The sequence below is a fragment of the Vibrio sp. S/42/10 genome (genome assembly GCF_029890535.1).
Taxonomy (GTDB): domain Bacteria; phylum Pseudomonadota; class Gammaproteobacteria; order Enterobacterales; family Vibrionaceae; genus Vibrio; species Vibrio cyclitrophicus.
Window position 1 is genome coordinate 461372 of sequence record NZ_JAKMZC010000001.1, and the last position, 57671, is coordinate 519042.

53 protein-coding genes (2 of these 53 running past the window's edge) are annotated in these 57671 nt (G+C 44.7%); 8 read left to right on the forward strand and 45 right to left on the reverse strand.

Annotated features, from left to right (window positions below):
- Together L8S15_RS02050 and pfaD are read left to right on the forward strand one after the other, a co-directional pair.
- Positions 1-653 carry the end of a beta-ketoacyl synthase N-terminal-like domain-containing protein gene (locus L8S15_RS02050; RefSeq protein WP_280571939.1) on the forward strand. Its footprint begins 5296 nt before the window's first position, so 653 of the gene's 5949 nt are visible here — the last part of the coding sequence; its start codon lies beyond the left edge, outside the window; its stop codon occupies positions 651-653.
- 30 nt (positions 654-683) lie between these two features.
- Positions 684-2321: an eicosapentaenoate synthase subunit PfaD gene (pfaD, locus tag L8S15_RS02055; RefSeq protein ID WP_010439468.1), complete on the forward strand. Its 1638-nt coding sequence runs from the start codon at positions 684-686 to the stop codon at positions 2319-2321.
- Between the two features lie 97 nt (positions 2322-2418).
- On the opposite strand, the gene hflX is transcribed toward pfaD, so the two are convergent.
- From hflX to prmB, 10 genes are all read right to left on the reverse strand, one after another.
- Entirely contained in the window at positions 2419-3786 is a 1368-nt protein-coding gene (gene hflX, locus L8S15_RS02060) for a GTPase HflX (protein WP_010439465.1), read from the reverse strand.
- Between the two features lie 272 nt (positions 3787-4058).
- On the reverse strand, positions 4059-5171 hold the full coding sequence (ugpC, locus tag L8S15_RS02065) for a sn-glycerol-3-phosphate ABC transporter ATP-binding protein UgpC (protein WP_010439463.1): 1113 nt from the start codon (positions 5169-5171) through the stop codon (positions 4059-4061).
- A gap of 6 nt (positions 5172-5177) precedes the next feature.
- Positions 5178-6035 carry a carbohydrate ABC transporter permease gene (locus L8S15_RS02070; RefSeq protein WP_016768912.1) on the reverse strand — a complete coding sequence of 286 codons (858 nt, stop codon included), beginning with the start codon at positions 6033-6035 and terminating at the stop codon, positions 5178-5180.
- Positions 6032-6970, reverse strand: a complete 939-nt coding sequence (locus L8S15_RS02075; RefSeq protein WP_010439457.1) for a sugar ABC transporter permease — start codon at positions 6968-6970, stop codon at positions 6032-6034. Before L8S15_RS02075 ends, L8S15_RS02070 begins: the two co-directional genes overlap by 4 nt.
- A gap of 181 nt (positions 6971-7151) precedes the next feature.
- Positions 7152-8399, reverse strand: a complete 1248-nt coding sequence (locus tag L8S15_RS02080; protein ID WP_004736057.1) for an ABC transporter substrate-binding protein — start codon at positions 8397-8399, stop codon at positions 7152-7154.
- A gap of 110 nt (positions 8400-8509) precedes the next feature.
- Positions 8510-9955, reverse strand: a complete 1446-nt coding sequence (locus tag L8S15_RS02085) for an ATP-binding protein (RefSeq protein ID WP_010439452.1) — start codon at positions 9953-9955, stop codon at positions 8510-8512.
- Between the two features lie 73 nt (positions 9956-10028).
- The gene (locus L8S15_RS02090) at positions 10029-10757 is read right to left on the reverse strand and encodes a response regulator transcription factor (protein WP_010439451.1); all 729 of its coding nucleotides are present in this window, start codon (positions 10755-10757) and stop codon (positions 10029-10031) included.
- Positions 10758-10916: 159 nt separating this feature from the next.
- On the reverse strand, positions 10917-12374 hold the full coding sequence (locus L8S15_RS02095; RefSeq protein ID WP_010439449.1) for a protein adenylyltransferase SelO: 1458 nt from the start codon (positions 12372-12374) through the stop codon (positions 10917-10919).
- 479 nt (positions 12375-12853) lie between these two features.
- Positions 12854-13495 carry a LysE family translocator gene (locus L8S15_RS02100; protein WP_010439447.1) on the reverse strand — a complete coding sequence of 214 codons (642 nt, stop codon included), beginning with the start codon at positions 13493-13495 and terminating at the stop codon, positions 12854-12856.
- Between the two features lie 223 nt (positions 13496-13718).
- Positions 13719-14651 carry a 50S ribosomal protein L3 N(5)-glutamine methyltransferase gene (gene prmB, locus L8S15_RS02105; protein ID WP_010439444.1) on the reverse strand — a complete coding sequence of 311 codons (933 nt, stop codon included), beginning with the start codon at positions 14649-14651 and terminating at the stop codon, positions 13719-13721.
- A gap of 62 nt (positions 14652-14713) precedes the next feature.
- Between prmB and smrB the strand changes: the two genes are divergently transcribed.
- Positions 14714-15244, forward strand: a complete 531-nt coding sequence (smrB, locus tag L8S15_RS02110) for an endonuclease SmrB (RefSeq protein WP_010439442.1) — start codon at positions 14714-14716, stop codon at positions 15242-15244.
- A gap of 148 nt (positions 15245-15392) precedes the next feature.
- Here smrB and sixA read toward each other — a convergent pair whose 3' ends face one another.
- On the reverse strand, positions 15393-15857 hold the full coding sequence (gene sixA, locus L8S15_RS02115; protein WP_010439440.1) for a phosphohistidine phosphatase SixA: 465 nt from the start codon (positions 15855-15857) through the stop codon (positions 15393-15395).
- A gap of 304 nt (positions 15858-16161) precedes the next feature.
- Between sixA and L8S15_RS02120 the strand changes: the two genes are divergently transcribed.
- Positions 16162-18939 carry an insulinase family protein gene (locus tag L8S15_RS02120; protein WP_010439436.1) on the forward strand — a complete coding sequence of 926 codons (2778 nt, stop codon included), beginning with the start codon at positions 16162-16164 and terminating at the stop codon, positions 18937-18939.
- A 295-nt stretch (positions 18940-19234) separates the two neighbouring features.
- On the opposite strand, the gene fadJ is transcribed toward L8S15_RS02120, so the two are convergent.
- Positions 19235-21463, reverse strand: a complete 2229-nt coding sequence (gene fadJ, locus L8S15_RS02125) for a fatty acid oxidation complex subunit alpha FadJ (RefSeq protein ID WP_280571940.1) — start codon at positions 21461-21463, stop codon at positions 19235-19237.
- Entirely contained in the window at positions 21463-22770 is a 1308-nt protein-coding gene (gene fadI / locus L8S15_RS02130) for an acetyl-CoA C-acyltransferase FadI (RefSeq protein ID WP_010439432.1), read from the reverse strand. Before fadI ends, fadJ begins: the two co-directional genes overlap by 1 nt.
- A 565-nt stretch (positions 22771-23335) precedes the next feature.
- Here fadI and L8S15_RS02135 point away from each other — a divergent pair.
- From L8S15_RS02135 to L8S15_RS02150, 4 genes are all read left to right on the forward strand, one after another.
- Entirely contained in the window at positions 23336-23884 is a 549-nt protein-coding gene (locus L8S15_RS02135) for a sigma-70 family RNA polymerase sigma factor (RefSeq protein ID WP_010439430.1), read from the forward strand.
- Positions 23877-24605 carry a DUF3379 domain-containing protein gene (locus L8S15_RS02140; RefSeq protein WP_016792934.1) on the forward strand — a complete coding sequence of 243 codons (729 nt, stop codon included), beginning with the start codon at positions 23877-23879 and terminating at the stop codon, positions 24603-24605. The genes L8S15_RS02135 and L8S15_RS02140 overlap by 8 nt, the downstream gene beginning before the upstream one ends.
- A 298-nt stretch (positions 24606-24903) precedes the next feature.
- Positions 24904-26199 (forward strand): outer membrane protein transport protein, encoded by a 1296-nt coding sequence (locus tag L8S15_RS02145; protein ID WP_010439426.1) that lies wholly within the window; start codon positions 24904-24906, stop codon positions 26197-26199.
- Between the two features lie 295 nt (positions 26200-26494).
- The gene (locus tag L8S15_RS02150) at positions 26495-27817 is read left to right on the forward strand and encodes an outer membrane protein transport protein (protein ID WP_010439423.1); all 1323 of its coding nucleotides are present in this window, start codon (positions 26495-26497) and stop codon (positions 27815-27817) included.
- A gap of 94 nt (positions 27818-27911) precedes the next feature.
- Here L8S15_RS02150 and L8S15_RS02155 read toward each other — a convergent pair whose 3' ends face one another.
- The 32 genes from L8S15_RS02155 to fliJ form a co-directional block, all read right to left on the reverse strand.
- Entirely contained in the window at positions 27912-28697 is a 786-nt protein-coding gene (locus L8S15_RS02155; protein WP_016798127.1) for an MlaA family lipoprotein, read from the reverse strand.
- Between the two features lie 118 nt (positions 28698-28815).
- Positions 28816-30036, reverse strand: coding sequence for a c-type cytochrome biogenesis protein CcmI (ccmI, locus tag L8S15_RS02160; protein WP_010439419.1), 1221 nt, complete (start codon positions 30034-30036; stop codon positions 28816-28818).
- Positions 30036-30524 (reverse strand): cytochrome c-type biogenesis protein, encoded by a 489-nt coding sequence (locus L8S15_RS02165; protein WP_010439418.1) that lies wholly within the window; start codon positions 30522-30524, stop codon positions 30036-30038. The genes ccmI and L8S15_RS02165 overlap by 1 nt, the downstream gene beginning before the upstream one ends.
- Positions 30521-31072 carry a DsbE family thiol:disulfide interchange protein gene (locus L8S15_RS02170; protein WP_010439416.1) on the reverse strand — a complete coding sequence of 184 codons (552 nt, stop codon included), beginning with the start codon at positions 31070-31072 and terminating at the stop codon, positions 30521-30523. The genes L8S15_RS02165 and L8S15_RS02170 overlap by 4 nt, the downstream gene beginning before the upstream one ends.
- Before the next feature lie 5 nt (positions 31073-31077).
- Complete coding sequence (locus L8S15_RS02175) at positions 31078-33048, reverse strand: heme lyase CcmF/NrfE family subunit (protein ID WP_010439414.1); 1971 nt, start codon at positions 33046-33048, stop codon at positions 31078-31080.
- Positions 33045-33527, reverse strand: a complete 483-nt coding sequence (gene ccmE, locus L8S15_RS02180; protein ID WP_009848524.1) for a cytochrome c maturation protein CcmE — start codon at positions 33525-33527, stop codon at positions 33045-33047. Before ccmE ends, L8S15_RS02175 begins: the two co-directional genes overlap by 4 nt.
- On the reverse strand, positions 33524-33730 hold the full coding sequence (ccmD, locus tag L8S15_RS02185) for a heme exporter protein CcmD (protein ID WP_010439411.1): 207 nt from the start codon (positions 33728-33730) through the stop codon (positions 33524-33526). Before ccmD ends, ccmE begins: the two co-directional genes overlap by 4 nt.
- Positions 33731-33744: 14 nt before the next feature.
- Positions 33745-34485 (reverse strand): heme ABC transporter permease, encoded by a 741-nt coding sequence (locus L8S15_RS02190; RefSeq protein ID WP_010439410.1) that lies wholly within the window; start codon positions 34483-34485, stop codon positions 33745-33747.
- 146 nt (positions 34486-34631) lie between these two features.
- Positions 34632-35300 carry a heme exporter protein CcmB gene (gene ccmB / locus L8S15_RS02195; protein WP_280571943.1) on the reverse strand — a complete coding sequence of 223 codons (669 nt, stop codon included), beginning with the start codon at positions 35298-35300 and terminating at the stop codon, positions 34632-34634.
- 1 nt (position 35301) lies between these two features.
- Positions 35302-35919 (reverse strand): cytochrome c biogenesis heme-transporting ATPase CcmA, encoded by a 618-nt coding sequence (ccmA, locus tag L8S15_RS02200; RefSeq protein WP_010439401.1) that lies wholly within the window; start codon positions 35917-35919, stop codon positions 35302-35304.
- Between the two features lie 278 nt (positions 35920-36197).
- Complete coding sequence (locus L8S15_RS02205; RefSeq protein WP_010439397.1) at positions 36198-36710, reverse strand: DUF2802 domain-containing protein; 513 nt, start codon at positions 36708-36710, stop codon at positions 36198-36200.
- Positions 36710-37204: a chemotaxis protein CheW gene (locus L8S15_RS02210; RefSeq protein WP_009848530.1), complete on the reverse strand. Its 495-nt coding sequence runs from the start codon at positions 37202-37204 to the stop codon at positions 36710-36712. Before L8S15_RS02210 ends, L8S15_RS02205 begins: the two co-directional genes overlap by 1 nt.
- Before the next feature lie 54 nt (positions 37205-37258).
- Positions 37259-38371 (reverse strand): chemotaxis protein CheW, encoded by a 1113-nt coding sequence (locus L8S15_RS02215; RefSeq protein ID WP_016790910.1) that lies wholly within the window; start codon positions 38369-38371, stop codon positions 37259-37261.
- Positions 38358-39140, reverse strand: a complete 783-nt coding sequence (locus L8S15_RS02220) for a ParA family protein (RefSeq protein WP_010439391.1) — start codon at positions 39138-39140, stop codon at positions 38358-38360. The genes L8S15_RS02215 and L8S15_RS02220 overlap by 14 nt, the downstream gene beginning before the upstream one ends.
- A gap of 10 nt (positions 39141-39150) precedes the next feature.
- On the reverse strand, positions 39151-40272 hold the full coding sequence (locus L8S15_RS02225; RefSeq protein ID WP_065100452.1) for a chemotaxis response regulator protein-glutamate methylesterase: 1122 nt from the start codon (positions 40270-40272) through the stop codon (positions 39151-39153).
- Between the two features lie 13 nt (positions 40273-40285).
- Positions 40286-42463: a chemotaxis protein CheA gene (locus L8S15_RS02230; protein WP_016784725.1), complete on the reverse strand. Its 2178-nt coding sequence runs from the start codon at positions 42461-42463 to the stop codon at positions 40286-40288.
- Between the two features lie 9 nt (positions 42464-42472).
- Positions 42473-43204, reverse strand: a complete 732-nt coding sequence (locus L8S15_RS02235; protein ID WP_010439383.1) for a protein phosphatase CheZ — start codon at positions 43202-43204, stop codon at positions 42473-42475.
- A gap of 106 nt (positions 43205-43310) precedes the next feature.
- A complete protein-coding gene (gene cheY / locus L8S15_RS02240; protein ID WP_016767062.1) occupies positions 43311-43679 on the reverse strand; it encodes a chemotaxis response regulator CheY in 369 nt (122 codons plus the stop codon).
- Positions 43680-43721: 42 nt separating this feature from the next.
- Complete coding sequence (locus L8S15_RS02245) at positions 43722-44456, reverse strand: RNA polymerase sigma factor FliA (protein WP_010439379.1); 735 nt, start codon at positions 44454-44456, stop codon at positions 43722-43724.
- The gene (locus tag L8S15_RS02250; protein ID WP_280571945.1) at positions 44449-45336 is read right to left on the reverse strand and encodes a MinD/ParA family protein; all 888 of its coding nucleotides are present in this window, start codon (positions 45334-45336) and stop codon (positions 44449-44451) included. The genes L8S15_RS02245 and L8S15_RS02250 overlap by 8 nt, the downstream gene beginning before the upstream one ends.
- 13 nt (positions 45337-45349) lie before the next feature.
- On the reverse strand, positions 45350-46870 hold the full coding sequence (gene flhF / locus L8S15_RS02255) for a flagellar biosynthesis protein FlhF (RefSeq protein ID WP_010439374.1): 1521 nt from the start codon (positions 46868-46870) through the stop codon (positions 45350-45352).
- A gap of 27 nt (positions 46871-46897) precedes the next feature.
- The gene (gene flhA / locus L8S15_RS02260; protein ID WP_016767060.1) at positions 46898-48997 is read right to left on the reverse strand and encodes a flagellar biosynthesis protein FlhA; all 2100 of its coding nucleotides are present in this window, start codon (positions 48995-48997) and stop codon (positions 46898-46900) included.
- Positions 48998-49238: 241 nt separating this feature from the next.
- Positions 49239-50369, reverse strand: a complete 1131-nt coding sequence (gene flhB / locus L8S15_RS02265; RefSeq protein WP_010439371.1) for a flagellar biosynthesis protein FlhB — start codon at positions 50367-50369, stop codon at positions 49239-49241.
- Between the two features lie 9 nt (positions 50370-50378).
- The gene (gene fliR, locus L8S15_RS02270; RefSeq protein ID WP_010439369.1) at positions 50379-51161 is read right to left on the reverse strand and encodes a flagellar biosynthetic protein FliR; all 783 of its coding nucleotides are present in this window, start codon (positions 51159-51161) and stop codon (positions 50379-50381) included.
- Positions 51162-51167: 6 nt separating this feature from the next.
- On the reverse strand, positions 51168-51437 hold the full coding sequence (gene fliQ / locus L8S15_RS02275; protein WP_004736211.1) for a flagellar biosynthesis protein FliQ: 270 nt from the start codon (positions 51435-51437) through the stop codon (positions 51168-51170).
- Positions 51438-51448: 11 nt separating this feature from the next.
- The gene (fliP, locus tag L8S15_RS02280) at positions 51449-52378 is read right to left on the reverse strand and encodes a flagellar type III secretion system pore protein FliP (protein WP_010439367.1); all 930 of its coding nucleotides are present in this window, start codon (positions 52376-52378) and stop codon (positions 51449-51451) included.
- Positions 52365-52823, reverse strand: coding sequence for a flagellar biosynthetic protein FliO (gene fliO, locus L8S15_RS02285; protein ID WP_016767058.1), 459 nt, complete (start codon positions 52821-52823; stop codon positions 52365-52367). The genes fliP and fliO overlap by 14 nt, the downstream gene beginning before the upstream one ends.
- Positions 52823-53233: a flagellar motor switch protein FliN gene (fliN, locus tag L8S15_RS02290; protein WP_004739851.1), complete on the reverse strand. Its 411-nt coding sequence runs from the start codon at positions 53231-53233 to the stop codon at positions 52823-52825. The genes fliO and fliN overlap by 1 nt, the downstream gene beginning before the upstream one ends.
- Positions 53234-53262: 29 nt before the next feature.
- On the reverse strand, positions 53263-54306 hold the full coding sequence (fliM, locus tag L8S15_RS02295) for a flagellar motor switch protein FliM (protein ID WP_010439360.1): 1044 nt from the start codon (positions 54304-54306) through the stop codon (positions 53263-53265).
- A gap of 7 nt (positions 54307-54313) precedes the next feature.
- Positions 54314-54802 (reverse strand): flagellar basal body-associated protein FliL, encoded by a 489-nt coding sequence (fliL, locus tag L8S15_RS02300; RefSeq protein WP_010439358.1) that lies wholly within the window; start codon positions 54800-54802, stop codon positions 54314-54316.
- A gap of 70 nt (positions 54803-54872) precedes the next feature.
- The gene (locus L8S15_RS02305; RefSeq protein WP_280571946.1) at positions 54873-57077 is read right to left on the reverse strand and encodes a flagellar hook-length control protein FliK; all 2205 of its coding nucleotides are present in this window, start codon (positions 57075-57077) and stop codon (positions 54873-54875) included.
- A gap of 182 nt (positions 57078-57259) precedes the next feature.
- A protein-coding gene (gene fliJ / locus L8S15_RS02310) for a flagellar export protein FliJ (protein ID WP_010439339.1) crosses the window boundary here: on the reverse strand, positions 57260-57671 show its 3' portion. Its footprint extends 26 nt past the window's final position; only the last 412 of its 438 coding nucleotides appear in the window; the start codon falls outside the window, past its right edge; its stop codon occupies positions 57260-57262.

The window sequence follows — 57671 nt, forward strand, 5'->3', positions numbered from 1 at the left end:
GCGTGCCGTTCTACCAAGGTACAGCGGTATTTGGTTACTTCAAAGGTGCAGCACTGAAAGACCAACTTGGTTTGGACAACGGTAAGGTGACCCACCCTTGGCACGTTGATAACAACCGTACACCGGATGTAAACATCAATCTGTTAGACAAAACGACGCGTTACTTCAATGCACCCGTTTCGGCTACTGGCCAAGTGCAAGAGCACTACAAATTGGCTGGCGGTCGCTTGAACTTTATCGATACGGTGCAGATCACCAGCGATGGTGGTAAAGACGGTCTGGGTTACCTATACGCTGAGCGTACGATTGACCCAAGCGATTGGTTCTTCCAGTTCCACTTCCATCAAGATCCGGTAATGCCAGGTTCTCTAGGTGTCGAAGCGATCATCGAACTGATGCAAACCTACGCTCTAAATAAAGATCTTGGTGCTGGCTTCCGCAATCCTAAGTTTGGTCAAATCCAATCTGAAGTGAAGTGGAAATACCGTGGTCAGATTAACCCTCTGAACAAACAGATGTCACTGGATGTACACATCACTGCAATCAAAGACGAAGACGGCAAACGCATCATCGTTGGCGACGCAAACCTGAGCAAAGATGGTCTGCGTATTTACGAAGTGAAAGACATCGCGATTTGTATCGAAGAAGCATAAGCCTGACAGAGAACTAGGAAAGAATTTAGTATGACAACTCAAACTACAATCAATAACGAAAAGCTATCTCCGTGGCCTTGGCAGATCGAAGAGAGCACAACTCGCTTTGATAACGCAGCAATGTCGACAATATTGAAAGACTTAAGCCTTGCTTGTTACGTCGTGAACCACCCAGAAAAAGGTTTAGGCGTAAGCCAAAAATCTGAGATTGCATCGGGCGATTCAGCAAGCTCAGCGAACAGCCAACCTGTTAGCGCCTTTGCTCCTGCTCTTGGTACACAAAGCCTAGGCGACGAAGATTTTCGCCGTTGTCATGGCGTGAAATACGCTTACTATGCAGGTGCAATGGCAAACGGTATTTCATCTGAAGAGTTGGTGATTGCGCTTGGTCAAGCTGGCATTCTTTGTTCATTTGGCGCCGCGGGCTTAATCCCGTCTCGCGTTGAGCAAGCGATCAACCGTATCCAAGCAGCACTGCCAAACGGCCCTTATGCGTTTAACCTGATTCATAGCCCAAGCGAACCCGCACTAGAGCGCGGCAGTGTAGAGCTGTTTTTGAAGCACAAAGTGAAAACGGTTGAGGCTTCTGCCTTCTTAGGTCTAACACCGCAAATCGTTCACTACCGTGCAGCTGGCCTTAGCCGTGATGCACAAGGTGAGATTCAGATTGGAAACAAGGTTATTGCTAAGGTAAGCCGTACTGAAGTCGCGAGTAAGTTCATGCAACCAGCTCCAGCTAAAATGCTGCAAGCTCTAGTTGATGAAGGTCGAATCACAGCAGAACAGATGGAACTGGCGCAGCTGGTTCCTATGGCTGATGACATTACCGCAGAAGCAGATTCTGGTGGTCACACCGATAACCGTCCACTGGTTACTCTACTGCCAACGATTCTTGCACTGAAAGAGCAAATCCAAGCACAGTACCAATTCAAAACTCCGCTACGTGTCGGTTGTGGTGGTGGCGTAGGTACGCCTGACGCTGCTCTAGCGACGTTTAACATGGGTGCTGCTTACATTGTTACCGGTTCAATCAACCAAGCGTGTGTTGAGGCTGGCGCGAGCGAACACACACGTAAGCTGCTTTCGACAACCGAAATGGCTGACGTGACTATGGCTCCGGCAGCAGACATGTTCGAAATGGGCGTGAAACTGCAAGTGGTTAAGCGTGGTACCTTGTTCCCAATGCGTGCAAACAAACTGTACGAACTTTACACTCGCTACGATTCAATTGAAGCGATTCCAGTAGAAGAGCGCCTGAAACTTGAGAAGCAAGTATTCCGTTCAACACTAGATGATATTTGGGCGGGGACTGTGGCGCACTTTAACGAGCGCGATCCTAAACAGATAGAACGCGCTGAAGGCAACCCAAAGCGTAAAATGGCGTTGATCTTCCGTTGGTACTTGGGTCTTTCTAGCCGTTGGTCAAACACCGGCGAACAAGGTCGTGAGATGGATTACCAAGTATGGGCTGGCCCTGCACTTGGCGCATTCAACGCATGGGCGAAAGACAGCTACCTAGATGATTACCAGCAGCGTAATGCAGTCGACCTAGCAAAACACCTAATGCACGGCGCAGCCTACTTGGCTCGTGTTAACCTGCTGACTTCGCAAGGTATCAAGCTTGATCCGGAACTAGCACGCTGGAAGCCGACGCAAAGAATGGCCTAGGCATTTCAATACAGCGTTAATTAAGCTCAACGAATAAAAAAAGCGACCTTAACGGGTCGCTTTTCTTTTGGTTATTCTTCTTAAACTAGCTAAGAGATTAAGATTTCTGCATACGCTTTTTCAGTCGAGCTAAGTCAATTTCACTAGAGCGAACAGTCAACTTAATACACTCGTAATCGTACTCTTCTTTAACCACACTCATGTTTGAGCGAATCTCACCGATGATGCCTTGGCCAGAATAAGGAATCGTGATCTCTTCTTCGATCATGCCCTCTTCTGCAACACCAACGATGTACTTGTGCAGTTTAGTGATATCTAGCGGATCACGAGTCGACGTTAGCATCGCATCTGGGAATTCTTCGATCAGCTCTAATTGCTGCTCTTCAGTCAATCTATCGCACTTATTCAGCACTAATAGTTTTTCGCTGCCTTCTACACCCACTTGAGCTAATACGTCGTGTACCACATCAAGCTGAGCTCGGAATGAAACGTCAGAAGCATCAACCACATAAAGCAGCAATGAAGCATCATGCGCTTCTGCTAGCGTTGAGTGGAATGAAGCAACCAGATCGTGTGGCAATTTCTTGATGAAACCAACGGTGTCTGAAACCAAGATACGCGGTTGAGTAATTGGTTGAAGTGCACGAACCGTAGTATCTAGTGTTGCGAACAGTTTATCTTCACCCACCACTTCGGTTGCGGTCATTGCACGCATCATCGAAGATTTACCGGCATTGGTGTAGCCAACTAAAGCAACAGTGAAAAGCTCCGCACGCCTTGTGCGTCGGGTCTTCATTTCATCTTGTACGCTTACTAGCTCACGCTTAAGCGCAGCAATTTGGTCACGTACGTTACGACGGTCTAGCTCAAGTGAAGTTTCACCGGCGCCCTGACCCATTTGACGCTCTTTATCACCCTCAGCCGTTTCACGCAGTCGCGGCACTAAGTAGTTTAGACGAGCGATATCGACTTGCAGACGAGCAGTACGAGTACGAGCGTGACGGCTGAAAATTTCGATGATGATACCAGTACGGTCAAATACTTCCACACCCAAACTCGCCTCAACAGTACGCATTTGAGATGGACTTAAATCACAGTCGAATACCACAACATCAGCGGCACCGTATTGGAAGTTGCCCGTTGGAAGATCATCAAAATCTAACTCATCGATTTCAGAATCAAACAAACCCGACTCATCAAGAAAGTCTTCATCTTCAGCTTCTTCAATAGAGCCTTGGTAACCAGTTAGATGTGCAATTTCGGCAAGCTTACCTGCACCCAACACATTCTGTCTTTGAGATGAACTGTGGTGTTGCGATTGTGTACCGACGACTTTAAACCCTAGGGTTGTCACTAAGCGAGCAAGTTCGGCAAGAGACTCTTTTGCTTCGTCACCTTTAAAATCCGGTGTCGTAATAGAAATAAGTAAAGCGTTATTCGCCGCTGGTTTTGCTGTTAGTTTCATGTATTCTTCTGTTTATGCACCAAGGTGCAACCTAGTTTTTGGTCTAAAGTAGTGTGATCCTACGCGTTTCTACGTCAGCTTTATAGAGCTAAGGGATACTAAATCAAGATATTATTGCAGTAGAAGCATATATATCGTTTATCCCTCTGTTTTTATAAGGGATAAAAAGCAAGTATAGACAACGAAAAAGGCAGCATCACATTACTTATTAGTAGTTGGTGATACTGCCTTTGATTTAGACATGAACTTTGATTGTTAAACTAACTCAGCAACTAGAAGTCGATTCTCGCTTCGGTTTGAGCATCGAAGAATACCGCCTTTGATAAATCAAAATGCAGCGGTGCCATTTGACCAACCGATACTTCAAACTCTGGCGACAAACGACACGCGACTTCTTGATCGTTCACTTTAACCATTGCGATGGTATCTGGCCCTGTCGGTTCCAGCACCTCCAGTTGTAAGTCTAGCTTTGTGGAGGCAGAAACATCATCACTTTCTTGCTCGGTAATGTGCTCAGGACGTAGCCCTATCACCAATTCCTTGCCATCTTGGTCGCGCATACTCTGTGGCAATCGAATGTGGTGTTCTTGTTCGGCAGTGCCCACAACCTTAATAATTGGATTCTGTTCCTCATCCAAATCCACCATGGTCTTAATGAAGTTCATTGATGGTGACCCCATAAAGCCCGCTACGAACATGTTGTTTGGCTTGGTGTAGATCTCTTGTGGAGTACCGAGTTGCTGCAGTTCACCGTCTTTCATTACTGCGATGCGATCTGCAAGAGTCATAGCTTCGATCTGATCATGGGTTACATAAACAATCGTGGTATTCAGCTTCTGGTGCAAACGTTTGATCTGGTGGCGCATTTCAACACGCAGCTTGGCATCCAAGTTAGAAAGCGGCTCATCAAACAGATACAGCTTAGGACGACGAGCCAAGGCACGCCCCATCGCGACACGTTGACGCTGACCACCAGAAAGTTGCGACGGTTTACGATCCAGCAACTGTTCGATTTGCAGCATTTCAGCCACTCGGTTTACTTCTGCATCGATCTCGTCCTGTGGCATCTTACGGATCTTCAAACCGAAAGCGATATTGCCGCGTACCGTCATGTTTGGATACAAGGCGTACGACTGGAATACCATCGCAATATCGCGATCTTTAGGTTCTACCTGCGCCACGTCTACACCATCAATTACAATCTCACCCGAGCTAATATTCTCGAGCCCAGCGATGGTGTTCATTAGGGTGGATTTCCCACACCCCGAAGGGCCGACAAGTATCAAAAATTCCCCCGAATCGATACTGATGTCGATGCCCTTTAACGTTTCGTTGTCCGCGTTGCGATAGGTTTTACGGATCTGTTTTAAATCTAATGTTGCCATGGGTAATTATCCTTTTACTGATCCTGCCGTTAGGCCACGAACAAAATATTTTCCTGCGAAGACGTACACCAACAGCGTTGGCAGTGCGGCGATGATCGCGGCAGCCATGTCGACGTTATATTCTTTAACGCCTGTGCTGGTGTTGACTAGGTTGTTTAATGCCACGGTGATCGGCTGAGTTTCTGAGCCCGAATACACCACCCCGAACAAGAAATCATTCCAGATTGCGGTGAACTGCCAGATCACCGTCACCATGATGATTGGCGTTGAGATCGGTAATAAGATCTTGAAGAAAATGGTAAAGAAGCCTGCACCATCCAGTTTTGCCGCTTTGATCAATTCATCAGGAATCGAGATATAGAAGTTACGGAAAAACAGGGTCGTAAACGCCATGCCGTAGATAACGTGCACGCTCACCAGACCAATGGTCGTGTTAGCCAAGCCCATCTTGCCAAGCATGGTTGCCATCGGCAGTAGCACCACTTGGAACGGAATGAAGCAACCAAACAACAGCAAGCTGAAGAACAGGTTCGAGCCTCGGAATTGCCATTTCGTCACTACATAACCATTGAATGCACCCAACAATGTTGAAATCGCAACCGCAGGAATCACCATTTGGAACGAGTTCCAGAAATAGCCTTTGATACCTTCACATTTCACTCCCGTACAGGCGGTATCCCACGCTTTATACCAAGCATCGAAAACCCACTCTTTCGGCAAGCTCATTAAGTTACCCGCCTTGATGTCAGGCAGAGTTTTGAATGACGTCAGCGCCATTACAAACAGTGGCATTAAATACACCAAGCAGAAGAAAAGCAGTGCTGAATAGATAAAGATTCGAGCAAAATTGATGTTATTCATCATGACTTTTTCTCCCTAAGTTCAGAGTAAAGATAAGGCACGAGAATCGCTAAGATACCAGCAAGCATCATCATGGCACTGGCAGCACCAAGGCCAATTTGTCCGCGAGTAAAGGAGTGGGCGTACATAAATAGCGCTGGAAGATCCGATGAATAACCCGGGCCACCCGCCGTCATTGCCGTCACAAGGTCAAAGCTCTTAATTGCAATGTGTGAGGTGATGATCACCGCACTGAAAACCACAGGTCGCAAGCAAGGTAAAATGATTTTGAGATAGATAGTGGGTAAGCTTGCCCCATCGATTTGAGCCGCTTTGATGATTGAAGAATCGATGCCACGCAGACCTGCTAAGAACATCGCCATCACGAATCCAGAAGACTGCCAAAGTGCTGCGATAACCAAGGTGTAAACGGACATTTCAGAATTGACGAGCCAATCGAATTTGAAGTCAGTAAAGCCCCAGTCTTGCATCAGCTTTTCAATGCCAAGACCCGGGTTAAGAATCCATTTCCACGCCGTACCCGTCACAATGAATGACAACGCCATTGGGTAGAGATAGATAGTACGAATCGCGCCTTCTTGGCGGATATTTTGGTCAAGCAACACAGCCAAACCAACACCTAACAAGATAGCAATCGCCATGAATAGAAAACCAAACACACCGAGGTTGGTGATTGAGGTGATCCAGCGATCGTTATCCATCAGCTTTTCATATTGGGTTAAACCAACGAAGTTAAAGCTCGGCAGAAATCGAGAGTTGGTGAACGACAAAGCTGCCGTCCAAAATATATAACCGTAGATACACACCACGGTCACTAACGCAGTTGGCGCCAGCACAATTTTAGGTAACCAATGTTGCAACCTGTCAGCAAAACTCGGTTTCGGTGCCGGCTGGCTCCTTGTGGGTTTTGGAGTCGACTCAGTCAAAACATGCTCCATAACTTATCCTTGTTGCACAATTGAGCCAATGGCTTACCTTTCGGCACCACATCAGCATCACGCATATTAGAATTGGGAGTGAAGAGCAGATAGGCTCCCTACGAGCCTACCCACCCTGGGGGTTCGATAAAGCAACACAACCCGACACTCACGTGCGTTGTGTGTCACTTATCAAGTTTGATTAGATAGCCGCTTTCACTGCTTTTGCTAACTTAGCTGCCGCTTGTTTCGGATCGGCATCTTTCTCATTGAAGAAGTTGGTCACTACGTCATAGATAGCGCCTTGAGCGTAGCTTGTTGTCGCTAGGCCGTGAGCCATACTCGGAACAAGATCGCCCGATTCAGCACTTGCTTTGAAGGTTGCCATTGAGTCCAACGCACATTGGTCAAACTTAGACATATCCATATCTAGACGTACAGGGATAGAACCTTTGTTAAGGTTAAAGACTTCTTGGAAATCTTTGGTAAGAATAGTTTTTGCCAGGTCTTGCTGCGCTTTTTGGTTCTCTTTGTCACTTAACTCAAAGAACGCAAAGCTATCGATATTGAAGGTAAATTGACCGTCAGTACCTGGAGCTGGTGCACAGATGTAATCTTTACCCGGCACTTTACCTGCCGCAGTAAATTCACCTTTCGCCCAATCACCCATGATTTGCATCGCGGCTTCGCCATTGATAACCATTGACGTTGCTACGTTCCAATCACGACCGGGAGAGTTGCTGTCGATGTAGTCACGCATCTTTTTGAACTTGGTGAAGACTTCCACCATCTTGTCGCCAGATAACACATCCATATCAAGATCAACGAACGCTTTGTTGTAATCTTCACTGCCTAATACATCAAGTGCTACTGCTTCGAATACCGTCGCGTCTTGCCAAGGCTGGCCACCATGAGCCAGTGGAATAAAGCCAGCTGCTTTAATTTTGTCTGCGGCAACAAAGAACTCATCTAACGTAGTTGGAACCGTCACGCCTGATTTTTCTAAAACAACAGGGTTAGCCCAAAGCCAGTTAACACGGTGAACGTTGACAGGAACCGCGACATATTCACCATCCCACTTCATCACTTTAGTCACGACTTCTGGTAGTAGTTCATCCCACTGTTCTTGTTTCGCAGTTGCATCGAGAGACGTTAGAAAACCTAAACCACCCCACTCTTGAATATCATGACCTTTAATCTGCGCAGCAGATGGAGGATTGCCCGATACTGCTCGCGTTTTCAAAACAGTCATCGCACTTTCACCGCCGCCACCAGCAACAGCAAAATCTTTCCAAGTATGGCCTTGTTCTTCAATCATCTCTTTCAGTACCGCTGCTGATTTCGCTTCACCACCGGCAGTCCACCAGTGAAGCACTTCCACTTCACCAGCTTGAGAAAATGTTGAGGCAGCAAGAAGAGATAGAGTAAGTAGGGTTTTATTAATTTTCATTATTATCTTCCATGTTTAGCGGACTCGACGTCCGGTTCAATAAAGAGTCTACTTATTCTAATTTTTAAGATTGAAACAAAAGGTAAGCCCAATGTAACGCAATTGTTACATTACACTTCTAGGCCTCTAGGGATATAGACTTTGGCTTCTAAACCACCTTGAGGGCAGTTGCGAATAATGAGATCTCCGCCGTGTCCATGCAGAATATTTCGGCAGATCCCGAGGCCAAGTCCGTGTCCTTGGTCATCGGTTGCGAGCCTAAAGTAGGGTTCGAAAACCAACTCTAACTTGTCTTCAGGGATACCCTTACCGTGATCTTGAATCGTCACAACCACCCATACAGAATCACTACCGATATCTACCTCAGCTGATTTCCCATATTTCACCGCATTATCTATGAGGTTGGTCAGCACACGTTTTATGGCTAATGGTTTGGCGACTAACGGTTCAACCACGGACGGCTCAAACTCAACTAAGGTTTGATGTTGGTTGTGCAGTTCAATTACAGAGAGCATCATCTCGTTGAGATCGATAATGGCATTGTTTTCATGAAGGTCTGTGTCTCTCACAGCCTGAAGAGCACCTTTAACCATCATCTCAAGCTCATCGAGATCTTTATTGAATTTGTCTTTCTTTACTTCACTTTCCAACAATTCTGCCCGTAACCTGAGTCGGGTGATAGGTGTCTTTAAGTCATGAGAAATAGCAGAGAAAAGATGTTCACGGTCGGCAACATAGCGACGAATCCGTTGCTGCATGCGATTAAAAGCTCGGGTCGCGGTGACCAGTTCTGTTGCCCCTTCTTCGTTAAGCGGAGGCTGCTGAATATCCATACTCATTTCATTAGCCGCTCTTGCTAACTTTTTGAGAGGACGCACTTGACGACGAATCATAAAATAGGTAAGTACAAGCAGAATGAGCGTTGAAGATACTAAGAAAATCACCTGTTCCCGACCGAGAATTGTATCGTCGAGCTTTACATAAGGCGCAGGCAACAACGCCGCAATATAGACCCATTCATGGCTCTTTAATTCTATTTGGACAACCAGAATAGGAGGATTGAGAGGTTCTAACGTTAGAGTATGATGTGCCCACGATCGCGGGAGGTCGCTTAAATAGATATCATTTTTAAGCAAACGAAGATGCTCAGGTCGCGAAAAGTCGACCCTTACCGATTCGACTTTATTGAGCTTGCTACTTAAAACACTTTCTATCGCTTCTATCGATGCGGTTTTTAAGCGGGTGTCAGGGATAGGCTCAACAATCAAAGCCTCTTTATTGAAAGAAACGAAGAAGCGCGTACCGCCCATATTGCGGATCTGATCTAATACGATATGACGATACTTGACGGGCAAAGATTGGAAGAAAGTCACCGTTGAGGCAAACATGTTTGCCATGCTCGACGAGGCAGAACGAATCCCCTCCAGTTCTTTGTGTTTGGATTCGCTATACCAAATAGATGTAGCGATACCTTGAGCAATCACAACGGCTAACAAGGTCAGTAACAATGTTCTTGCGACCAAGGAGTTTGGTTTTAATCTACTCAACCACTTCATGCGAGATACTTTATCCGGAATACTTCATTGGAAATGACTCTATTAGCATTAGTTCATTAACAGTAAGTCATGCTTAGTGTTCATACTGAACAGGCACAGCGAGAATATAGCCGTTACCGCGCATGGTTTTGATGTAGTGAGGATATTTTCCGCTATCGCCCAATCGACTTCTCAGGCGACTAAGCTGTACATCAATGCCACGTTCAAAAGGCAGCGCTTCACGACCTCTAGTAGCAAAAGATATGGTGTCACGATCTAGAACTTCGTTTGGACGAGTTAAAAACAACATTAACAATGAAAAGTCGCTGCCCGACAAGTCCATCTCTTCTGAGTTTTCATTGTGAGAGATTCGATGCGCGAGCGTATCGAGAGTCCAGTCACCAAAAATGATCTGCTTTGGTAGTGCATCGCTTGGCTTGTCATCCACCACTTGAACACGTCGTAATAACGCTTTAATACGAGCCATTAACTGACGAGGGCTAAACGGTTTGGCGATGTAGTCATCGGCACCAATTTCTAAACCGATAATCTGGTCGGTTTCATCCGATACCGCCGTTAGCATGATGATTGGCACATTGGATCGTTTGCGGACTCGTTGGCACAAGGTAAAACCATCATCACCGGGTAGCATCACATCAAGCAGAATCAGATCTGGATAACCTTGCTTTTGCAAATGAGCTTCTAGTTCAACACCATCTCCCACAGAAGAAACATCGAAACCAGATTTTGTGAGGTACTCTTCCAGCAGTTCGCGGATTTCTTGATCATCATCCACCACGAGAATTCGAGTATTTGTTGGCATCGCCCAAACCTATTAAATTTACAACTTATTCACATAGTGTATAGGCTGGCCGATTGTTTGATTATTGACATGTTTGTAAAGTTAGAAGAACAAACAGATAAAGATCACAACTTAGTGACCTCTATCTGAATCTTAACGGCTTAATCCGCTATTGGTTGATTATGACGAGCAGCTGATCTCCATGGCTTTGCCCCACTCAGGAGGTAGAGCCGCTAGATGTTCATAGTCCGGATGTTCCGCATAAGGGTTTGCAAGCACCACCATCAAAGCGTCAATGTCGCTACTATCACCGCGCTCAGCTTTATCGATAGCTAGTTGAGCTAGATAGTTTCTGAGAATGTATTTCGGGTTTACCTGTCGCATGTTTTCGCAGCGCTTTACCACTGAACTCTCTTCTAATTCGCAGCGCTGTAAATAGTTATCTACCCATAGCTTCGCGGCCTCGCGATCGATAACCAAATCAATCACGTCTTGAGGCTTCAATGTATCTAGGTTCGACAGTGTCCTAAAGAACCTTGGGTAATCGACTTTGTTTTGCGACATCAGCTCGAACATAGATTCAAACAAACGACTATCGCCCTCTTGTTTCGAAAGCAGCCCTAACTTACGACGCATCATCTGACTGAAATAACCGTTCATTTGTGGTTCGTACTGCTCTAACGCCGCCTCTAAGTCGGCCTTATCCACCAACGGAGAAAGTGAGTGAGCCAGTGCCGATAGGTTCCACAATCCAATTCGAGGTTGCTGATTGAAAGCATAACGACCTTGATAATCGGAATGGTTGCAGATCAAGCGAGGATCATATTCATCAAGAAATGCAAACGGGCCGTAATCGAAGGTTTGCCCGATGATCGACATGTTATCGGTGTTCATCACCCCATGAGCAAAACCATTCGCTTGCCACAAGGCCACCATTTCTGCGGTGCGGTCAACAATCAGGTTAAACATAGCAGCGTAAGGTTTCTCAGCATCCAAACACTCAGGGAAGTGCCATTCAATCACTTTATCGGCCAACAACTTATGCTCAGCCAATTGATTGGTATAAAAAAGGTGTTCAAAGTGACCGAAACGGATGTGTGATTCAGCAGCACGCACCAACAATGCGCCCCACTCTTGCTTCTCGCGGTAAACTGGCGTGTCACTGGTCATCATGGCTAATGCACGTGTGGTTGGGATATTAAGCCCTGCCATTGCTTCACTACACAGGTACTCACGTACAGTTGAACGAATAACAGCGCGCCCGTCACCCATACGAGAATAAGGCGTTTTACCTGCACCTTTAAGGTGTAAGTCGAACGTTTCACCACATTTAGCAACAACTTGAGCTAATAACAACCCTCTTCCATCACCTAAATCAGGGTTATAAGAGCCAAACTGATGGCCAGCGTATTTCATTGCTACTGGTGAGAATTGATCAGGTTCAACATTGCCCGATAACGTCTCAAGCAATTCCTCAGAAGCATCTTCAAATGACGGAAAGCCGAGTTCATTCGCAAGGTTATGGTTCCATGAGAGCCATTGAACATTACTGAGCGGTGTAGGTTGAATTGGGGTATAGAACAGTCGAGGTAATGCAGTAAATCGATTGTTAAATGAAATAGAATCCCAGACAGACATGAGAGGCACACTGTAGATAAAAGATAACTTAAGATTATCACAGTTTAGTAACAACTTCAGATTGGCTTACGTGTCTAGTTTGTTGAGCGAAAAGGACTTGACTGCTTTGCGAAGAGAAAAATTAGGTGGCTAGACTGATGAGAAGAGCCACATTTACGAGAATAAGAGTTCTGACTTTGAAGACTTTTTGAAAAGTGTATTCATAATAAAAACTGAAAATATAGAGCCGAAAAGCAGGCTACATTAGAGCGAGAATACCCAGAAGAGAAAGAGTAGAGAAAATCCAAGTACGACTGATTACGCCAAAGTTACTGTGTTGAATCATTTCTTGATGCTGCATATGTCTCTCCTTGAGAACGTGATGGTGTAACACCAATATATCGACTTTATGCCGATATCAGCAAGCACATTAATATTAACCTTTTATTACAGCATCAAGAATATTCCGTAATCATTCACCTCTATTATAAAACAGAAAGTTATGCTCGGCTTGTCGTCGAAAGCAGTGCACCAGCACCAATAAAGACACCACCAGTCACACGATTAAAAACCTTGGCTCTACCTTTAGCGAACAACCAATTAGATGATTTAGCTCCTAGATAGGCGTAAACCAATAACCAAGATAACTCCATCACAGCGAAGGTCAAAGCGAACACAGCAAACTGAGGAAGAAGTGCTATTGAAGGATCAATAAACTGTGGGAAAAGTGCGGTAAAAAACAAAATCGCTTTAGGGTTACTCGCACCAACAATAAAACCACTGACATAATGCTTTGCAGCGCTCTCTTTAACAGATTGAGAATCTGCTTTTTGATTCGATAATTTGTCATAATCTTGCTGGCTAGAACGTAATGATTTCCAACCAAGGTAGATAAGATAGGCAGCACCAGTCCATTTGATAATGTTAAAAACCAGTTCCGACGAAGCGATAATCACACCCAAACCGGTAAACGATAACGTAAGAATTCCGGTAATCGCGGTCAAGCTACCCAAGGCAGTAAATATTGATAACTTAAAACCAGACTGCACACCCTTGGTCATGCACAATAAAGAACTTGGCCCAGGTGAAGCTGTCAGTATCAGCACTGCTAGTAAATAATAAATCCATGTATCAAAACTCATCGCGAATTCTCCTTAACTCACTAGAACGTCTAAATATTAAGCATCAATATGTAATAATTATTCATATTAAGCAACTAAATACTGAGCGTAACATCTTCGCTCTAAGCGCAAACAGCCTCAATGTGGACAATAAAAAACGCCATACATTGCTGTATGGCGTTTGAATTAATACCGAGAGGGTTTATTCAGTTGTTAACTGATATCCCTATCTAACTAAAACGGTTTAGTCTTTGTAGATTGAAAACTCATCTGCACAAGCCACTAACTGCTCGCGAGTGATCATGAATACGCCATGGCCACCATTTGAGAACTCAATCCAAGTGAATGGAATCTCAGGGTATTGGTCCATCATGTGAACCATTGAGTTACCCACTTCACAGATCAAGATACCATCATCAGTTAGGTAATCTGGTGCGTTAGACAGAATACGGCGAACCAGTTTAAGGCCATCAGTACCCGCTGCTAGGCCAAGTTCCGGCTCATGAGTAAACTCTTCCGGTAGGCTGTTCATATCTTCTTCGTCCACGTAAGGTGGGTTCGATACGATCAGGTTGTATTTCTCTTTAGGCAAATCACGGAAAAGATCTGAACGGATTGGGAATACTTGTTGCTCCATGCCGTGATCTTGAACGTTCTGCTCTGCAACTTGTAGTGCATCCGTAGAGATATCAATCGCGTCAACTTCAGCATCTGGGAAAGCGTGAGCACATGCGATAGCAATACAACCACTACCCGTACACATATCCATGATACGAACTGGTTCTTCAGTTAACCATGGTTGGAACTGAGCTTCGATCAATTCACCAATTGGAGAGCGAGGCACAAGAACACGCTCATCAACAAAAAACTCAAGGCCACAGAACCAAGCTTTATTGGTTAGGTAAGCCGTTGGTGTACGATCATTGATACGCTTGATCACACGTTCAACGATGCGTAAACGCTCGCTGCTCGTTAGACGAGAGTTCATAACGTGCGAGGGAACATCAATCGGTAGATAAAGAGTAGGTAAAATAAGTTGTACCGCCTCATCCCACGCGTTATCAGTGCCGTGACCATAAAATAGGCCCGCTGCGTTAAAGCGGCTAACAGTCCAACGAATCACATCTTGAAGCGTGTGTAGTTCTGATACCGCTTCTTCTACAAAAATCTTATCCAAAATTGTCTCCGAAAAGCGCTACAATACTGCTAATTACGTTTCTAATTAGAATTCATAACCTGATGAGCAAAAAAGACACCGACTTTGATGACGATTTCGCCCTGTTCAACGATGCAGTAAAGGGCGTTAAAAAGTTGCAACAGGATACCATAGTCCAGCAGCCAAAAAGAAATGCCAAACAAAAAGAAATTACTCGAACGGCAAGACAAGCCAGCGATAGCGAGTTTTATTTCTCTGACGAGTTCATTCCGCACCTTAGTGAGGAAGGGCCAACACGCTATGCGCGTGATGATGTCTCTAAATACGAAGTCAAGCGACTGCGTCGCGGTGTTTACGTGCCTGACGTGTACCTAGATATGCATGGTATGACACAACAAGAAGCAAAGCGCGAACTAGGAGCTATGATTGCTCACTGTATTAAAGAGAGCGTAGCTTGTGCTTGCGTGCAACATGGTATCGGTAAGCACATTCTTAAACAAAAAGTGCCTTTGTGGTTAGCACAACACCCAGATGTAATGGCTTTTCACCAAGCACCTTTAGAATTTGGTGGTAATGGCGCACTACTGGTTTTGCTTTCAATTCCTGAGAAGTAACTCTCATTTACTCGACGGGTTTACTTGTTACCGATTAACTCCTTCCCCCAAAGCCAAAACAACAAAGGGCACCTCAATATGATTGAGGTGCCCTTTCTATTTATCTTTGCTTATTGTTGTCTTTAGGATTTCACCAAGCTTTGTCAGCCTATGGATTAATGTTCCAAAGCAACTCGCCCTTTTGTGTCTCAAGGTCAAATTCAATACAAGCTAAACCAGAAGTCGGAAACATGGGCGGTGCCATGCCTGTCGCGAACTCTGCGGTTAAGTAGCCAACTAGAGGTAAATGAGAAACAAATAAAATGGTCTCTAGTTTTTCTACTTCAGCCATAGCTAAAGCCAAATCAAACACATCGTCGGACATACCATAAGGGGTAATATCATCACAGGTTTCTACTTTTTTTCCAGAAAACGCCTGAGAGATCTCTAACCATGTTTCTTGTGCCCTTAGATATGGGCTCACAAGCACTTTATCGAACTGGCTGAACCCTTGCTCATTTGCAGCTTGTGCCACCGCAAGAGACGCCATTTTGCCGCGCTTCGTTAACGCTCGTTCTGCATCCGAGTTAGCAAAATGTTCTGCTTCACCGTGGCGCATTATGAATATTTTCATGTTCAGTCCTGTCTACGTAACATTTCGAAAGTCGATATATCCCATATCAGCGATACGCTACTTAGCGTTTGGCTCTCAATCCAGAGAATCCGCAGTCTATATAAATAATTATATCAAGTCACTTGCTAAAGAGTCCGACTTTCTTAACAATCTTATTAAAAGAAAATAAATCACTGATAAAAATCGATAAAAGTGATTTAGAAGTCGCCAAAAAGCTCTTGATATCCCAAAATATGAACGCAAGGTTTGCACCTCAAATCATCACGTACATAATTTAAAAACCACCTTCTCTGGAGATGCTTCTGTGCATTTAAGCCCTAATGATGAACATCAATACCGTTACCTAACGCTAAATAACGGATTGCGAGTAATGTTAGTTCAAGATCAAAACGCTCAAAAAGCTGCAGCCGCACTCGCCGTTAATGTTGGGCACTTTGATGACCCTGCAGACCGAGAGGGGTTAGCTCACTACTTAGAGCATATGCTATTTTTGGGAACTGAAAAGTATCCAAAGGTCGGAGAGTTCCAAAGTTTTATCAGCCAACATGGCGGTAGTAACAACGCTTGGACCGGAACAGAACATACCTGCTTCTTTTTTGATGTCGAATTGAATGCATTTGAAACAGCACTCGATCGATTCAGCCAATTTTTTACAGCACCACTTTTTAACGAAGAAGCACTAGATAAAGAACGCCAAGCGGTGGATTCTGAGTACAAGATGAAACTCAATGATGACTCACGACGCTTGTACCAAGTTACCAAAGAATTAGTGAACCACAATCACCCATTCTCGAAGTTTTCTGTCGGTAATATCGATACGTTAGGTGACAGAAACGGTGAAACAATTCGACAAGAGATCTTAGCTTTCCACCAGCAACAGTACTCTGCAGATTTAATGACACTGACATTGTCTGGCAACCAATCATTAGATGAGATGCAAAGTTGGGTGGAGAATCGTTTTAACTCAATCACCAATCACAATCTACAAGGTAAAAAGGTTGAAGTGCCTATTATTGGCGAGTTAAGCACGGGCGTACAGGTCCACGTTGAGCCAATAAAAGAAGTTCGCAAACTGATTTTAACCTTCCCGATGCCAAGCATGGATGAGCACTATGGTATTAAGCCATTGTCATTCTTTGCACACCTTTTAGGTTATGAAGGGGAAGGTAGCTTGATGATGCAGTTAAAAGAGAAAGGTTGGATAACCTCACTCTCAGCTGGTGGCGGCGCAAGCGGCAGTAACTATCGTGATTTCACTGTGAGTTGTTCATTGACCATCGAAGGTTTGACCAAAACAGACCATATTATCCAAGCGGTGTTTCAATACATCAAACTGATCGAACAACAAGGCATTGAAGAGTGGCGCTATTTAGAAAAGCGCGCGGTTTTAGAATCTGCATTCCGCTTTCAAGAACCAGCACGGCCACTCGATGTTGTCAGTCACCTCGTGATCAACATGCAGCACTACCAAGAGCAAGACGTGGTGTATGGCGATTATAAAATGTCGCATTTTGACGAAGAGTTACAACGTTCTTTGCTTTCTTACCTATCTGTCGAAAACATGCGTGCGACCATCGTTGCTCAAGGTTTGGAATACGATAGAGAAGCAAAGTGGTACTTTACGCCCTACTCGGTCACGCCTTTCAGCACAGAGCAAACTCAGTGTTTTATGTGCATAAATCCCGGTTGGCAGTTTGAGCTACCCAGCAAAAACCCATTTATTTGCTATGACCTCGATCCGGCTGAGATCGAAGGCAACGCTGAACACCCACAACTATTGGAAGAGCTTGACGGCTTTAAACTATGGCACCTACAAGACCATCAGTTTCGAGTGCCTAAAGGTGTCGTATATATTGCTATCGACAGCCCTCATTCGGTAGCTAGCCCGAGAAACATCGTAAAAACTCGCCTATGCGTAGAAATGTTTTTGGACTCACTTGAAAAAGATACCTATCAGGCTGAAATTGCTGGTATGGGTTACAACATGTATACCCATCAAGGCGGCGTGACTCTGACTCTTTCTGGGTTCAGCGAGAAGCAGCCACAGTTGCTCAATATGATCCTTGAACATTTCCAAGCTCGTAACTTTAGTCCAACACGCTTCGAAACGATCAAGCATCAATTGCTCAGAAACTGGAACAACGCATCGCAAGATCGTCCTATTTCTCAGCTATTTAATGCGATGACTGGAATACTTCAGCCAAACAACCCACCCTATTCCGTTTTGATAGAAGCCTTGGAAACGATAGAGGTCGATGAGCTTTCTTCCTTTGTTCAAGCTATCTTGGCAGAACTGCACGTAGAAATGTTTGTGTATGGCGATTGGCGACAAGCTGATGCTCATAAGATGGCTGAAACACTTAAAGATGCACTGCGTGTTCAAGATCAGGCTTACGAAGAGTCATTGCGTCCATTAATCATGCTTGGTGAAAACGGCAGTTTCCAACGTGAAGTTGTGTGTAATCAAGATGATTCGGCAATTGTGGTTTACTACCAATGTCCGGATATCTCACCTAAAAACATTGCACTGTATTCGTTGGCAAACCACTTGATGTCAGCTACGTTCTTCCATGAGATTCGCACCAAGCAGCAACTAGGCTATATGGTCGGCACTGGCAACATGCCGCTGAACCGGCACCCAGGTATTGTACTTTACGTGCAGTCGCCTAATGCAGCTCCAGCAGACTTGTTAGCTTCTATAGATGAATTCCTCAATGCCTTTTATATGGTGTTGTTGGAACTTAATGACTATCAATGGCACAGCAGCAAACGCGGGCTTTGGAATCAGATTTCAACGCCAGATACGACTTTACGAGGTAGAGCTCAGCGCTTATGGGTTGCGATTGGCAATAAAGATTTGGAATTCAACCAAAGGGATCGCGTACTAGAAGAGCTCAAAGAGCTGACTCGCTCGGACATGATGCGTTTTGTGGTCAGTCAACTTAAACCTCGTACGGCAAATCGTCTGATTATGCACGCGCAAGGTAATGCACACCATGAAGAAGAAAAGCTGTCCGCAGGTGTGGAAATAGGCTCTATTGATGAGTTTCAGTTACGTCCGAAAGATACTGAACTTGGCTAGTAATTCTAGATAAAAAACCGAAGGTTGATGCGGATGCATCAACCTTTTTTATTGGGGCAATATAAAAGCAGATCTCCTATTACGCTCCTTCGTCGCTTTAGGAGATGACGATAGTTTTGATTGAGATGTGTTTGCCCCCTCATTTATCAACGCAATAACTTACTTTTTGTCTCTCGCTCGTAATTCCCGAGAAAGAGGAACAATTGAATCGAGAATCTCATTCCTTTCGCTCCCCCATAAAACAGAAAAGCCCGCATCAACTTGATGCGGGCTCAATAATTAGCGTACTAGAGAGTTACTTATAAAAAGACTCATCCAAACCAGCACGTGTCAGTAGGCCATCACATGGTGCGAAACGATCACCGTACTTCTTAGCGAAATCGTTCATCATATCAACCAGTGACTTAATGCCCACTTGGTCCATATAACGGAAAGGCCCACCTAAGAATGGCGGGAAACCAATGCCGAAAATAGCACCGATATCACCGTCTCTTGGACTACGTATAATACCATCATCCAGGCAGCGAACCGCTTCGTTTAGCATAGGAAGCACACAGCGCATTGCGATATCGTTATCGCTCAACTTAGGATCTGGTTGTAGCTTAAGCAGCTTGTAAACTGACTTATCGACTTCTTTCTTCTTACCTTTGTAAGTGTAGAAACCTTTGCCACTCTTACGACCTTTACGGTTGTCATTTAAAAGAATATCGAACACATCAGGGCCTTGGAAACGATCGCCGAGTTCATTCACTAAAATCGGAATAATCTTCGCTCCGATATCAACACCTACCTCATCTAACAAGGTAATTGGGCCAACCGGGAAACCGAAATCCAGTAACACGCTGTCAAGTTTTTCAATCGGCTCATTCGCCAGTAACAAGTGCGCAGCTTCATTCATGTACGGAGCAAGAATACGGTTCACATAAAAACCAGCCGTGTCTTTAACAACAATCGGGGTCTTGCCTTGCTTCTTCGCTAATGCCACAACTGTCGAAATCGTCTCTTCTGACGTTGTTTCATGAGGAATAACTTCAACCAATGGCATTTTATCTGCTGGGCTGAAGTAGTGAAGGCCCACAACGTTTTCTGGTCGCTGTGCCTTCTCTGCAATCTTGTGGATTGGCAATGAAGAAGTGTTGGTCGCAAAAATAGTCTCAGGTTTCGCATTCGCCTCAATGTCGGCAATCATCGATTGCTTGAGATCAAGGTCTTCAAATACGGCTTCAATCACGACATCGGTGTGATTAAAGCTCGTAAAATCGATGCCACCAGAAAGCTGCAGCATTTTGCTTTCAAGTTCAGCTTTACTCAAAATGCGACGTTTACGCTGCTTGTCGAACAACTTAAAGTTGTAGTTAAGTGCGTTCAGAACGCCTTCGTTGGAAACGTCTTTAATGCGAACCGGCACTTTAGCTTTAGCAACACTAACATGGCTAATACCAGCCCCCATTAGGCCACCACCCAACACCCCAACACGCTTAACGGCTTTAGGCTCTGCGTCTGCACCGTGCTCTTTTTTCATTTCAGTGGTTGCGAAGAAAATCGAACGCAGGGCTTTGGATTCCGAAGTCATCACCAGCTCAGAGAAACGCTTTGCTTCATACTGAAGGCCTTTGTCGAAGCCGTTCTCGAGGCCATAACGAATTACATCAAGAATCGCATCTGCTGCTGGGTAATTGCCGCGTGTTTTCTGATTAGTTTTCTTAGAAGCTTGTTCGAAAATCACTTTACGACCAAGGCCATTACGTGAAATTAGCTTTTCTTTAGTTGAAGCCTGATTTTGAGACGCTAGGCGTTTGCCTTTTTTGCTACCAGCATTCTTTTCAACAAAGCTTTTAGCCACTTCGAGCAAGATAGTTTCCGGAACACAAGCATCGACTACACCTAAAGATTTTGCTTTCTTAGCACGCAACTGCTTACCCGTAAGGATTAAGTCCAGAGATGGCAATAAACCAATAAGGCGAGGAAGACGTTGTGTGCCGCCCGAGCCGGGCAACAAACCTAGTTGGACTTCTGGCAAACCAAGACGAGTCTTGTCTGAATCGGTACATACGCGATAGTCACAGGAAAGAGCTAGCTCTAAACCACCGCCTAAACAAGGGCCATGTATCGCTGCAACCACTGGGTACGGCAGTTCAGACAGAGTTTGGAACATCTCCTGCCCTTGGCGAGCGAGAGACTGTGCTTCATCAGCCGTTTTACACGCATCAAGCATTCTTACATCAGCACCAGCGATAAAGTTATCTGGCTTCAATGAATGTACGATCAAGCCTTTAACTCGACTTTGCTTTTCTTTTAGCTGCTCAAAAATAGCTTTCATTTCTTCAGCAAAAGCGGCTTGCAGTGTGTTCATTTTCTCGTTTGGCACATCGATCGCAAGCCATGCAATATCTTGATCATCGATACTCAGAGAAAACGCTGCTTTCTTATTGGTTGGTTCACTATTTTTCGATTCAATGGTAGTCGCTGAGTCTGGTTGAGTGACTACTTCTTTTTCTTTTTTTGCATCAAGAGTCGTAGACATTATTCTACCTCCAAGATCATTGCTGCACCTAAACCACCAGCCGCACAAGCTGTATTCAGTGCCAAGCCGCCACCGCGACGTTTCAATTCACGTAATGTTTGAGTCATCATACGTGCGCCAGTTGCTGCAAACGGGTGACCATAAGCAATTGAGCTACCCAGGACGTTGAACTTCTCCATATCAATCTCACCGATCGCTTTGTCACGATCTAAATTCTTCTGAGCAAATTCATCGCTTGCAAACATTTTGACGTTAGCCAGAACTTGGGCTGCAAATGCTTCGTGCATCTCGATCAACGTCAAATCTGAAAGCTCGAGGCCTGTGTTCTTCAACACTTGAGAAGTCGCATAAGTTGGACCCATCAACATATCTGTTTCAACACCAATCGCTGAAAACGCATAACCACGGATATAACCAAGCACTTCTAAGCCTAGTTCTTTTGCTTTGCCTTCTCGCATCAACATCACTGCTGCACCACCATCAGTAAGCGGTGTAGCATTGGCTGCAGTAACACTACCGTACTTTCTATCAAATGCTGGGCGTAATTTAGCGTAACCCTCAACGGTTGAGTCGTGGCGAATATTGTTATCTTCAGCTAGGTATTTTTTATAAGGTGCTGGGAATGCAGTCATCACTTCATCTTTGATTTTCCCCTCTTTCCAGGCTTTAGAAGCCAAAGAATGAGATCGATGAGCGAGTGCATCTTGCTCTTGACGAGTAATGCTATGGGTTTTAGCCATCTGCTCTGCTGTTTGACCCATTGAAAGGCCTGTTGAGTACTCAGCGACAGCTGGTGGGACTGGCATTAGATCTTTCACTGAAAGCGTTTTAAGAATCTTCAGCTTTTGACCCATAGTTTTCGTTTTGCTTAACGCCAATAAATTTGCCGCCAACTTCTTAGAAACACCGATAGGCAATACAGAAGAGGAATCCGCACCACCGGCAATACCGACATCTATCGTGCCTGCCATAATGCTCTCAGTCACGTTAACCGCCGCTTGAAAGCTAGTTGCACAAGCTCGTGTCACACTGTACGCATCGGTATTAATATCCATGCCGGTGCCAAGCACAATTTCACGTGCAATATTTGGCGCTTCTGGCATCTGTACCACTTGACCAAACACAACTTGTTCAATTAGCGCAGGATCGACATCTGTTCTCGCAAGCATTTCACTCACGACCATTTTGCCTAAGTCGACCGCAGGCACTTGACTAAATTCAGTGCTCTGACGAGCGAATGGGGTTCGTAATCCAGCGACAACGGCAACACGTTCTCCAGAACGGGTTTTGACTTCCTGTTTGCCCATGGTTTCTCCTTAAAGTTAAGAGGTCTGACCTGAAGCATTGTAAAGAAGTTGTTAATTAAATCAAACAAGCGTTTAAATAAACGTGATACGAGTATCTCACTGTTTGAAAATTTAACTGTACCTTCAGGCGAACCTTTTGGGGTGAAAGGTTGTCCTAAGAGACTAAACTATTGTTAAAGGGCACTGTTACTACAGTGTTTGGGGATTGTTTTCTTGAGGCAAAAAAAAAACCACACAAAGATGTGTGGTCGGAATGTATATAAAGCAATTAACTTAACGCCAATTGAAATAATCAGTTTCCTGATTAGGAGAAAGTAAAGTCAGCCTTCAAAAGGAAGTGTCGTCTTGCTCAACATGCTAGCCACGAATGACTAACTAGACGACAAGGTGTACTATAGCTTGTTCGAAGCCTTAGATTTTGAAGTAGATCAATTTTCATTGTGATTTTACGATTTCCAGTAAATCGGTAGCTCTAAAAACGAAACACAATATAAAAACAAAGCACAACGTATAGAAGACAGCTATACACAGAGCAATTATGGAGGCTCGTGTGTCGATAATAAAAATGTTTGGAAAGAAAACTGCCAAGCGTCCGGTCAACTCTGATATGGACAAACAAAGAAAATACGAAGCACTCGTGCGTGCCTATCATCGTGACCTGTTTCGCTACGCCTATTGGTTATGCAAAGACAAAACCGTTGCCGAAGACTTAGTGCAAGAGACTTGCCTTCGTGCATGGAAGTCACTCGATAGCCTTCAAGATGAAAAAGCCGCTAAATCTTGGCTAATTACCATCTTAAGACGCGAAAACGCGAGACGCTTTGAACGCAAACAGTTTGATCTGGTTGATATCGACGATCATGGTAATGATGCTAGTGTCAGTGACGACCCGCATCACCAACACCAATGGTTGCAAGCTCAGATCATGAAACTTGAAGTTGATTACCGTGAACCACTCTTTCTACAAGTCATTGGTGGATTTAGTGGTGAAGAGATTGCCGATATTCTCAATCTCAACAAAAACACAGTAATGACACGTTTATTCAGAGCTCGAAATCAGTTGAAAGAGATGCTGGATACAGAAGAGGCAGAGAGGGGGCAACATAATGGATGATTTAGAATTTCGTCGTCGTGTTTTGTCGGAACCTAAACAACGAACACCAGATATTATCAATGCAGTAGCAAACAGCGAAGCCAATAGTCATTTCTTAGACGATGTACTATCGCTTGATAAGCAGATCCATTCAGCAATGAATGTGGATGTGCCAGATGATCTTGCCGATCGCATTCTATTCAATCAGACCTCAAGCGAAGAGAGTAAAGTCGTAAGACCTACTTTTGCTCGTCGAGCAATGGCGATGGCCGCTTCAGTGGCGTTTGTTGCGGGCTTATTGGTTGGACAGGTTAATTGGGGAAACGCCCTGGTTGCTCCAGCTCAAGCAAGTTTGGTCGATACTGCGATGAAACATGTTGTTGATGAAAAAAGCTTTGTGAGTTCAATCGACGAACAAGTGACATCACAACAAATCAACGCAAAAATGAATCCATTTGCTTACCAGTTTGATGAGGCATTCCCTTATCATGTCTACTACCTGAACCACTGTGGTTTCGGGAAGTCCAATGCAATGCACATGGTTTTCCAAGGTGAAAAAGGCAAAGTAACGCTATTTTTAACAGGAATTCCAACAGACAAATCTGTCGACTTTGACGAAGAAGGCATGTCTGGTTCGGTAACACCGATCGATAACAGCAGCCTGATCCTCGTAGGTGAAGATGGTGAGAACGTTTCTAAAATCGCCGAAAAGCTGAAAAAAATCATCAAACCTATGGGCTAACACTCCTCTTAAGCCCCGTTACCAAAAGGCCTAGCAATTATACTCTTGATATTGCTGGGCTTTATTTATAAACAAACCACAAAACCATTCACCACACCAATACCTCTAGAGTTAAAACTCTAAAAAACAGTATTTCTCACCATTTTCGTGCCAGATAGGCGTCATTTCCATAATTTTCCACTCAAAATTCTCAATGGTCGGATTTGTATATCGTATACTTGCGAATAGGATCAGCCACCATTGAGCAATTGCTCAAATTAATCGCCCTGTAGAGGCGGATATATAAAGGAATAAATGAATGACTACCAACAACACGCGTCTGTTTAAAAAGTCTCTTTTAGCAGTAACAATTACACTGGCGTCTTCGCAAGCGATGGCAGCAGGTTTCCAACTTAACGCACAATCAGCTACCGGCCTTGGCCGCGCTTTCGCTGGTGATGCAGTAATCGCAGATAACGCGTCAGTGATGGCTCGTAACCCAGCGGCAATGGCACTGTTTGATAAAGTTGAACTATCTTTAGGTTTCACTTCGATCACTTCAAAAATTGAAGTCAAAGATGCCACTTACACTAGCGCATTAACTGGTTCAACACCTTCAAACTATGATGATGCGGGTGATACCTCTATCGCACCTAACATCCACTTAATTGTGCCTGTTAATGACCAATTTGCATGGGGCGTCAATGCCTACACTAACTTTGGTACGAAAACTGAGTTTGACGATTCGTTTGCCGGTTCTGAATATGGTGGTCTAACTGATGTTAAAAGTATGAACTTAGGGGTAGCTGGTTCATACCGTTTGAATGAACAGTGGAGCTTTGGTGCAGGTTTAGACTTCATCTACGGACAAGGTAAGCTTAAGCGTAAAATTACGCTGCCTAATAATGTAGCAAACCCTACAGGTGTTCAAGAATACACTGCTCTAGATGCAGATGCTGACGGTTGGGCTGTAGGCTTTAACTTAGGTACAGTTTTCGAGCTAGATAAAGACAATAGATTTGGCTTAGCATATCATTACAGCCCAACTCTAGAAGCTGAAGGTGATATTACTGGTATTGGAGTGAACCCAGCAACAGGGGATGTTGTTAACGCAACATACAAAAACGATACATTAAACATGCCGTTACCTAGCATGATTGAGTTCTCTGGTTACCATATGCTACCAGACTCTAAATTTGCTGTTCACTACAGTGTTCAATGGATTGGTTGGAGCGCATTTGACGTACTAGAGGCTGACAAAGCCGGTGAGTTAAATGAGTATAAATGGCAAGATGGAATGCATTACGCTCTTGGTACAACTTACTACATGAATAAAGATTGGACATTACGTGCCGGTTACATGTACGACACAAGCGCCCAAGATAGCATTACATCAGTTTCGGTACCAGATTCTGATCGTCAATGGTTCTCTGCTGGCTTCACGTACCACATTGATACAGCTTCAAACGTAGATTTCGGCTTCACTTACCTACTGGGTGATGATGTAAAAGTCAATGAAACTACTGAAATATCAGGAACTACAATCTCATCAATTGAAGCAACAACTCATGCAGATGCAATCCTAATGGGTCTACAGTACAGCCGTAGCTTCTAATATAAGCTTCCGCTAGAAAAATTTAAGGGTCGCATTGCGGCCCTTTTCTTTGCCAAAAATTAATCAAACTAAAACATTTAGGCTTACAGGTGTACTCCACAGAGGTCATATGGTGCTACAAGTGTACGCTCAAATTTCGCAACACGGTCGAAACATTTAGATTATTTCTCTAATAATTAAACACATTTACTCATTTAATCCCTAAAACAATGTTTTATTCGAATTTCATTTTTAAAGTAATGACTCTAAAAGTAGAATCACGCCACTAAATACTTATGATTCAGCGAACATAATAATGAAAATGAATAAGACTCTTCTATCTGCTGCAGTGGCAGTTGGACTACTTTCGACTTCTACCGTTACTCACGCGGCTGGCTTTCAACTAGCAGAATACTCAGCAACAGGCCTAGGCCGTGCATACGCTGGTGAGGCTGCAATGGCAGACGGTGCAGATGCTCAATGGCGTAACCCTGCAATGCTGACTTACCTAGAAGGTACACAAGTTTCTGTTGGTGGTATTTACGTTAACCCTAACATTGATGTTAAAGGTGAAGTAAACCACGCTCACCCAGCGTTAGGTACAAGCCAAGCATCTTCAAACGATTTCGCAGATGACGCTATTATCCCGAATCTTTACATTTCTCACCGTTACAACGAAAAGTTTGCTATCGGTTTTGCATTTGGCACGAACTACGGAATGGAAACGAATTTAGGTGACGACTTCAACGCATCTCATTTCGGTAACGAAGCAAGCGTAATCACTAAAGAAGCTAACTTAAACTTCGCTTATCAAGTTGTTGAGCAAGTAAGCATTGGTGGCGGTATCCGTTACGTTATGGGTGAAGGCAGCTTCGGTGCAACAGCACCAGCGAAAAATGCAATTGGTCTAGATTCAAACCAAATGCCGATCTCAGCTCCAGAAGGCACTACACTGAAATATATGGAAGGTGAAGACACCGCTTGGGGTTGGCAAGTAGGTACAGCGTGGCAGATCAACGAAGACCACCGTATCGGTTTTGCCTACAAGTCTGAGGTTGAGCTGAAGTTAGAAGGTCACGCAGAAGGCATCGGCTTTGGCATGACACCTGGTCAACGTGACAATGGACATATGATGTTAGCACTTCCTGCAACAGCAGAACTTGCAAGTTTCCATCAACTCACTAAAGCACTTGCAATCCATGCTAGTTTTAACTGGACTGACTGGAGTTCTTTCGAAAAATTGCAAGCTGAGCTAGATACATATGGTAGCCATACAGTTAAGGTTGAGAATTGGGAAGATAACTATCGCTTTGCTGTAGGCGCAACTTACCAAATTGACCCTAAACTGGCACTACGTACAGGTGTGGCTTACGATACTTCTGCAGTTAGCGATAAAAACCGTACTATCACTATTCCAGAAACTGACCGCACATGGTTAAGTGTTGGTGCTGGTTACCAATGGTCTGAACAGCTTTCATTGGATGCTGGCTTTACTTACATCATTGCTAAAGATGCTCCCATCACAGAATCTCGCGGTTACGCATCTGACGATGCAGCCGAAGCTGTTGGCGGCCAATTTATTGGTACAACAACGGGTAATGTTTGGCTAGTTGGTGTACAAGCTAACTACCGCTTCTAATCTGTTTTACTTAATCTAAAGTAACAAGCATTAAAAAGGCTCGATGTTGTATTAACATCGAGCCTTTCTTTTGTCGATTTTCTAAAACGTATTTCTAGTAATCTTCTAGATAACCATCAATGAAGTCTTCTTCTTCGAGATCAAACTCTTCAGGTTCAATTTCGGCTTTAAAGTCACGACGTTGAATGTAGACCTCACGAGTCAAAGCATATGGATCTGGCGAGTCGTCCAATAGTGATTCTTGTGACACTAACTGAGCGCGAGTCTCCATACCTTCAAATGCCCACTTACCTAAGCTAGCCCAAAAGTTCAAAAACGATAGAGGGACATACAAACCATCGACGGTTTCAGTTACTTCACGCGTCGTTAGTGGACCATAACCCGGCACCATAAAATACGGACCATTACCTACCCCGTAATGACCAATCGCATCAGAAAATGATTTGTCGTCGTACTTGGTGATCCCTGCTTCACTGGCAATATCAATTAAGCCTAACAAACCAATCGTTGAGTTAATCCAAAAACGATTAAAATGGTCGAGTGCTTTTTCACCATTACCCATAATGAGGTTGTTCACCATACTTGATGGCTCGTCTAAGTTGGCTAGAAAATTGGAAATGCCAGAACGTATTGGCACAGGAGTATAGTCAACATAAGCGAGAGAAACAGGGCGAACCAAATAAGGATCTAGATATTCGTAGTTGATATCCCACATCGCTCTGTTGAAGCCTTCAAAAGGATCGTTTGGGTGGGACTCTTCGACGTATTCAGAGGTTTCGAAGTTATCATCGTTAACGCTTTCGTTCGGCGCGCTAGAGCAACCCACCGTTAAGCTTGCGATAAATAATAAACTCGAGAGTCTTAGGACACTGACTGACATATCACCTTTTCCATAAGGAATAATAAAAAAGGCCAGCAATCGCTGGCCTCAATTGTTTGCGTAAGTCTATACCGTTTATCGCAAAATCGGAATAGCTAACACCTATGCAAGCTGATGATTAATATTGCTTATTGATGTTGATAGTCACTGGGGCACCCAGTTCAACCACTTCACTTTCACCGTACCAATCACCATCGCGAGTTGAAACGTTGCCATCTGTATCAAGCCTAGCTCGAACCATCAGAGTTTCAAGGCTAGACAGCTTCAGACCTTCCATCATGCTATTGCCGTCATCGAGCACAACAGTACGAGGGAAAGTACCCAATGGGTAACGAGCCGCAGCGATAGGCATTGGTGAGCCATCAGCTCTGTGTACTGAAACAACCAACACAGACTTAGGGTCAGCGTTCACATCAGCGGCCAATTCAAGCGTTACTGCAACACTTTTACCTTGGTCAACACCCATGGTGTCGCCCATTTTCTTCTGAGCACTTTCAATACTGCGTGACAACATTTCGTAACGGCTATCTTGTGGACCAATCATCTGCTGCATGATGCTCCAGTACTTAACAGCACCAGGATAATCTTGACGTTCAAACGAATCGAACGCTAGCAAAGAGAATACTCGAAGGTCTACATAATCGTTTTGAATCAAACGGCTCAAAATCAGACGAGCTTGGTTTTGATCGGCTTCATCTGGTGAAAGCATCAATGCCTGTGCGAAACCTAGTTGAACATCTTCATTCTTAGGTTCAAGTTTGTAAGCTCTTTCCATAGAATCTTTTGCCGTTTCAGCATCACGGTTTGCGAGCGCAATACGACCAAGCAACAACCAACCCGTTGAATCTTTTGGTTGATAGTGAAGTCGAGTACGAAGTGCTAAAGTCAAATCTTCAAGCTCATCATCCGTTAACGCACCACCTTCCGATGACATCAACTTTTTAGACAACTCGGGAAGATTCGAGCTCACTTCTTGCCAGTGTTGAACCTTATCTAATGCACCGAACTGAAAGTACATGCCATAAGTCACAACCAGAACCAGAATCACAGAGGGTACTACCACACCAACCGTAGAGATTTGTGTTTTTGCCGTATCTTTCTGTGTTGGAACATCATCAAGTAGAGACTGCTTTAGATCTGCGATCAACTCTTGCTGGTTGTCAACAAGGCCTTCTTCTGCTTCTACTTCTAGTTCAACTAAGCGATCTTTATAGAACGCTTTATTCAACTCATCGCGAAGCATTTCATCATTGTTGGCCTTCTTATTAATGAACGGCAGAACAATAAGCAAAATCGCCGCTAATGAAAGGACAACTGTAGAAATCCAAAATAGAGTCATTACTTCTTATCTCCGTCGTTCTCTTCGTCGAGTAACGCTTTTAAGCGAGCTTCTTTGTCTGCATCCCAGTCTTTATCTGACTCTACTGCTTTCGACTTTGACTTTCTGCTTCGTAAAATGATCAAACCGAATCCAAACACAACAACCGAAAATGGGCCGACCCAAAGAATCGATGTTGCTAGCGTCAATGGCGGGTTGTAAGTCACAAAATTACCATAGCGCGCAATCATGTAATCAATGATGTCTTGCTTCGATTTGCCGTCTTTCGTCATCTCATACACTTTTTGACGCAAATCGACCGCAAGCTCTGCGTTCGAATCACCAATCGTGTTGTTTTGACATTTCGGACAACGAAGCGTGTTACTCAACTCTTTGAACTGTTGTTCTTGGTCAACCGTATCAAATTCATGAAATTCGATAGGAGCTGCTGTTACCGACGCAGATATAGCAAAAGTGGCGAACAACGCTACAAGTGTCTGTTTAATCATTTCGCCTCCTCCAATAACTCTTGGTACATCGGTTGGAGTGTCGCTGCCCAGTTTGTTGGATTAACATCACCAACGTGGCGGTAACGAACAACACCGTTAGCGTCAATTAGGAAGGTCTCAGGAGCGCCATAAACACCAAGATCGAGGCCTAGCATGCCATTGCCATCAAATAAACTGATCAGGTAAGGGTTACCTAACTCTTTTAACCAACCTACCGCTTTGTTGCGATCATCCTTGTAGTTAAGACCAATGATCTTAACTCCTTGGTCAGACAGCTTGTTCAGATAAGAGTGCTCTGCATAACAAGTAGGGCACCAAGTGGCCCACACATTAAGAAGCAGTGGCTCACCTTTGAAAATCGCTTGATCATGGAACTTACCAGGTTGTTCCAAATCTTCTAAACCAAACTCAGGAACAGGCTTACCGATCAATACTGATTCAAGCTTAGTCGGGTCATCGCCTGACTGGTTGCGCATTAATTGCGTTGCAAAGATTCCAGCGAGAACCATAAACGCGATCAAGGGAATGAATAAAATCTTCTTGCTCATTCGAATTAAGCCTCCTGCTCTTGAGCCGACTTTTTCGTTGGCTTGCGGAAACGGTAACGACGGTCACTGATAGCGATCACACCACCAATCGCCATGATCAGCGAACCTGCCCAAATCCAACGTACAAATGGTTTGTAGTAAATACGAACAGCCCACGACTTGTTATCGTCTAAACGCTCACCCATTGCGATATAAAGGTCACGTGTTACGCCACGGTCAATCGCTGCTTCTGTCATCATAGACTTAGCTGTGGTGTAGAAACGTTTTTCAGCGTGAAGCGTGTTGATGTACTTGCCTTCTTTGGTAATTTCAAAATCAGCAATATAGCCATCGTAGTTAGGACCATCTTTGTCACGAACGCCTGTGAATAGGAAGTCGTATTCTTCAAGTTGGTAGCTTTCACCTGGCGCCAGACGTACATCTCGTTCGATGCTGTAGTTTTGCACCATCGCGATACCAATCACTGTCACGGCTAAACCAATGTGACCACACATCATTGCCCAGTGGCTACGAGGTAGCTTAGTTAGACCTTTCAGGAATGTGTGACGGTGAGTCGCACGTTCATACAGCTCAAAACCGTGCATGAAGATAATCCAGAATGCCATTACCCAACCAGCAAAGGCAGTACCACTGAAGCGGTCAGCCAGTAAAGCAACTATTAGTGCGCTCAAGCCAAGTGAAAATGCACCAGAAACCAGCATAGGTTTAACGAGCTTTGACAGGTTGTCTCGTTTCCAGCGGATCAGTGGGCCGATGCCTAAAAGGAAAGAGAACGGAATCATTAACCAGAAGAACAACATGTCAAAGAACGGAGCACCGATAGATACTGAGCCTAAGCCTAGCTGTTTGTGAACTAATGGTAGTAGCGTACCGACTAACACAACGACAAGCGCTGCAATCAATAAGATGTTGTTGCCAAGTAGCGCGTTTTCACGAGAAACCAGATCGAAGTTACCGCGAACGCGAACGGATGCGCCTTTAACAGCAAACAACAGCAGTGAACCGCCGATAACAAAGACTAGGAAACCTAAAATAAACATACCACGAGCAGGATCTGACGCGAATGCGTGAACAGAAACCAAAATGCCCGAACGAACTAAGAATGTACCTAGTAAGCTTAGTGAGAATGCAGAGATAGCCAGTAACACTGTCCAAGCTTTAAATGTGCCACGCTTTTCTGTTACCGCTAGCGAATGCATCAATGCAGTACCAGCCAACCAAGGCATAAATGAAGCGTTTTCTACTGGATCCCAGAACCACCAGCCACCCCAGCCAAGTTCGTAGTAAGCCCACCATGAACCTAGTGCGATACCTACCGTTAGGAACAACCATGCGGCAATTGTCCAAGGGCGCGACCAACGAGCCCATGCCGTATCTAAACGACCGCTCATTAGAGAAGCAATTGCAAAAGAGAACGCTACAGAGAAACCTACATAACCCATATAAAGCATTGGCGGGTGAATAATCAAACCCGGATCTTGCAATAACGGGTTCAAATCACGACCGTCGACAGGGAAGAAAGGCAATGTACGTAGGAACGGGTTAGACGTTACGATAATGAACAGCAAGAAGCCGACCGTTATCAAGCCCATGATAGCCAGTACGCGAGCCACAGACTCTTGAGGCATACCACGGCTAAACGTCGCTACTGCTACCGTCCAACCTGCTTGAATAAGAACCCAAAGCAGTAACGAACCTTCGTGAGCGCCCCAAACGGCAGTAATACGATAGTACCAAGGCAGTTGGCTATTCGAGTTACTTGCTACGTATTGGATTGTAAAATCATTGGTGTAAAACGCGTAACACAGGATAAAGAACGAAATCGCTAAGAATCCGAACATGCCCCACGACAACGGTCGTGCGCTATTCATTAATAATGTGTTATTTCGAGCGGCTCCATACAATGGGAGCACGCTGAGCAGCAATGCAAGTCCCAAGGACAGGATCATCGCAAAATGGCCGATCTCGGCTATCATTGAGCATTTCCTTCTTTTTGTTCAGTCGTGTATTGCAAAGGCTCATGGGTTTTCTTCATTGCTTCTGCAACTTCAGAAGGCATGTACTCTTCATCATGCTTTGCCAATACCTCGAACGCTTCAATTGTCGTCGCGTCTTTAAGGACACCTTGAGCAACAATACCTTGGCCTTCACGGAAAAGGTCAGGAAGGATGCCATCGTATAATATTGTTACTTTAGGGCCGACATCAGCCAAATCGAAGCTTACACGCAATGATTCATTGTCACGGCTTACAGAGCCAACTACGACCATTCCACCAATGCGTAGACGTTGACCCACTTCTGGTTTTTTACCATCTTTTCCGTTAACCAGCTCAGTTGGTGTATAGAACAGATCCATGTTCTGGTTAAGTGCGTAAACCATCAATCCAACAGTCGCACTGATACCAAAAAAGATCGCTAAGATAATGCCTAGCCTCTTTTTACGTCTTGGGTTCATAGAGTGTTCTCCATATTTTTTGCTGCATCGATACGAGCTTGACGATCAATCTTAGCTTGTACTTCATTAAGTAATTGCTTACCACGACGAACGCTTACCACCAGTAAGACGATCATCGCGAGGAAAGTGATTCCAAATGCACTCCATACATATGAGGCGTAGCCACCCATGGCAAAGAAATCACTCAAAGATTCAAAATACATAATTACCTACCCTACTACGCTTTTTCAGCCGCAAGTTTGCGAACCCATGGACGGTGACTTTCTTTGCTTAGGATTTCGTTTCTGAAACGAACCATCGTCACAGCACCAAAGAAAAAAGCGAAGCCGAAGATGTTGAGAAGAAGCGGCCATAGCATGTCACTAGAAATAGAAGGTTTGTCGAACTTGGTGATCGTCGCACCTTGGTGAAGCGTGTTCCACCACTCTACTGAAAAATGAATAATAGGTAGGTTGATGACACCCACGATAGCCAAAATGCCTGCCGCTTTTGCCGCCGTTTTTTGGTCATCAAAAGCATGGTGTAGAGCAATCACACCCAAGTATAGGAATAGAAGAATCAGCTCAGAGGTCAAACGAGCATCCCAAACCCACCAAGCGCCCCACATTGGTTTACCCCAAACCGCACCCGTTAACAATGCAATGAAGGTAAATACAGCACCAATCGGCGCCATCGCCAATGCGGCCATGTCAGATAGCCTTACCTGCCATACCAAGCCGATGAAGGCAGCTATCGCCATAGACATGTACACGCCCATTGACCAAATTGCAGACGGAACATGGATGTAGATAATTCGGAAACTATCGCCTTGTTGGTAATCTGAAGGCGCAAATGCTAGCCCCCATACAGTACCAGCGGATAGACACAATAGCGCTAGGATCGAAAACCACGGCAGAAGTTTACCAGCAAGCTGATATGAGGTTTCTGCTTTGGCGTAGGGATGGAGCCATTTCCACATGTTGTAATCTCACTCTTACTTCATATTGCTTACAGCTATTAAAGCTATAATTATAATAATTTATTATCTTGCTTTCAGTTTTGCTGACTCTATGAGTCCAATAGTAACTTTTGGTTCACATTAGCTATACGATAACGGCATCGTTATCAGTTCACACTCACTCTAAGTGCGGCACTGATCGCAAAAGGAGTCAAAGTCATCGCACCCATCAACATCGCCCCAAGCACCGCTAATTGACCGTTATACGCAACGCCCAGTGATGCCGCATCAATCGCTGATGTTGCAAATATAAGAATTGGGATATACAACGGCAAAATAAGCAGACTTAAAAGCACACCGCCTTTTTGTAGTCCTACCGTTAAAGCCACACCAATCGCACCGATAAAGCTCAATGCTGGTGTACCAACCAATAACGTTAACACAACCGATAACCAAGTATCGAAATCTAAAGACAGCAATACAGCCAACAAGGGGCTGATCAAAATTAATGGTAACCCGGTCAATAACCAGTGTGCTATGACCTTGGACAAGACTACCAACTGCAACGGGATGGGCATCAGCATCATCTGCTCAAGGGCACCATCTTGAAAATCGTCGCGAAATAGGCGTTCTAAAGAGAGCAACGCAGAAAGCAGCGCAGCCACCCAAACAATACCTGCGGCAATACGCGCAAGTAAGTTTGGCTCAGGGCCAATACTTAAAGGAAAAAGGGTAATAACAATAATGAAGAACCACAGAGGGTTAAAAATATCCGCTTGACGTCGAAACGCAATCAGCAGTTCACGTCGAATAATAGTGGTCATTGAAGAGATCATATTAATCACCCAACTTTATTTTTCTTAGTTTCGGGCTATCAGCAAACATATCTTGGTGGGTAGTTAACAACACAATACCACCGTTATCTGCATGCTGAGAAAATAGAGATTCCAGAACTTTTACGCCCTGCTTATCGATCGCAGTCAGCGGTTCGTCTAAAATCCACAACATTTGCTTACTCAACCAAAGGCGTGCCAGTGCCACACGGCGCTGTTGACCCGCAGAAAGTTGACCTGCGGGCACATCCTCTCGACCAGCAAGGCCGACTTGAGCTAACGCGTGGTAAAGCTCTTCCTTCGTCGTTCCACCGCTGTGAATCGATTGATAAAAGCTTAGATTTTCATAAGCGCTTAACTCGCGTTTAACGCCAGTTTGATGCCCAAGAAAGAGTAAATTTTGATGATACGTGTCTCGACTCGATTCAATGGATTCACCATCCCAAGAAATAGTGCCTTCATCTCGGTCGCCTAAGCCAGTAATAATCCTAAGGAGTGTCGTTTTCCCGGTACCGTTTCGACCTTCAACTTGAACCAGTTCACCTGGTTTCAATTGAAAAGACAACGATTCAAACAGAACCCTGTCGTCACGAATAGCAGTTAAATTTGAGACTTCTAGCATAGGTAAATTTAGTCGAGTAATGAGAGCGCTATAGTAGCACACCAACATGGTGACAAAACAGGACTAGGCGTTTTCGTGAGAACAAACTCCGTAAGAAACTGTTACCATCGCATCACAATTTACACATTTTTATCAACAAACGAGATATTGTCGTATATACAAGCACTTATAAACATCGTTCTATATAAGAAAAGCAGATACAAAAAAAGAAGCCGAAGCTTCTTTTAAGAGGAATGCGTGACAAATATCGGGCATTCGAGCCACTATAAACACTCAATTTAACGACGTCGAGGTGGGTCTCTTCGTTCACGAGAAGCGGCCGGTTGTCCATCTAGCGATGAAGGATTACTTCTTAACGAAGGAATTTTCTCTTTACCTGCGAGCTTATTCTGCAAAGACATCATGAGCTCAGCTTCCGCTTTCGGCAGTTCACACTCTTCAATTAGTTCGTTAATTCCAGCGCCCAGTTGAACCATTTTCGTTGCACGAGTGTACAAGCGTCCATCGGTATCAGCATGTTCCAGCTCAACAATACGTTCATTCAAGTGCTTAATCAGATCTTGCTGCTCAGTCACTTTTTGACCAAGCCCAACCACGACAGAGCGAACCTCAAGTAATTGCTTACTCGATTTTTGAAGCTCTTTATCCAAATTTCGAATTTGCAGACGTGATTGATCGAGCTGTTTTTGAATCGCACGTTTTACTTTGCTAATCAAAATTACGATGAATAACGTAAAAACCCCAACTCCCGCTATCAGAGCAACAGGGCTTATAGGAAGCGCTTCAAACATTACAGATGAGCCATCTCATCCCATTCGTCTTCGCTTAGTAGTTTGTTTAGATCTACTAAGATAAGCAGCTTGCCATCACGGTTACTAACACCTTGGATGAACTTAGCGCTTTCATCAGTACCAACACTTGGTGTCGTATCGATCTCAGAAGAACGTAAGTAAACCACTTCAGCAACGCTATCAACGAGAATACCGATAACTTGGCGTTCAGACTCAATAACGATGATACGAGTGTTATCTGTGATTTCACCTTGCATCAAACCAAAGCGAGAACGAGTGTCGATAACAGTAACAACATTACCACGCAGGTTGATAATACCTAGAACGTAGTCTGGAGCACCCGGTACTGGAGCAATTTCGCTGTAACGCAGTACTTCACGTACTTGCATTACATTGATGCCGTAAGTTTCTTCTTCTAGCTGAAATGTCACCCATTGAAGCACTTCATCATTCGTTTGATCTTTTCTTACTTCAACTTCACTCATATGAGACATAGATAATCCTCTTGCCGTCGTTACCGACCACTATTATTAACTTGATATGTTTTATTAGCTTAATGCTTTTACATCTAGCCCTGCGTTTAGCATGGCGATTAATGCTTCAACATGGATCAAAGCACACATTTTTTCTTTTACCATACCGGCGAGCCATGGACGTTTCCCTGCCATTTCTCGCCAACGTACTTTATCTGTATTAAGTAACTCTGTGCCCTTTAGCTCGGTGCCCGCGAGGCCCCACAAGCTTTCTCCAAGCATGACTATATATTGATAGTTTTCTTTGTATTCGTCACCCGATAGTTTCTCGGACATCACCCATTTTGCGGTATCGACCACATCTAGTTGGCTATCGCGGTTAGTTTGTAAACCTAAATACCAAGCTGGCTTACCAATGATATGACTTAACTCTTCAAGGCGGTGAATGCCACCTAACTCATCAAGTGGTACCGCAAAGGTCACGCCGTTTACATCAAAATACAAGACTTGGAAATCTTCAGTTCGAACTGTGCTTTCCCAAGAAGTAAACTGGTCAGCTCCTCCAACTTGAGTTTCAGGTTCAATAACTGTCTCAATATCAGGTTCTTGAACTTCGACTTCTGGAGCTTCAACCTCTATCTCGGAATATTCTATTTTCGCTTCTGTTTGTTCAGTTTCTAGCAATTCATCTTCAGCTTGCTGCAATTCGATTTGAGGTTCTGCAACAATGGATAACTCTGGTTCTGGCAAGTTCCAGTCTTGAATTTCAGGTTCAGTAAATACTTGAACAGATTCTACAGCGGCATCGAACATTGGCATGTCGGCTTGCTGAGCGATTTTCTGTGTATTCTGATCCATCAACTCATCAAGATTGAGGTCATCGACAATGTTAGTCGCCTCTAGACGGCTCAGTAGTTTCTGAACATCCTCAAGATTAGGAACCTCAAATTCAGCTGCACGTATTTCGGCATAGCTTGAGTAATGAGTCGCTAATTGACGCTCTGGCTCTGGCTCTGGCTCTGGCTCTGGCTCTGGCTCTTCAGATTGTGACTCATCATCACACTCGTCAACAAAAAGCTCGTCAGATTCAAAGTTTTCATCGCCTAGTAGCGCAGTAAAGTAATCATCCAATGCTTGTTCACTCGATAAGCTTGGACGCTCTACTGTTAGTTCTTTATTCGCGCTCATTTATCGCCAGCCTTTCGAGATAAATAAGCAGCTGTTTATAAGCAAATACACCACGGCTACCCGATGCAAAATGAGATGCAGGCAAGCGTTTTAAGCTCGCATCTCGAAACTTAGTATCAATAGGAACAGCAGATGTCCAAACTTGATTTGGATAATCGTCTTTAAGCTGAGTTAATGTTTGCAATGATGCTTTGGTTCGCTTGTCGTACATCGTTGGGACTATTGTCACCTTAAACGGTGTTTTACGTGACTTCTGCATGATAGCTAAAGTTCGAATCATACGCTCCAAGCCCTTCATTGCTAAGAACTCAGTCTGTACCGGGATTAAGATACGATCGCTGCCAGCCAATGCGTTAACCATCATCACACCTAGAATTGGCGGACAATCGATTAGCACATAATCATAGTCATCTTTTAGCGCAGCTAAAGCACGCTTCAAGATAAGCCCCATACCACTGCGATTACCCATAACACGATCGAGTGTCGCCAATGACATATGTGCAGGAATAATATCGATACCTTCGACTTCCGTTTGCAAAATCAAAGGTCTTACTGTCTGCGCCGTAAACTCTCGCAATTGAAATAGATCAAACAAGCTCGACTCCACGTTATCTGAGTCGTAACCCAGATACGTGGTTAGTGATGCATGCGGGTCAGTATCAACCAACAATACTCGGTGCCCTTTTAAAGCAAGTAAGCCTGCTAAGGTCACTGTTGTGGTTGTTTTGCCAACACCACCTTTTTGGTTTGCAACACTCCAAACAATCATTTCGATTTACCTAAGCTAACCCAACTTCAACCAAGATCCTTTCCGCAATGCGGTCTAGAGGGAGGTCTTCAGTAGAAATGCCAGCTTTTGCTACAGCTTGAGGCATACCATATACAACACAGCTATCTTCGTCTTGTGCCCAAATTGTCGAGCCCGCAGTTTTCAACATACGCGAACCTTCTCGACCATCTGCGCCCATACCGGTCAGGATCATAGACAAGACTTTGTCGCCGTAGATCTTCGCAGCAGAACCGAAAGTAACATCCACACATGGTTTGTAGTTCATACGGTCGCCGCCATCAATAATTCTTAAGCGTGCAGACCCAGCGCGGCCATCAACCATCATCTGCTTGCCGCCAGGAGCGAGATAAGCCACTCCAGGTTTCAACACATCTCCGTCTTGCGCTTCGCGAACTTCAATCTTACACAAGGTATTCAATCGGCTGGCAAATGCAGCGGTAAAAGTTGCTGGCATATGCTGAACTAACACAATTGGGTGTGGATAGTGTGCTGGAATACGCGTCAAAATTTTCTGTAGTGCAACAGGGCCACCAGTAGACGTACCAATTGCCGTCAATTGATACTTTTTACCAGAAGCTCTGAATTTCGCTGTCGATGCAGCCACTGGTTTCACTGTCGAAGCTGCGGCTGAAATCGGTTGGCGCAATGGTGTCGAAGTTGTTACTGGTGTAGTTGTAGCTCGTGGCGCAATAGGAGCACGGCGCATAAACGCACGTTTTGCTGCAATCTGAATCACACGTTGTTGAAGTAATGCAACAGCATCATCACGGTTACGTGCGATGTCTTCAAACTTCTTAGGTAGGAAGTCTAGAGCACCTGCGTCTAACGCATCTAACGTTGCTCTCGCTCCATCATGCGTCAACGAAGAGAACATCAAAATAGGCGTTGGAGACGCTGCCATGATTTCACGAACGGCAGTTATGCCGTCCATGACAGGCATTTCGATGTCCATCGTGATTACGTCAGGTCTTAGCTGTTTCGCTTTCTCAACCGCTTCTTTACCGTTTACTGCTACATCAATGACTTCTAGGCGAGCCTCTGAGTTGATGATCTCGCTAACGCGACGACGAAAGAAACTCGAATCATCAACGACTAATACTTTAATCGCCATATTTATCCTTAAATTAAATTCTTGACGCAGCTGCGTACTGCTTTAGCAAGTCCGGCACATCTAGAATCAATGCAATGTGTCCGTCACTTGTAATTGTCGCGCCTGCCATTCCTGGCGTGCCTTGCAGTAGTTTATCAAGTGGCTTGATCACTACTTCTTCTTGACCGATAAGCGTATCGACAACGAAACCAACACGTTGGCTACCAAGCTGTACAATAACAACATGGCCATGTCCTTTACGCAGTTCAACAATACCTGCTTTAGGTGCGAGCCAATTTTGCAAGTAGAACAACGGAATAGACTTATCACGAACGATGATAGTCAGTTGACCATCAACCACGTTTGTACGGCTTAAATCTAGGTGGAAGATCTCATTTACAGAAGCCAGCGGCAATGCAAATGGGTGACCCGCAACACCGACCATCAAAGTTGGTAGAATCGCAAGCGTCAGTGGAACCTTGATCGTGATCTTAGTGCCTTGTCCCATCTCTGAGTCGATATCAATGGAGCCGTTCAGTGTGTTGATCGCTGTTTTCACAACGTCCATACCTACACCACGACCGGAGATATCAGAGATCTGCTCTTTGCTTGAGAAGCCTGGAGCAAAGATGAGGTTGAAACACTCTTTGTTTGATAAACGAGATGCAGCATCTTCATCCATCAGACCACGTTTAACCGCGATAGCGCGAAGCTTATCTGGGTCCATGCCGCCACCGTCATCAACGATAGCCAGTTCAATGTGATCACCTTCTTGAGAGGCAGACAGTATCACTTTACCCGTTTGTGATTTACCTGCAGCAACACGATCTTCCGGCATCTCAATACCGTGGTCGACAGAGTTTCTCACTAAGTGAATAAGGGGATCAGCAAGTGCTTCCACTAAGTTCTTATCAAGATCCGTTTCTTCGCCACGCATTTCAAGAACAATGTCTTTCTTCAAGCTACGAGCAAGGTCACGGACAACTCGTGGGAAGCGACCAAATACTTTCTTGATCGGCTGCATACGAGTCTTCATTACCGCACCTTGTAGGTCTGCGGTAACAACGTCTAAGTTAGAGACAGCTTTCGCCATTTCTTCATCGTTACTATTTAAGCCAAGGCTAACAAGTCGGTTACGAACCAACACCAGCTCACCCACCATGTTCATGATGGTATCAAGTGTTGATGTGTCTACACGTACTGTAGCATCAGCTTGTTGTTTCTTCGCTGGCGCTTTAACTTCAGTTTTCGCAGGTGCTGCTTTCACAGCAACGGGTGCAGATGGCTGATGCTTAGGAGCCGCTTGTGGTGCTGGTGCGATAGGCTCGGGCTTGACTGCTGCTGGCTTCGTTGCTGCGTCCAGTTCTTCAAGAGTCGGACCATTACCTGAACCATGTAACTGATCAAGTAACTTCTCGAACTCTTCGTCAGTCATCAGATCATCGCCCTCAGACATCGCCGATACTGGTTCTGGAGAAGGTGCTGGCGGTGGCGGCGGTGTTGAACCTGCTGCTGTCGGGCTCTTACCCGCACCATGCAATTCATCTAATAACTTTTCAAATTCGTCATCAGTGATATCACCACTATCAGAAACTGGCTGAGGTGCGACTGGTGCTGGCGGCGGTGTTGGTGCTGAAGTTGCTGTCGGCGAACCACCTTTCCCATGAAGTTCATCAAGCAAGCGCTCAAACTCATCTTCAGAGATATCGTCGACCGAAGATGCGCTGATGCTTGAGCTTTCAACAACAGGCTCTGGAGCCGCTGCTATAGGTTCAGGGATAACTGGAGCTGGAGCTTCTACTGGTGTAACTTCATCGGCGGACTGTGGTTTACAGAGACGATGAAGCTCATCCAATAACGCTTGATCAGCTGGCACTAAAGGCTCCTGATCTTGCACGGCTTGAAACTGTACATTTACTGTATCTAAAGCCTGTAGCATTGTATCCATCAAACCTGAGGTTACACTGCGTTGGCCGTTTCTTAGAATGTCGAACACATTCTCAGCACCATGACAAGTATCCACCAGCTCAGTCAATGCTAGGAAACCAGCACCACCTTTTACTGTATGGAAACCACGGAAAATAGCATTTAATAGGTCTTTGTCGTCAGGGTTATTCTCAAGCTCTACCAGTTGTTCTGATAAAAGTTCAAGGATCTCTCCTGCTTCGACTAAAAAGTCCTGAAGAATATCTTCGTCTAAATCGTAGCTCATACGTTACCTTTAAAATCCAAGACTGGATAACAAATCGTCGACTTCATCTTGAGATGCAACAGCGTCTTCGCGCTCTTCTGGGTTCATAATTGGACCCTCGGGAGCAATGGACGCTTTCTTCTCTGACTCTGGAGTTGGCTCTATCTGATTCGCACCAAATACTGTGAGAATCTCGACCAAACGTCCCTCAACCTCATTCACCAAGGTAATAACTTTGCTAATTATCTGCCCAGTTAAATCTTGGAAATCCTGAGCCATCAAGATTTCAGTCAATTGTCCACGTAGTTCAGTACTATCGCCTTCTACCTGGACAAGCAATCCATCAATGCGGTGACATAAAGCTTTAAATTGTGCCAGCTCAATGCGGCCATGCATCAGTTCATTCCATTGAGGCCTTACTTGAAGTAAACACTCGTGTAGGTTGTCTGCTATTGGCATACAGCGATCGACAGCGTCCATCGTCTTATTTGCCGCAACTTCCGTTTTATCAATGACATACTGAAGGCGATCCCTAGCGTCAGGGATTTCATCATTTGCGATGACGCTAATGCGTTCATCGAAATTAAATTGAGTCAAAGAATCATGGAGGTCGCGAGTCAGACTGCCTATTTCTTGAAGCATTGGATTGTCTTGAAGATTAAAATTATCTTCATAAATGCTTCTAACAAGAGAATCAGCACCTTGCTGCTCATTGTTCTCAAGCAGCTCTACTAATTTTTTTGCTTGTTCTAATGAAATCATCCTGAGTTCGGCCTTACTCCGCATACTTTGTGCGCTTAGGCTATCGAGATAAACAGAGGACTTTTCAGTCAGTGTTTACCTAAAAGTGCCTAAAACTTATTGATGCTTATAAGCGATCAAAAATCTTATCTAGTTTCTCTTTCAGCGTTGCAGCAGTGAAAGGCTTCACAATGTAACCATTAACACCCGCTTGCGCTGCTTCAATGATCTGCTCGCGTTTCGCTTCTGCGGTGATCATAAGCACTGGAAGGTGCTTAAGTTCTGCGTCTGCGCGAATGTGCTTAAGCAGGTCAATACCTTGCATGCCAGGCATGTTCCAGTCAGTTACCACGAAATCAAATTCGCCTTTTTTCAGCATAGGTAACGCGGTCAAGCCATCATCTGCTTCTTGAGTGTTGTTGAAACCTAGGTCACGAAGTAGGTTTTTAACAATTCGGCGCATCGTTGAAAAATCATCAACAATGAGAATTTTCATGTTTTTGTTCAAATTAGCCTCCACTGAATAAAACCAGTGTTGTTAGTCGTTCTGTGTCCAAGCACTTAACTTAGTGCGTAAACGCTGCATAGATTGGCTTAGTATTTGGCTGACGCGAGATTCGCTGACACCTAACACTTCCCCAATCTCTTTTAAATTGAGTTCTTCGTCGTAATAAAGTGAAAGCACTAGGCCTTCTCTTTCCGGAAGTTGTTTTATCGAATCGATCAAAGCTTGGCGGAAGGATTCATCAGCAACCCCTTGAAAAGGCGTATTGTCTTGAGAATCTTCATTCGGAGATATTACATCATCTGAGACGCCTAAATCTTCGATCCCAACCAGTCTTGAGCAATTTATGTCAGTTAAAGCACTATGATATTGGTCTAAACTGAGTCCCATGTGCTTTGCCACTTCGGCATCACTTGGATCACGGTTTAGCGTTCCCTCTAACTCGGCTATTGCACTACTGATTTCACGATTGTTTTTATGAACCGATCTTGGCACCCAATCTCCACGTCGAATGTCATCTAACATCGCCCCGCGAATTCGGATACCTGCGTACGTTTCAAAGCTTGCGCCTTTAGTACCATCATAGTTTTGTTGCGCCTCAATCAAGCCAATCATGCCAGCTTGAATCAAGTCATCAACCAATACATTAGGCGGTAATCGCCCCAACAAGTGATGAGCGATACGTTTAACCAACACAGAGTACTTCTCAAAAAAAGCCTGTTGGCTATTGTGATTAGCATGCTGGTCGTAAGTAAGCGCTTTATTCACCAAATGGTTCCTCTACAAATTCAGTACGATTCAGCAGTCTTTCAACAAAAAATTCCAAATGCCCACTTGGGGTTTTTGGTATTGGCCAGGTCAATGCTTTATTTGCCAGTGAGCTGATTGCTAACGCAGCAGGAGAGCGAGGATACGCATCCACTACGATTTTCTGTCTCTTGACTGATTGACGTACTTTATCATCTAAAGGAATACATGCTACGAGTTCGAGGCTCACATTCAAGAAGCGCTCTGTGACCAAAGTCAACTTTGCAAATAATTCTCGACCTTCGCGGTAGCTTCTGACCATATTTGCAACAACTTTGAATCGTTGAACTTGGTGCTCTCTACTCAACAACTTGATTAAGGCATATGCATCAGTAATCGAGGTCGGTTCATCACAAACGACTACAACCACGTCTTGTGCCGCTCTTGAGAAGCTAATGACCATATCCGAAATGCCAGCAGCTGTATCAACCAACAAGATATCCATCTCGTCTTCAAGCGAACCAAAAGCTCGAATCAACCCCGCATGTTGAGCGTGTGAAAGTTCAGTCATGCTCTGTGTACCAGATGTCGCTGGAATGATTTTAATTCCATACGGTCCTTCAACAATCGCATCTTTAAGTTCACACTCACCGGCCAGCACATGCCCTAGGTTTCGTTTAGAACGAATTCCTAGCATGATGTCTACGTTGGCAAGCCCTAAGTCGGCATCTAAAACCATGACTTTTTTGCCTTGGCGAGCCATACAAATAGCCATACCTAGCGTCACATTAGATTTACCTACACCACCTTTACCACCCGTTACCGCAATAACTTTTGTTAATGAAGGCTTGGTTAAGCGACGGAGGCCGCTAGCTTGATCATGTATCATATTTTCATTCATATTTATCCGCCGCCTAGAGCCCTTCTGAATCGCTATTCCAGTAATGAGGTTCATTCTCTGTAGATTTTTCTAATAACTCATTCGCCTTAGCAATCATGTACTTTGGCTGAGCTATAACGATATCTTCAGGAACTCGTTGACCATTTGCTATGTAAGCAACTGGTAATGCATTTTGTATTACTACACTGATGAATTCACCTAGACTTAGGGATTCATCCAGCTTAGTCATGATGCACCCCGACAACGGGATTCTTCTAAAGTGTTCAATGGTTTCTTGTAGCACTTTGCGCTGCGCAGTTGCGGGTAACACAAGGTAACTATTGATAACGGAACCACTCTCTTGCATCAATGTGTCTAACTGCTCAGATAGGCGAACATCTCGTTGTCCCATGCCTGCAGTATCGACCAGAATTAGGCGACGATTACGTAACTGATATATTACATCGGCCAACTCACTAGAATCTTTAGCAACTCTTACAGGACAACCCATAATTCGACCATAAATCGATAACTGCTCATGTGCACCTATACGATATGTGTCGGTTGTCACTAGTGCGACGTTGTCTGCGCCATACTCCATGGCGGCACGTGCAGCTAGTTTTGCAACAGTCGTTGTTTTCCCCACGCCAGTCGGGCCTAGCAAGGCCACAATACCACCGCGTTTTAAAATATCTTTTTGTGTTACCGAGATTTGATCAGCAACCAACGCTAACAAGGCTTTCCAAGCTCGTGCTGGTTTGGTGTCTTCAGGAATGTAGCAAGCCATCTGATCAGCAAGTTCAGCCGAAACACCCATACGTTCAAGGCGCTTGATAAGCATGGCTCTAAGTGGTTCACGGCGCTCAACTTCTTGCCACATTAGCCCAGATACTTGGTGCTCTAACAAACGACGAATTGAGGTCATCTCTTCGCGCATTGTTTCCATTTCAGTATCTGAACCTTTCGATTGGACCGGATCACGACCACGATCGTAACGAGTAGGATCTAAACGAGGTGCAGGGCGCTCTACTCTTCGGTCTTCGGCAATCAATTTAGACAAACCCGTTTCACGAGCAAATGCAGAATCTATATTGCTGTTACGAGGCTGTGACTGTTGGTTGCTTTGAGAACCTTGATGACCGCCCGATTGACGATTGAGTAATGCAGACAACGAATCTTCGTTTTCTGCACGGTGTTGCGGTTCTTCGTCTGCGCCATGGCTGTATTGCTTCAGCATGTTCGCGAAACGCTTAGTCATTGAACGTCCGCCTTCAGAATTCGACTGTAGGCTAACCTTGTCATCATCTAATTGACGACGACTCGCAGGTACAGCGGGCGCTGCCATCTGCGTATATTGACTTTGCGCAGGCTGCTGAGGTTTGTTTAATCTTTGGCTCGCTGTCGACGGGCTGGATTCGCCATCAATAGCAGCAACAATTTCCACGCCACCTGCGACCTTTTTGTTAGACATGATCACCGCTTCTGAGCCAAGTTCTTCTTTAACTTGGAGCAAAGCTGTTCGCATATCTTTTGCAAAAAATCGTTTAATTTTCAATTCGATCGTCCGTTCTAATTAGGCGGCTTAATTACCAACAGCTTGTACTATGCGTATCTGCTTTTCGTCTGGTATCTCTTGGTAAGACAAAACTCTCAAGCTTGGGATCGTGTTTTTCACGAACTTAGCCAAAGTTGAACGCAATACACCAGAGGTCAGCAACACCGCTGGCTCCCCTTTCAGTTCTTGCTCTTGTGTGGCATTACTAAGAGAAGTCTGTAAACGTTCGGCTAAACCAGGTTCAATACCAGCAGATTCTCCGCCGGATGCCTGCATAGTTTGATGCAAGATTTGTTCCAGCTCGGGAATTAAGGTTATAACTGGCAACTCTGGTTCTATACCATTGATTTCTTGAACAATTAGTCGTTTCAATGATATACGAACAGCCGCTGTCAAGATGTCAGGTTCTTGACTCTTACTTGAATACTCCGACAAAGTTTGGACGATGGTGCGAATGTCACGTATTGGAATAGCTTCATTCAATAGGTTCTGTAGCACTTTCACCACCACACCAAGCGGTAATTGATCCGGCACAAAACCTTCCACCAATTTAGGCGTTGTGCGGCTAAGCATTTCAAGTAGGTTCTGAACTTCTTCGTGACCAATCAGCTGCGACGCATTATTCGTTAACTGTTGACTGAGATGGGTAGCCAACACGGTTGATGAATCAACCACCGTGTAACCTAAGGCTTGCGCATGTTCACGCTGCTCTTCACGAATCCAAACCGCTTCAAGGCCAAAAGCAGGATCAATCGTCGGCTCGCCATCGATCATGCCGTAAACTTGACCCGGGTTAATCGCGAGTTCCATGTCAGGCTTAATCTCGGCTTCACCAACGGCAACTCCCATCAAGGTGATTCGGTAGCTGTTTGGTGTCAGTTCTAAGTTATCGCGAATATGAACGGCCGGGATCAAGAAACCAAAATCTTGAGACAGTTTTTTACGTACCCCTTTGACACGTTCAAGCAGTTCGCCGCCTTGATCTCTGTCTACTAGAGGAATCAAACGGTAGCCTACTTCTAAGCCAATAATATCGACAGGTTGAACGTCATCCCAAGAGAGCTCTTTCTTGGACCCCGTTTCTCCGCTTGCTTCAACGGTCGTAGGAAGATTCGGTTGTTCAGCCTTCTTTTTGTTCTTTTTATCGATGTAATAGGCAGCTGCACCTGCAATGACAGCAAGACTCAAGAATGAGAAATGCGGCATACCAGGAACGATACCCATGATGCCAAGGATACCTGCTGTGATCATCAAGGCTTTTGGATTGTCGAACATTTGGAAGACAAGCTGTTGCCCCATGTCTTCATCGGTGTTTTGGCGCGTCACCATCATCGCGGCTGCGATCGACAATAGTAGAGACGGAATTTGTGCAACCAAACCATCACCGATAGTCAGCAGCGTGTAGATCTCGATCGCTTCACCAAAACCTAAATCAAACTGAGCCATACCAATGCTCAAGCCGCCAATGATGTTGATGAATAAGATCAAAATACCAGCGATCGCATCGCCTTTAACAAACTTAGACGCACCATCCATCGAGCCATAGAAATCGGCTTCTTTGGTGACTTCAAAACGACGGGTCCGAGCCTGATCTTGGTCGATCAAACCCGCATTTAAATCGGCATCGATTGCCATCTGCTTACCCGGTAAGGCGTCCAAGGTGAAACGCGCACTTACTTCCGAGATACGGCCTGCACCTTTGGTGACAACCATGAAGTTGATAATCATCAAAATCAAGAACACCACTAAACCAACCGCATAGTTACCACCGATAACCACGTTACCGAAGGCTTCAATAACGTTACCGGCAGCATCACCGCCTTCATGACCATGGAGTAATACCACACGTGTCGAAGCAACGTTCAAGGCTAAGCGGAGTAGAGTCGCAATCAGAAGTACAGTCGGAAATGCAGCGAAGTCTAAAGGCCTGCGGGTATAAACCGAAACCAATAGCACCACCATAGACAGAGCGATGTTAAAGGTGAAAAACATATCCAACAAAAAGGCTGGAATGGGCAACACCACCATAGCAAGCGTTGCAAGTACCATAACAGGTGCACCAATCGCAGGCATGGCACGGTTAGGAATTTTAGGTAGCTTGTCCGCAAAAGGCAGGGAAAATTTCATAAATCTAGGCTGTTTCGCTATGTTGTAGCTATCTCACTAAGCGGACTGAGGCCTAGGTCTAAGCTATGTTGCTAAAGTTTATTATGATCAGGTTTATAATGATCGGACTTAATATGTTCGGATTGATATAGCAAACACTGTACCAACATATCACGTCAAATTATCGCCATCACATCAAAAAAGAGAGGTGTAGCTAAGTAACCATTATCACGGTTCATCAAGCTGAGCTCAAGCAATTGATCTAATGACGTAAATCAGGTGGGATCGGCATATTGGAATCTTGCAGCTTTGGCCTCTCGCCACCTTTTTTCCGGTACTGTTTAAGTTGAAATACATATGCAAGCACTTGTGCAACCGCAGTAAACAGACCGTCAGGAATTTGTTGTTCTAGCTCGGTGGTGTGATACAGCGCCCTAGCTAACGGCGGTGCTGGAATAATATAGATGTCATTTTCTCGAGCGATTTCACGGATCTTCATCGCCATGTGATCGACCCCTTTGGCGACCACAATTGGCGCTTTGTCTTGATTCTGCTTATAACGCAGAGCCACTGAAAAGTGTTCCGGGTTGGTCACAATCACATCTGCCTGAGGAACATCAGCCATCATACGTCGCTGAGCCGCTTCCCTCTGCAACATACGAATACGCCCTTTCACTTCAGGCTTACCTTCTGTGTCTTTAAACTCATCTTTCACTTCTTGCTTGGTCATCTTAAGTTGATCGGCATGTTGCCAAATCTGGAATGGGATATCTATCGCCACCACAATCAACAGAGAACAACTGATAAGCAGAATAAAATTAAGCAAGATATCCAAGGCGTGGAAGATATTCTGCGGATACACATCCATACTCAATTGCATTAAGTCATGTTGGGAAGCTTGGATAAGGTAGATAGCCATGCCTGATACCAGAGCGACCTTCAAAATAGATTTCAGCAGCTCAACCCAACTTTGTAGGCCAAACATACGCTTAATACCGCTTAAAGGGTTGAGCTTAGACGCCTTAGGCATTGCTGCTTGCATCGAAAAGTTAACACCACCGACACCCGCAGCACCAATAACAGCAGCAACGAACAAAGTTATTAAGATCAGGAACAGCGGAAACAATAGGTTTACTAATGCACCACCCGCTATTTCGAAGAGTTTATTGGTATCAAATATCTCGTCGCGGCTCAGAGAAAACAGGCGTTGCATCGCCTCGAACAATGCCTTCGCCATCGATTCGCCAAACCACATTAAGGAAATTGCACCGACTATCAGTACCGACGCTGACGCTAGCTCTTTTGACCTTGCAACCTGCCCTTTTTCTTTGGCCTGTTGCAAGCGTTTGGGCGTGGCGTCTTCTGTGCGTTCTTGACCGTCTGACTCTGCCATATCAGTCTCCTAACAATCTAGTCGGATTAGACGACATATCTGTTGCTCGCCTTGCATCCAGAATAACTCATAATGACTATACAAGCCGCCAAGGATGTACCAACAAAGTAACAAACCTACAAGTAGCGCAAATGCAAAACCCAAAGAAAATATGTTTAACTGAGGTGCTGCACGCGTCATTACACCAAAAGAGAGGTTAATCGTTAGCAACGCAATAATCCCCGATAAGGACATCGCCAATGCTGTTTTGAACATGATGCCAAGCCACAACGCCAGTTCTCTAAAATCAACAGCCGTCAAAGAACCACTGCCAATCGGCAAGGTCTTGAAGCTGAACACCACTAACTGCAGCATTTTTAAATGGCCATCGGTCACCAAGAAAAACATGGTCGCCAACAACATGAAAAGCTGACCAAGTACTGGCGTGTTTTGACCGTTTGCAGGGTCCACCATAGAGGCGAAACCCAAACTTGATTGCATACCCAAAATCTGACCGAGCATTACGAAAGTTTGAATCATGAATTGAGTGACAAACCCCATGGCAACACCAATCACGATTTGCTCAAAAACCGTCAAGAACCCTTGGAAAGACAGTAGTTCAATTTCTTTAGGGACAGCAGGAATCGCAGGCATAACAGCGAAGGTAATCGCCAAACCTAAATACAGGCGTATACGCGGCGACACAAAACGTGCCCCTGTCACCGTCATCACCATCAGCATGGCTGAGATACGAGTGTATGGCCAAAAATAATTGGCTAACCACTCTAGTACAAGGCTCGTTGGGTATTCCATGTTGGTCTAATACAGAACTTGCGGCAAGCGTTCTATGAGTTCAAAAAAGAACTCCATCATCATTTGAGTCATCCAGTGAGCAAACATCATCAACGCTAATAGCGTCACGATTAAACGCGGAAGGAAACTCAATGTTTGTTCGTTGATAGACGTCGCGGCTTGAAAAACAGCAACGACTAAACCGATCAGAAGGCTCGGAATAATAATGGCGCATACCATGATCAGTACCATCCAAAGCGCGTCTCGGAACAATTCTACGAATATTTCAGGATTCATTATTCCCCCAGCTACAAGGCAAAACTGCCGGCGAGTGTGGAGAGTATCAAGTTCCAGCCATCAACAAGGACAAACAACATCAACTTAAACGGCAACGATACAATCATCGGTGACAACATCATCATACCCATAGCCATCAATACCGAAGCCACCACCAAGTCGATAATCAAAAACGGTAGGAACAACATGAACCCGATTTGGAACGCCGTTTTTAATTCCGATGTGATAAATGCTGGAATCAGAACCGCCATCGAAACATCTTCAGGATTGGTTACTTCCGCGCCGGAAATCTCAACAAAGGTTTCAAGATCTTTGATTCGAGTCTGTTTGAGCATGAAGGACTTAATCGGTTCTTGAGCAATATCAAATGCCTGTCGTGCCGATATCTGTTCATTAAGATAAGGCTGAACTGCTTGTTCGTTAACTTGATTAATCACTGGCGACATGATGAAGAAGGTCAAGAATATCGCGATACCAATAATGACTTGGTTAGACGGTGTTTGTTGTAGACCCATTGCCTGACGCAAAATAGACATCACCACCACAATACGAGTGAACGACGTCATCAAAATCACCATCGCAGGCAAGAAGCCAAGCATGGTCATTAAGGCTAGAATTTGCAAATTGACCGAGTAGTCTTCGCCGCCATTAGCATTGGTAGTCATGGTAAAGGCTGGAATACCGCCACCGTTGCCAGTTAAACTACCAGTCGTCATTGTTTGTGATGTGGCTTGGTCTTGCTCCATCGTACTGATGGTGACCGATTCTGAACCAGCCGTATTCGCAGGAATCACGGCGCCATCTTCAGCTTGCGCAAATACCGATACACTGAAAACGAGAGAGCAGAAGAGAATGATCTGAACCAGCAGCACTTTTACCGATCCGAAAGCTCCGGCTGGATAAAAGTAAGATGAGTTCAAAAGTCCGTTATTTGTTTGCATCTTTTTTAATTAGCTGGGAAAGCTGACTTGAAAATGTACTTTTTTCCAGCATCTCCTGAGTAAGAGGTTTATCGAGCTTAGAGATCAGCTGAATCGACTGAGTGGTAATGCCAACCAAAAACTGTTCATCTCCCGCTTGTACGATCGCAATCCGTTCTTTAGTCCCAACAGGGATTTGCCTAACAATGGCCAAACCTTGTTGGTTCGACATCGCAGGCACTTGCATTCGTTTCAATAACCAAGCAATAAATAAGATGAAGGCAATAACGAAAATTAGCGACCCAAAAGTGGTCGCTAAATCAAGAGAAGGAGGTGCGGCAAAAGCAATTGAAGGCGTAGACAACAGCCCTATTCCCAATATTCCACGAGACAAACGTTTTATTCCGCAAAACAAAACTGTCATTCCGTGAGAAAAGCCCGCCAGTATTTGAGACAAAAAGCTCATTAACGCAGCTTCTTAATTCGTTCTGTTTGGCTAATGACGTCAGTCAAGCGAATACCAAATTTGTCGTTTACTACAACCACTTCACCGTGAGCAATCAGAGTACCGTTGACCATCACATCTAGTGATTCACCAGCAATTCGGTCGAGCTCAACAACCGAGCCTTGGTTTAGTTGCAGTAGATTACGAATGCTGATCTGAGAGCGGCCAACTTCCATAGAAATCGTCACTGGGATATCCATGATGGTATCCAGTTTACGACGCTCATCTTCAGAAATAGGAGACGATGAATCGGTCAGCTCATCGAGTGGTGCCGCAAGCACGTCATCGACATCAATTGACGGTGCAGAAGGGTCTTCACCAAGTGCAGCAGCCCATTCGTCCGCTAACTTTTGATCTTCACTAGGTTCCATTACCAATTCCTATACTTTTATCTATTTTACTATTCGTTATCATCGCTATTTTCTAGTTCAGACATTAAGTCTTTACCTAGGAATGCGAGATCAGTTTTGACCACATGCGGTCTTTGAATTTTTTCAGAAATCTGTACGGCAAGCTTCTCGCCCGAACGACCCATCTTCACACGGTAAGTCGGCAATTCTTCGACAAACATCGTCGCGTGCTCAGGCATGTTCATGGGAATAACGTCACCTGGTCGCAATTCCATCAGATCACGCAATGAAATATCTTGCTCTAGCAAGTTCACTCGAAAGTTAACTGGCACATCCATGATTTCATCACGAAGGGCAGAACTCCAACGAACATCAGTTTCCATTTTGTCGGATTGAACACCCGCATCCAGCAGTTCACGAATCGGCTCAACCATGGAGTAAGGCATCACGACGTGGAAGTCACCACCACCACCATCAACTTCAATGTGGAATGAACTCACAACAATCACTTCTGTTGGGCTCACAATGTTCGCCATACTCGGGTTCACTTCAGAATCTAAGTACTCAAACTCAACCCCCATCACCGGAGACCATGCTTCTTTGTAATCTTCAAACACAATTTTCAGTAATAGCTGAATAATGCGTCTTTCAGTCGGCGTGAATTCACGACCTTCAATCTTGGCGTGAAATCGCCCATCGCCACCAAAAAAGTTTTCTACAAGAATAAATACAAGGCGTGCTTCCATAGTGATCAGCGCCGTACCTTTTAACGGACGGAAACGAACCATGTTCAAACTGGTGGGTACATACAATGTGTTCTGGTACTCACCAAACTTCATCATTTGTACGCCGTTGATCGACACTTCAGCCGTTTTACGCAACATATTAAACAAGCTAATCCGCATATGACGCGCAAATCGCTCGTTAATAAGTTCAAGGGTCGGCATTCGACCACGAACGATTCGATCTTGAGATGAGAAATCGAAATTGATCGCATTGTCATTTTCGGTTTCTAAGACATCTTCAACGTCTTCAACATCATCAACGCCATGCAATAGCGCATCAATTTCGTCTTGGCTTAATAAATCGGTCACAAATTACCTATTGAATTACGAAGTCAGTGAATAACACTTTTTCAATCACAGGCTGGCCAACAGCTTGAGCCAGACTTGCTTTAATATCTTCCGTAGCCTTATTACGCAGTTCCACGCGGCCTGTTGGTGAGCGTAATTGGTCTACCGTTGCCGAAGCGAATGTCGCTAGTAGTGTACTTTCTACCAAGGGGGAGTGGTAACGAGCCAAGTCTTCATTCTTGCTGCCCCGCACCATCAGCTGTGCTTTTATCTGCACTAGGCGATCTTTTTTATCACCTGTCACATTGAATAAGAAAGGCTGAGGAATATTAACATACATAACGGGTTCTGCAGCGACCACTGCACTGGCTGGCTGAGACTGAGACTCAGAGGCACTATCATCGGAGCCTAAGAAAAAGAACAGAGCACCACCTATTCCAAGCAGTAAAACGACTACCGCTATAATGATAATGAGGAGCTTACTCTTCCCTTTGGGTGCATCTTGTTCTTCGGCCATATTTTGCTCTAACTTCCTGTTCTTTCGATTAACTGACGTTTTTTATTAACTAAGTCTTCTTAGCCTGATATTAGGCATAATAACTAATTCCATCACGCTTTGATGCGACATTCAATTCAAGATTGCTGTTGCTATCAAGGTTTTCATCACCTTGGGCATCATTTGTGCGGTTAGAGCCGGATTGTTGCTCACCACTGTTGTAATTATCCTGACCCTGACCCGAACTCTGCTGCTGAACGGACGATTCAGCAAGCTGCATGCCTTGCTGAGCAAGCATCTCTCTCAAGCGAGGTAAGGTTTGTTCAATCACATCTCTCGCCTGTTGATTGCTTACCGTAAAATGCACGTTAGCTACATCATTATTCATCGTCATTCGGATTTTCATCTGACCCAACTCTGGTGGGTCGAGACGGATATCTAAGTTCTTAAGATTCTTAGACATCATCATTTGTACTTTTTCCGCAACCTGCTCGTTTGCTAACTCTTTGGTGAGCTGCAACGGGGCCTGTTGAGCGGCTTGAATTTCAGCTCTTGTTGGTGCTGAACCAACCGTTGCTGCCCCTTGCGTACCCGCCGCAGAAGCAATTTGCTGAGCAAAGGTCGAATCTTTAGAATCTTCTTTAGCCCCAGCTTTACCCAAGCCAGACAATGCAGTGGCACCTGCGCCTGCTTTAAGAAGCGCATCAGTAACACCCGCTTTTGTAGTGGCTGGCGTTGCATTCATCGCTAGGCTTTGTGGCGTTAAGCTAGGGTCTAAGGCTGCTTGTTGTGTTGAAGCTGCATTCCCTTGCTGAGAGGCCAATTGCTGAGCAGCAGCCTGTTGAGCTGCATGCGCATTGTTGGCATTTAGCATTGCCGCTTTATCCGCAAAGGCATTCGTTGCAGATTGAGAAGTCGCCTGCGCTGATACTTGTTGTGAAGCATTCGCTACTGCCGCTGTTGCTGTTGATGCTGCCGCAGCTAAAGCTTTAGTTTCAGCCGAATCCGTCTTGTCCCAATCAATAGCGGCGGGTTCACCGGGAGTGCTGTTCACGTTCGGAGCTTGGCTTAGTAAAGCCGTTGCTTGCTGTTGAACATTGGTTAGTTGTTGATTCAATACTTCTAAGTTAGAGGTTGCTTGAGCCAGCGCAGCTTGCTCATCGACCGTCAACTTAGCGCCGTTTTGTTGCTTTCTCTCCAAACCATCGACAACAGACTGTTCTGATTCGATTTGTCCATTCAATTGATTTAGCGCTTTGGTATGGGCATCAACCTGCTTTGCCAGTTCCATATCCGCTGCTGAGAATTCTTGGCTCTGACCTGCATTAACCGCACTGACCACATTCTTTTGGCTAAGCTCTCGGCTCATACTTACTTCAATTTGTTCTGGGGTAACGCCTTTATCCATCAGCTGGCGAATTTCATCATCGGTCAGTTGAGAAACACCTTTACCACCAGTAAGTACTGCGATCTCAGAATCGACTTCTAAGCCGTTATTTGAGTTTACTGTGTTGGATTGTTTTTTCGATGATTCTGTCACTTCGGCAATAGAACTGCCCGCAACGAAAGCACTCGATACATTGCCTTGATCTTGGTCTGCATTCACTTGTAGATTAGTTTGTTGATTGACTTGCTGAGGCAAGCCTTTGCCGTTTGCAGGCTGATTCAATGTTTTGTTTGCCTTATCCAATTGACCAAGCAATTTGTTGCCTTCATTCATCGCATCACTGGCTTGCGAAGCACCTTGAGCCTGCAACTCTGCAGTTTTATCTTTGGCTTTATTGCCAGTTGAAGCAACCTCAAGTTGATTTCCTTTGGATGGAACCTGCTCTGTAGAACGAGTATCACCTGTCGGTTTCAACGAGTTCTTGTCTTTTGATTGTGGCTCTAATTCAGATGTTTGTTCAGCGCCTACTTTCTTTGTCGCCATTTCTTCAACTGACGACTTATCAGAGCCAGTTGTTACTGAAGCTTGTTTTGCTTGGGCTTCGCTAGAAGCATCTGCGCTCTTAGGTTCAGCTGAATCACCTTGAGCTTCCCCCACCGAGTCACTGTTAGCCTTGTCCTCAGGTACCCCTCCTTCAGCAAAGGTTTGTTTTTCTGTAGATTTTGAGGCGCTTTCCGCGTCTTTCACTGCCGCTTTACTGTCACTTTCTTCAAAGCCAAGCGCTTCTTTAAACGACTCCAAAAAACCTTTTGAGTCGCCGGTTTCATCTACCTTTGAAGAGGCAGAGCCGGAGTCCATCAACGATGATGTTTTGTTGGTAGCTGAATTTGAGGAAAGACTAACGTTCATATATACGAGCTCTATCTACTAGCTTTGCTGTCATAAATTAGACAACAAAAAGAAAGTCGGGTGCTTTTCATGCCTTTGCTGGGCATAACGCGCAATTTTATATAAAACCGAGCAAGAAACATGCCTATTAGTTCTGTTCTTACAATCTGAACGGTAACACCTGCGTCATTCAGGGCTTAGGATCACATCTTCTTTCGGCCATACATCAGCGTCGAGAACTCATCCATTTGCTTTTGTTCTCTTTGATCTTGCAGCTTTACCTTCTCTTTCTGTTTTTTCTCCATCAACCACTCGTAAGATTTACGCTTTTTACGTAGCTCCAACCAGTAGTTTTGGCAGTTGTCGACTTGGTTTTTAAAATGGTGCTCCGCTTCTCTTTGCTTGGAAAGCGTTTCGTCAAGCTGAGTCAAGAAGCGATTCAAGTGACCATACTGGCTCGCAGTTAAGCCAGCTTTACCACGATCGACAAGTTGCTGACAGTAATCAAGCCTGTACTTTTCGATCTGTGCAACCTGATCGTAGTAACCTTGAAGCTCCGAGTTCGCTTTGTTGAGCGCTAATACGGCTTGGTTCTCTTGATCTTTGGCTTGATCG

Bases quoted from the DNA above. Each gene is read 5' to 3' on its own strand.
- fliP (WP_010439367.1), bottom strand. From the start codon at position 52,378: ATGCAAACAAATAACGGACTTTTGAACTCATCTTACTTTTATCCAGCC.
- L8S15_RS02090 (WP_010439451.1), bottom strand. From the start codon at position 10,757: ATGCCAACAAATACTCGAATTCTCGTGGTGGATGATGATCAAGAAATC.
- fliQ (WP_004736211.1), bottom strand. From the start codon at position 51,437: ATGAATCCTGAAATATTCGTAGAATTGTTCCGAGACGCGCTTTGGATG.
- L8S15_RS02220 (WP_010439391.1), bottom strand. From the start codon at position 39,140: ATGATTGTTTGGAGTGTTGCAAACCAAAAAGGTGGTGTTGGCAAAACA.
- fadJ (WP_280571940.1), bottom strand. From the start codon at position 21,463: ATGTCTACGACTCTTGATGCAAAAAAAGAAAAAGAAGTAGTCACTCAA.
- L8S15_RS02070 (WP_016768912.1), bottom strand. From the start codon at position 6,035: ATGATGAATAACATCAATTTTGCTCGAATCTTTATCTATTCAGCACTG.
- ugpC (WP_010439463.1), bottom strand. From the start codon at position 5,171: ATGGCAACATTAGATTTAAAACAGATCCGTAAAACCTATCGCAACGCG.
- ccmB (WP_280571943.1), bottom strand. From the start codon at position 35,300: ATGATCTCTTCAATGACCACTATTATTCGACGTGAACTGCTGATTGCG.
- L8S15_RS02190 (WP_010439410.1), bottom strand. From the start codon at position 34,485: ATGTGGAAATGGCTCCATCCCTACGCCAAAGCAGAAACCTCATATCAG.
- hflX (WP_010439465.1), bottom strand. From the start codon at position 3,786: ATGAAACTAACAGCAAAACCAGCGGCGAATAACGCTTTACTTATTTCT.
- L8S15_RS02150 (WP_010439423.1), top strand. From the start codon at position 26,495: ATGAAAATGAATAAGACTCTTCTATCTGCTGCAGTGGCAGTTGGACTA.
- pfaD (WP_010439468.1), top strand. From the start codon at position 684: ATGACAACTCAAACTACAATCAATAACGAAAAGCTATCTCCGTGGCCT.
- L8S15_RS02230 (WP_016784725.1), bottom strand. From the start codon at position 42,463: ATGAGCTACGATTTAGACGAAGATATTCTTCAGGACTTTTTAGTCGAA.
- fadI (WP_010439432.1), bottom strand. From the start codon at position 22,770: ATGGGCAAACAGGAAGTCAAAACCCGTTCTGGAGAACGTGTTGCCGTT.
- smrB (WP_010439442.1), top strand. From the start codon at position 14,714: ATGAGCAAAAAAGACACCGACTTTGATGACGATTTCGCCCTGTTCAAC.
- flhA (WP_016767060.1), bottom strand. From the start codon at position 48,997: ATGAAATTTTCCCTGCCTTTTGCGGACAAGCTACCTAAAATTCCTAAC.
- L8S15_RS02075 (WP_010439457.1), bottom strand. From the start codon at position 6,970: ATGGAGCATGTTTTGACTGAGTCGACTCCAAAACCCACAAGGAGCCAG.
- L8S15_RS02080 (WP_004736057.1), bottom strand. From the start codon at position 8,399: ATGAAAATTAATAAAACCCTACTTACTCTATCTCTTCTTGCTGCCTCA.
- L8S15_RS02145 (WP_010439426.1), top strand. From the start codon at position 24,904: ATGACTACCAACAACACGCGTCTGTTTAAAAAGTCTCTTTTAGCAGTA.
- L8S15_RS02085 (WP_010439452.1), bottom strand. From the start codon at position 9,955: ATGAAGTGGTTGAGTAGATTAAAACCAAACTCCTTGGTCGCAAGAACA.
- fliN (WP_004739851.1), bottom strand. From the start codon at position 53,233: ATGGAACCTAGTGAAGATCAAAAGTTAGCGGACGAATGGGCTGCTGCA.
- L8S15_RS02170 (WP_010439416.1), bottom strand. From the start codon at position 31,072: ATGAGCAAGAAGATTTTATTCATTCCCTTGATCGCGTTTATGGTTCTC.
- L8S15_RS02095 (WP_010439449.1), bottom strand. From the start codon at position 12,374: ATGTCTGTCTGGGATTCTATTTCATTTAACAATCGATTTACTGCATTA.
- ccmI (WP_010439419.1), bottom strand. From the start codon at position 30,036: ATGACTCTATTTTGGATTTCTACAGTTGTCCTTTCATTAGCGGCGATT.
- flhB (WP_010439371.1), bottom strand. From the start codon at position 50,369: ATGGCAGAGTCAGACGGTCAAGAACGCACAGAAGACGCCACGCCCAAA.
- fliR (WP_010439369.1), bottom strand. From the start codon at position 51,161: ATGGAATACCCAACGAGCCTTGTACTAGAGTGGTTAGCCAATTATTTT.
- ccmD (WP_010439411.1), bottom strand. From the start codon at position 33,730: ATGTATTTTGAATCTTTGAGTGATTTCTTTGCCATGGGTGGCTACGCC.
- L8S15_RS02135 (WP_010439430.1), top strand. From the start codon at position 23,336: ATGTTTGGAAAGAAAACTGCCAAGCGTCCGGTCAACTCTGATATGGAC.
- L8S15_RS02100 (WP_010439447.1), bottom strand. From the start codon at position 13,495: ATGAGTTTTGATACATGGATTTATTATTTACTAGCAGTGCTGATACTG.
- L8S15_RS02205 (WP_010439397.1), bottom strand. From the start codon at position 36,710: ATGTTTGAAGCGCTTCCTATAAGCCCTGTTGCTCTGATAGCGGGAGTT.
- L8S15_RS02250 (WP_280571945.1), bottom strand. From the start codon at position 45,336: ATGAATGAAAATATGATACATGATCAAGCTAGCGGCCTCCGTCGCTTA.
- L8S15_RS02225 (WP_065100452.1), bottom strand. From the start codon at position 40,272: ATGGCGATTAAAGTATTAGTCGTTGATGATTCGAGTTTCTTTCGTCGT.
- ccmE (WP_009848524.1), bottom strand. From the start codon at position 33,527: ATGAACCCAAGACGTAAAAAGAGGCTAGGCATTATCTTAGCGATCTTT.
- L8S15_RS02165 (WP_010439418.1), bottom strand. From the start codon at position 30,524: ATGATTAAACAGACACTTGTAGCGTTGTTCGCCACTTTTGCTATATCT.
- L8S15_RS02140 (WP_016792934.1), top strand. From the start codon at position 23,877: ATGGATGATTTAGAATTTCGTCGTCGTGTTTTGTCGGAACCTAAACAA.
- sixA (WP_010439440.1), bottom strand. From the start codon at position 15,857: ATGAAAATATTCATAATGCGCCACGGTGAAGCAGAACATTTTGCTAAC.
- fliO (WP_016767058.1), bottom strand. From the start codon at position 52,823: ATGAGCTTTTTGTCTCAAATACTGGCGGGCTTTTCTCACGGAATGACA.
- fliL (WP_010439358.1), bottom strand. From the start codon at position 54,802: ATGGCCGAAGAACAAGATGCACCCAAAGGGAAGAGTAAGCTCCTCATT.
- L8S15_RS02175 (WP_010439414.1), bottom strand. From the start codon at position 33,048: ATGATAGCCGAGATCGGCCATTTTGCGATGATCCTGTCCTTGGGACTT.
- L8S15_RS02305 (WP_280571946.1), bottom strand. From the start codon at position 57,077: ATGAACGTTAGTCTTTCCTCAAATTCAGCTACCAACAAAACATCATCG.
- cheY (WP_016767062.1), bottom strand. From the start codon at position 43,679: ATGAAAATTCTCATTGTTGATGATTTTTCAACGATGCGCCGAATTGTT.
- L8S15_RS02235 (WP_010439383.1), bottom strand. From the start codon at position 43,204: ATGATTTCATTAGAACAAGCAAAAAAATTAGTAGAGCTGCTTGAGAAC.
- L8S15_RS02155 (WP_016798127.1), bottom strand. From the start codon at position 28,697: ATGTCAGTCAGTGTCCTAAGACTCTCGAGTTTATTATTTATCGCAAGC.
- L8S15_RS02210 (WP_009848530.1), bottom strand. From the start codon at position 37,204: ATGTCTCATATGAGTGAAGTTGAAGTAAGAAAAGATCAAACGAATGAT.
- L8S15_RS02215 (WP_016790910.1), bottom strand. From the start codon at position 38,371: ATGAGCGCGAATAAAGAACTAACAGTAGAGCGTCCAAGCTTATCGAGT.
- ccmA (WP_010439401.1), bottom strand. From the start codon at position 35,919: ATGCTAGAAGTCTCAAATTTAACTGCTATTCGTGACGACAGGGTTCTG.